We start from the raw sequence: 57,671 nt of genomic DNA, 5'->3' as shown, positions 1-57,671 counted from the left end.
AGATCCCCGCACGGTACGTGAAAAGCCGCCGGCACGCCTCGAACTCGCTGCTGCTGATCGACACCGCGTCAGGTTAGGCCCTGAACGGCTCTCATCGCTGGCCCCGCCGTCGCCGCTGTCCTTGCGCCTTCGGCTGCCGGTCAACCACTCCTCTCCCCGAAGCCCATCTCCGCCGTCAGTCCGCACATCGTGGAACGGGCCTGGTCCCCCGACGTCAACTCGGCGGTGACAAGTTCGGCCTTCCTGCCCCGCGCCACGCCGGCTAGGCCGCGAGGGGCCGATCCCAGACCCCCGCAGCGGGCCCGAACAAACTGTCGATCGCGGGTCAGGCTCGGGAATCGTGACGGCGGCCAGCCGAGCGGAGGGGCCTGTCTCGCTAAGGGTGTTTCCGGCGATCTTGGTTAGTAGGTTTCAGCGGCTGGGAAGCGGTCGCTGAAGGTGATGGCGAAGGCGTTCAACGCGGGTTTCCAGCGCATCGTCCATCGGGTTCTGCCTGCTCCGGTGGGGTCCAGGGACCGGGTCACCAGGTACAGACACTTCAACGCGGCCTGCTCGTTGGGGAAGTGGCCGCGGGCCTTGACTGCCCGTCGGTAGCGGGCGTTCAACGACTCGATCGCGTTGGTCGAGCAGATCACCCGCCGGATCTCGACGTCGTAGTCGAGGAACGGGATGAACTCCGCCCAGGCGTTGTCCCACAGGCGGATCACCGCCGGATACCGGTCGCCCCACTTGTCGGCCAGGTCGTCGAACGCGGCCCGGGCCGTGGTGGCGTTGACGGCGGTGTAGATCGGTTTGATGTCGTGCTTGAGCGCGTCCCAGTACTTGCGGGAGGTGAGGCGGAACGTGTTGCGGATCAGGTGGATGATGCAGGTCTGCACGATCGTGGCCGGCCACACGTTCGTGACCACTTCCGGAGGCCTTTCAGACCGTCGCAGACGAGGAAGAACACGTCTTTGACGCCCCGGTTGCGCAGGTCGGTCAGCACGCTCATCCAGAACTTCGCGCCCTCACCGCCAGCGCCGGCCCACAAGCCCAGGATGTCCTTCTCCCCGTCGAGGGTGACGCCGATCGCGGCGTAGAACGGCCGGTTGGCGACCTGCCCGTCACGGACCTTGACCACGATCGCGTCGATGAACACCGCCGCGTAGATCTCGTCCAGCGGGCGGTGGGACCAGTCGGTCATCTCCTCGATGACCTTGTCGGTGATCCGCGAGATCGTCTCCTTCGACACCGAAGCCCCGTAGATCTCGGCGAAGTGCGCCGAGATCTCCCCGGTCGTCAGGCCTTTGGCATACAGCGACAACACGACCTCGTCGACCCCGGACAGGCGCCGCTGCCGCTTGCGCACGATCTGCGGCTCAAAGGTGCCTGCCCTGTCCCGCGGCACGTCGATCTGCACCGGCCCGTTGGCCTCGGTCAACACGGTCTTCGACCGGGTGCCGTTGCGGATGTTGCCCGAACCAACACCGGCCTGGTCGTGCTTTTCGTAGCCGAGGTGCTCGGTCATCTCCTCGTTCAGCGCGGTCTCCAGGACCGTCTTGGTCAGCTGCTTCAACAGCCCGTCCGGACCGGTCAGGGACAGCCCTTGTTCCTTGGCTGCCCGGACCAGCTCGGCGGCGGCCTTCGCCTCCGCCGACGGCTCGGGCCGCTTCCTGCGTCCGGTCTGGTCGTTCAGTGTCGCGGTCATCACGGCACCCTCCTCACCAGGCACAACGCCCGGCAGGTCAGGCCGGAAACACCCTTAGATCCACACTCCCACTAAAGGCGAGTTCGGTCGGTGTCGGCCAGGTTCGGCGGCCGGTCCTGACAATCTGCCGACAACCGCGCGGCGACGACTGATGCGGGCAGGAATGTCAGAGAAATGTCGAAAGCCGATGGTGGCTCTTTTCGACATTGGCGCTGTCGGCTTTTGATGCCCATGTCACCGCCTGCGGCCCTGTAGGCGGTGCGGGGCCGTTGGCTGCGGTGCGGCGAGCGGTTTCCTGCGTGTCCACTGCCCCAAGGGAGGGATGCACCATGGCCAGTCGATCCATGCCGGCTGTAGCAGACGTCGGCCGCCGGGCCGCCGAGATCCTCGACCGGATGCGAGCACACCCGGCGTATGACCGGCTGCACGGCTCGTCGATGAAGTACTCCAGCTGCTGGGCCACCTTCACCGGCTACCCGGCGATCAGCCGCTGGTCCCTGGAACGCGACGCTGGTCCGCTGCTGGTCGAGGCGCTGCGGGTGCTCGCGCTCAAGGCTGCGGTGTTCGAGCTGTCCGGCGGCGACGAGCAGGCCGCCGAGTTGCTGGTGCCGGCGCCGGTGGACGAGATGATCCACGCGGTGCTGGCGCAGTTCACGCTGATGTCCCGGATGCAGGCCGACCTGGGCGTGGTCTTCCCGCACGCGACAGAGCTGGAGGAGTTCACCTACACCCGTGGATGCGTGACCGACGCGTTCTACGCCGCAGCGGGGTGGGGTGAGCAGCGGCTGCGGTACTGGTTGGACTCGGCCGAAGTGACAAGGCGCCTGGACCTGCTCAACGCCCATTATCAGGCGGCCGGCCTCGGCCGCGACGGGCGCAGCCACGACTTCGACTTCGACCAGCCGGAAACGGTCGTGGCAGTCAGCGGCTAGCCAGCTCCACCGACAGCACCCGCCGCAGCGCCGCCACCGTGTGTTTCGCGCCGAACCGCTCGGCGGCCAACCGCTCGGCGCGGGCCACCGCGGTGAAGATCTGCTCCGCGGGCGCGTCCCGCAACACAGCGACGAGCCAGCCTTCCAAATCCACCACATCGGCAGGCAACTCCAGCGCCTGCGGTGTCGGCGTTGGTCGAGGCGCCTGAACGGGGACCGGTGCCCCGACCGAGGCGTAACGGCCGGGCGGAAGGCCCACCCGGAACGGGTGGACGCACACAGCGACTCCGTCGGCGGTGGCCCGCCAGCCGACATCCGGGCGGTAGGCGAACTCGGGCCCGGGTCGGTCGACCACGTCGAACTGGCCCGGCCCGAGTTGCTGCCCAGGACACACGACACAGGTCTGCTCGCACCAGTGCGGAAGCGGCCCGGACATAGCGCCGATCGTACGGCAATCAGGAGGTATCAGAGTATGACGGTCTTGTCGCCTCCCCGCCCCGTCGTCTTCGAGCGTGCCCTGCGTGACGCCCGAGCCTGGTGCGCGGGGCACACGATCGATGACCGGCCGGCCCTGGCCCATGCGGTCCGGGTCGCGGTGACCATCGGTGACCACGTGGCCGCCCCGCCGCCCGAGGTGATCGCGGCAGCGCTGCTTCACGACGCACCCGAGCTTGCCCCGGCCTCGCCGGACGTCTACCAGGTCCTCACCACCCGATACGGGCCTGAGATTGCCCGGATCATCGCCGCGCTCCAGGCTGAACACCAGGCCCTCGACCGGCCCCATCCGCCCATCCGTGTCGATGACCAACCGGTGCTGCTCGCCTCCACCGCCGACAAGATCGTCGCGCTGAACTCCCTGCTGCGACGGGCCCGGGCAACCGGGAACGTGACCGGATTCTTCGCCCGTCGGCCGGTGCTGTGCGCGCTGCTCCCGCACTTCCGGGCCTTCCAACACGCGGCGCAACCTCGGGTGCCGACCAGCATGTCGGCGCACCTCGACGCCGTCCTGGCCCAGCTCGAACAGGTCACCACCGGCATCCACACTGCGAGTACGCGGTGAACACCCCCGGGCTCGATGAGCGCCTCGTCGCGCAGCTGCGATGTGACCTGCTAACCGGTGCGCGTCGGGTGCCGACCGGGCGGCAGGCCATTCAGGAGTGGGAGCTGTCCGCCGTTGAGCGGCTGTTCTTCGCTGACGGCAGCAGCGTGGTCTGCAAGGTCGCCGCCGCGCCGTTCACCGGCGAGGCCGCCGTGCTGCGGGCGCTCAACGAGCGGGACGCCGCAGTGCCGGTGCTCCACGGCTACGCGAAGCGCTCCGAGATGCTGGGCATGCTGATGGACGACCTCGGCGGCCCGGTCCGGGCGGGGACCGCCGCGGAGGCTGCCGCCGCTGCCCGCTGGGTCCACGCCATCGACGACATCACCGGGCTGACCATGTTCGACCAGGCGGGCCTGGCGCGGCTACCCGGACAAGCACTCGACGCGCTCAACGCGCTCCGCCGACAGGAACGCTTCTCCGACTCCTGGCCGATCGAGGAATCGCTGAACCGGCTGGCCGCCGTCGCACGCCGCAGGGCCGATGGCGCCGAACGGCCACCCTTCGGGCTGTGCCACGGCGAGTTCCACCACACCTCGCTGCACGTCAGCCGCACCGGATGCCGCCTCGTCGACTGGGCGAAAGCGTTCACCGGCCCAGGGCTGCTCGACCTAGCTACCTGGTTCGGCACCCGCACGCCACCCGAACCCCGTCCGCTCGCCCGGCTCATCCGCGCCTATGTCGCTGCCGGCGGGCACCCAGACGCCGAAACCGACCGGGGCGGCCTTCCGGCCGCCCGGTGGGCGCTGGGCTGGCACCGGGTCTGGGCGGCCTGGTGGTTTCTCACCACTGCCGCCGCTGGCCACCACCGGCCCGACACCGACCGGCGCCAGGCCCAGGTCGTGCTCCGACAACTCCACGGGGCCGCACAACTGCTCGGAACATCCCTGCCCACCAGGGCCACCCGACTACCACCACTGGGAAACTCATCGTGAAGCACTCCCTGTGGACGGTGCGGCAACGCTGCCCTTCCGCGGTGGTCGTCGGGTCCGGCTGGCGTGTCGGCTACGTCGACACGTACATCCGCCCGGTCGCCGGCCCGAACGGCCGCCGAATGTTGCCAATCCCCGATACCGAGGGGTGATCAACCCGTTCATCGTCATCGAAGACCCAACGGAGTCGGCAAGAGCACCATCGCCCACCACCAGCATTGTCGCCAGACACCACAGCAACTCCGACAGAATTCCGACATCGCCACGCGACCACCGGCAGGCATCGATCAGGACAATGGGCACCTGACCAATACGGTAGGCGGCCATGGATGGTGTACAGCTGTCTGGCGGGCTTGATGTTGCTCGGCGACCGAGGAACTTTCACGCTATGTTGCCGAATTCGGTACAAGCTGTATCCGCCGTGCTCGTGGGATGGGAGTGAGTAGCGTGGTTGACAGCGACGAGATCAGGACCGCCCGCCGTGCGCTCGGTCGCCGTCTGGCTCAGCTCCGAAGGGCCAGCGGCCACACCCAGTATGAGTTTGCGCAGCTCGTGCAGTACGGGCGCAGTTCCGTGGCGAACACCGAGACCGGTCACCAGCATCCCGACCGAACTTTCTGGTCGCGCTGCGACACAGTGCTGCGGAGCGGGGGCGCGCTCGTCGCTGAGTACGATCGCATCACCGAGCTAGACCGCCGCCTACGCCGCGTGTCGGCGATTCAGGAGGGCAGGGCTGCGTCCGGGCCGGTGGCATCTGTCGCCAGTTCCAGTCGCGCTGGCCTGGACGCGGATGACGACGATGTTCTGTGGGAATACGAGGACAGTGTTGACGCCCGTCGACTGGCGCTGAAGTCCTCCACGGACGATGACGCCCGCCTGGCGTACGTCGAATCGGAGGTTCGGCAGGCGATCGCCGACAACGAACGCCTCACCCCGGCAGCACTCATGGCACGAATGCGACCGCTACGCGTCTACGTCGACCAACTCATGGCAGGCAGGCAACATCCACCGCAACGTGCTCGGCTCTACAATGTCGCCGCCCACCTGTCCGGACTTCTCGGCGCGCTCGCCTTGGACCTCGGCGTGTTCGGCTTGGCGCACGCCTACGCCGCCGAAGCGTTCGACCTCGCGGAGGCCGCCCAGCAGCCCGAGGTGCAAGCCTGGACGCGGGCCACGCAAAGCCTGATTGCTTTCTACACCGGCGACTATCACGATGCGCTGGCCTACGCCCAGGACGGTCTGCAGCGCAGCGGCACCGGCGAACACCGCATCCGACTAACGATCAACGGGCAGGCCCGGGCACTCGCCCGCCTCGGTGACCGGTACGGCGTCGACCGCGCCGTGGACCGCGCATTCACCATGCTGTCCGACCGCCCGGCCAGCTCGGAGGTCAGCGCGAGTCTTGCCCTCGGGCCGTACTGCCAGGCAAGGACTGCGGCCAATGCGGCGACCGCCTACCTGGCGCTCGGCCGTACCGCAGGGGTCACCAGTCACCTCGCTATCGCCATCACGGCATTCGACACCGCAGAGCTCGCCGGCCCGCGAGCACTAAGCCGCCTAGACCTGGCCACTGCACACCTGCACGCCAGCGACCCCGATCCGGAGCAGGCCGCCGTGCTGGCAGAGGAAGCGCTCGCCCTCACCGCGGACCAGCGCTTCGAGTCGGTCCATCAACGTACCCGCCAGTTCCTCGCAACCGCCCAGCCGTTCGCCCATCACCCGGCGTTACGGCACGTCGCCGACATGCTCGTCGACCGCACACAGGTCGGTACCGCCGCCCGGCCCGCTCTACCATCGCTGCCATGAACAGCCGGGAGCTGGCCAACCTGCACGAGCGTTGGACCGCCTACCAGAACCTGCCCGAACTCACCAACCACTGGTACTGGCGCCCGGGCTGGCGAGCCGGCCGTCAGTTCTACACATGGCACCTCACCTTCGAACGTCAGCCTGAACTCCATCACCTCGTCACCGACCTGCAACGCCAACTCACTTTGCCCGGACTAGACCTGGTGCCGCTCGACGGGCTGCACCTGACCATGCAAGGGCTCGGCTTCACCGACGAGGTCAACAACAGCGACATCGAGGCGATCGTCGCCGAAACCCAGCGACGCTGCACGAAACTGCCGCCTCTGGAGCTGTCACTTGGCCCGGTCGACCCCGACGCGGAAGGAGTCGGCTTACTCGTGCGTCCCTGGCACCGCGTCGAACAACTCCGCACCACCATCCGCGAGGCCATCGGCGCGGTATGGCAGACCGTGCCGGAGGCCGCCGAAGGTTTCCGCCCCCACGTCACGATCGCCTACAGCGGCTCACAAGCACCGGCCGAACCGATCCGCGACCGCCTCAACGACCTCCGCCACCAGCAACCCGCCCGGGTTACCATCCGACAGGCAACGCTGATCGCGCTGCGCCGAGAACACCGCACCTACCAGTGGGCAACCGTGGCCGCCGCACCCCTCACCGGACAGTGACCTGACTGACCAAGTTGTGACTATCGTCCTCGGTCTACTATCCGCCGGTCTGCCCCTGACGAGCCCTCTGCCGGCCGTGCCCGGTCGGCCTCCTTCTGGAGCCTCGCCGTCCGGCGACGCGACGTGATCGAAGACGCCGCGCTTCGGTGTCAAGCGCGATCGCGCCGGCTTGGTCGCCGCGCCCCGCCGCGACATGCGCGCGCCGGGCCATGAGGGCTTGGACCCGGCCGTACTGGTGTCGGCGTCGCCAACGTGACCCTTGATGGATGTGGTCGAACGGTCGGGCGGCGGCGATCAGGTGTGCCAGGAGACGTCGGACCTCGCCGAGGGTGAGGGGAATTAGGCCGTCGTCGGATTCGGTGCCCCCTTTTTTGGCCTGGGCGGCGGTGACGGCGAGGTAGGCGTGGGCGCACAGAATGACAATTATGTCTACAGAGAGGTGCACCGATAAGAGTCACTATGGTGCAAGCACAGGACCGTGGCACGTCGCGCGCGGTGGGCGGCAGGGTGTCAACCCGCGTACGGCTCGCGCTCACACTCAATGACCTGATGTGGCAGCTGCTGCGGGAACCTGCGACGGTGATCGTGGGCCAGCGGATTCATGGGAATGCGAAGGCGGGACCAGGCTGCAACACTGAGTCCGAACCATGCGTCAGACGTTCGAAGCTGGTCAGCGACGGGCAGGCTGAGCTGCTAGTGCAACTCTCCAGAGGGGGCGTTCGTGCCGGGCACACCTGACATCGAGTGGGAGTCGGTCATCACGGACGTCATTCCCGGCACTCGACAGTCGCGGGGATTGTTGTCACGCCGAGCGGCGAGCCTGAACGCCCAGCCGGCCATCATTGCACGCACACTGCGCAGGATCGAGCTGTTCAATCAGGCGGGGGACGACTGGCGGTTCGCTGAGAGCTTGAAGTCGATCAGCGAGGACACGGCCCAAGAGTATGAGGGGCGAGCCGTCCTTGAGCTGGTCCAAAACGGCCACGATGCCCTACATCGAGGCCAGGCAGGAAAGATCACTGTACTGGTTGACCTAAGCGCAGAAGCGGGTGTGCTCTACGTCGCCAACGAAGGCTCGCCTTTCACCGAAGAGAATTTCAAGTCGATCACCGAGTTTGCGCTTTCCAATAAGGGACCTGGCGGGGGAATCGGCAACAAAGGTCTTGGCTTTCGCAGCGTGCTGCAGCTGACGGATTGGCCCGAGGTCTACTCGAAGGCAGATGTCTCCTCGAGAAAGTTTGACGGATACAGCTTCCGCTTCGCCACGCCTGAGGACCTTCGAACGCTCCTTGGTGATACCGAACTCGCTGCCCGAGTCGTCGAGCAGGTTTCCCCGCTGGCTCTTCCTGTTCCTGCTGACCCCGACGACCCCATCCTCACCGAGCTGGCCAACGCCGGCTTCGTCACGGTTGTCCGCGTACCCCTGCGCAACACGCTAGCGGCATCCCTGGCGAGAGCTCAGGTCAAGGCACTCGAATCGAGCGAGGCACCGCTCCTGCTGTTCCTCGACCGAGTCGCGGCTGTCACCATAGAAGTCCGCGACGGCGAAGGCTCACCCAGTGTGCGGGTGCTGTCGCGATCAGAAGCCAGATGCGACCTGGTGACCGCCCGCGAAGACGAGTGGTTAACCGCAGTCGACTTGGCCGGCGCGGGAAAGTACCTAGTCGCTCGCCGGACACTTCAGCCAGGTGAGCTGAACGACGCAATCGATCGCAGCATCGCGGCTCGCGAGATCGACTCGCGGTGGCGCAACTGGTCCGGCGAGACATGGGTAGGAATCGCGCTACGATTGGACAGAGAGCTGCCCCACGGACAGCTATATACATTCCTTCCGATGGCGGAGGACGCCCACGCACCCCTATGCGCTCATGCTCACGCGCCGTTCTTCACCAAGTTGGCACGGTTGGACCTCAGTGAGAACGTTGCGCTCAACGACTACCTGCTCAGGCAGCTGGCCACCCTCGCGATGGACCTAGCCCGGCGCCTCCGAACGGAGATGCCTCACCGCATCGCGGCCGGCCTTGTCCTCGATCTGGTGTGTTGGAACCCGGCCCGTCGTATCAATGACGCGTTCGACGGTCAGCTTCGACACGAGACAGTCGTGCCACTAGCTGACGGTTCGAGTTGGGGAATTTTTGAACAGTCCTACATATGGCCTGAACAAAGCCGCCCTTGGAGCGCTTTGACTACAGCGGCACTAGCCAAAATCGGCGTCGAGCTCATCGACCCGGCAGTCGGCCCCGCTCGTCAGGCGCGAGCCGTCGAGCTACATCGTGCCCTCATTGGGAGGTTGATGAGTCCGTCCCCCGAGGTCATCGCCTCGTGGGCAGAACAGGTGGCCGCTCAGATGCGGTCGACCGGCCATGCGGGCATTCAACCGGCATGGTCGGGATTCTACGACGACCTCGAACAGGCCTTTCGGGCCGCTCCCGACGCGATTCGCGGCAAAAAGCTGATCCTGGACCAGGATGGAGAATTACAGCCGACGCTGGGCGAGCCCGCGCAACCGGGCAAACGAGAACGGACTGTCTTCTTCTCCCCCGGTGACGACGGCAGCGATGAGACAGGATCTCGCTTGCCACACGACCTGCGGGCTTTGCAGAGGCGCATCACCTTCACCCATCCGCAGATCACCTGGGGCCGCCCAGGGCGCGGCTTTTTGGAGAGCAATCAACTAGTGCGCGAGTACCGGGCCGACCGGGTCTTCGACGCGATCCGAGACCTCCTTACCCAGACCTCGTCGGACGCGCTACGCCGCGACTCCCTTACCTTTGCCTACCGCCAGTTCGCCGTACTCAACCAAGCGCAACGGGCCAACCTTCGTCGGGTCGGCCTCTTCGTCCCCACCGCGGACGACGCTTGGGTGCGTGCGACGGATTGCCTGCTCTCCCCGGCGTGGGGCGCAGAAGGCGCCCGACGACTCGAACGCTTCCTTGCCGAGGGCGGTGAATCGGTTGCGCCCCTGGCCGACCTACGGCGGCGGTGGATAGCTCCGCCAGAACAGTGGCCCACAGACCTAGACGACACCAGCGCCTACCGCGAGTTCCTTCGCAGCATTGGCGTACGAGACGGACTTCTGCTGTTCAACCTCGGCGCCCAGCCGAGCGAACGCAACGGCGTCGACCTCAAACCTCGCGTCCTGGCCCAGCAGCTGCACCTCGTTGACGACCTCGCGCTGGCCTGGGCAACAGACGTCGAGGCGAGCTGGAGCGGTGCCGCGCATCCCTACACGAAATACGCATTCAATCCACCCCTAGCCCACCTGCCTGGGGCACCCTCGGTCGCGGCGCTAAGCGCGCCCGCCCGCCGGCTGTTCGCTGAGCTAGTCATCCTCGGACTTCGTTCGTGGGGCGATCACTTCTTCTCGGTCACCGTGCGTCGGCCGGGGCGACCGGTGAATCAGCAGGATCCGCACACTTGGCCTACTCCATTCTCGTCGTACCTCCGCCACATGCCCTGGCTGCCGGTGGAGGACGCCGAGGCCGACGGCCCCATGTTCCTCACGCCTGAGCAAACGTGGTTTGCCACCGAGGGCGAGCTTCCAGCATTCATCCCAACGCTGCCCCTTTCGATCCGCCGCCTGCTCGCCGAGAAACAAAGTCTGGCCCCCCTGCAGAAGGTCGGCCTACGACTGTGGGAGGATCCCCGTCATTCAGGTGAATTAGTCAAGCAACTTGCGTCGATCTTGGAAAACAGATCGTTGCCGGACCACCTCCGCGTCTCCTTTAAGAAGCACTATGCCCGGGCGTGGGCGGACGCAGCCCGGCTCGCAATGTGGCCATGGCATGGGGATGAGCCGACACGACTCGCGGTTGAGTACGAGTCCACGCTGACAACGATCACGCCATCAGCAAAGCAGGAGGTATACGTCTGCGACGAAGAAGCACCACTCAAGGAGTCGTTGGTGGCGCTGGCCGGGCATCCGGTTCTAATCACTGAGCCCGACGCCGGGGCAACTATCGCCGAAATCCTCAAGGCAAATGGCATCCCGGTAGTCCGCTTTTCGGACACCGACGTCGAGGTCTGGGCCGGTGAGGAGCAAATCGTGGCATCGGCAGACCACCCCCTGCTCACCGATCAGAGTGGGGAATCGCTGGTCACCGTTGTGGCCCTCGTCCTCGAGCTGAAGTCGGGCCCCTTCATCCGTCGCAGCGAACGAGGGATGCGCTCTCTACTCGATCGCCTTCGGGCCATGCGCGTAGTTCGGGTGGACCAGATAGAGATTAAAGTGGGCGGTGTACGGGCCCAGCCGCCCGCGACAATCCGTAGTCTACCGCTGCCGGATCCGCACCACCCGACGGTCGTCGTACGGCAGACGAATGGATTCTGGGACGAAATACAGGCGTGTGCGCCCGCGATGTCGCAGTTGCTTGGCCAGCCGTCGCTCCAGGGTGCGCTGGAACTCGCGTTCGTCAAGCTCGAACGGATCCTCGGCGAGCAGTCCGCCGACCAGGTCGACGACGGAATTCTCGCCATCGCCTTGGACACCGCCGCCCCCAGGGTCACCGAGTTACGACGTAGCCTCACAGGAGTAGTGAGCGATCTTGTGCGCCTGCTACGCCCCGTGCTCGTGTATGCCTCAGGGGTCGCCAACCTGGAGGCCATAGACGAAGCTGTGACGCACGCCGACTCAGAGGACGCGCTCCGGGAGGTAATCGAAATCTGGAGCACCGCGCTGCCCCACACGGCGTCAGACCTCATCGCCACCGCGCGCAGGTGCAGGTCCATCGGCGATCTGCGAGACGCACTCGGCCTCGACTTCCGCACGTTCAACAGCGCTCTGTCGGCCCTCGGGTCCCCGTACGAACCCACCATCTATCCTGAAGCCCACGAAAAGGCCTTCGACGACTTCATCCGTGAACACACCGAAGCCCTGCTGGATCGACTTCGGGAGCACTACTCGCCCCTCGCCGCCCGAGGGGACAACGTCGAGGGATATACCGAGGCCCGCCGTCTCCACGGCCTAGCTCCAGATCCCGCATGGCTCCTCGCGTTCCGCGTCCCACCGCGAGACGAAATGCGGGCGCTAATAGCCGACTGGCTGCGGCAACACGGTGCCGACGCCGACCTAGACCGCTCCAGCCCACTTGAACCCGTAGACAAGCTGCGCGACTGGAACGCCAACCGGCTGGACCACATGGTGCCCACGCTGCTTCCCCTGATCACCGCCTGGTGCCGACGACACGAAGCAGTGGTGCCACCTGCATGGAACGGCCAGCCACTACTGGAAGCCAAGGTCGCCCTCGACGCCTCCGGCCTGTCGGACCTCTTGCGACTACCCGACCAGCACCTCTTGCGCACGGTGGCCGCCTCCCTCGGTTGGCCGGTCGGCATGCCAGTCACCACGAACCTAGACATTCTCGGCCTCACAGCCGACGACCTCCACGTCCCCAATGTCGAGACGGCGCCGGCAGCCGGTCGCGGCCCTGACCGCACCACCATCAGGCTGGGCAACACCACCGTCGCAGTAGGCGCTACACAACTCGCCGACATCGCAGACCTCGCCTACCGGACGGTTGACGAAGCCTTCCTGACCCAAGCCGGTGACGTTCAACTCCTCAACCTCGATCAAAGAGGCGGGCAGGGCCGTCGGGGGTCTCCCTCAACAAAGACGGTGGTCACCCGCCTGCCACGCATGAGCGAGGACCAACGCACGGCCGTCGGCCTCGTGGGTGAGGTCGTGGCGCGAGCATGGCTACTGCGCCGCCACAAAGACGTCCGTTGGACATCGGGCTACGCGGCCATCATCAACAGCGACCCCGACGCATCGGACAGTCACGGCTACGACTTCGAGATTCCCTGGCGCAACACCTCCCTCCTCTATGAGGTCAAGGCGCTCACCGACTCCCCTCACGAGCTCACTGAATTCGAAATGGGCGAGTCCGAAGTGCGCGCCGCCCAGGAGTGCGCGAACGGCAACCGCTACCGAATTCTGCTGGTCACCTCCGTGCTAGACCCAGCCAACCGTCGATTGTTCCAGTTGCCGAGCCCGTTCTCGCCCAAGGGGCACGGCCGGTTCCGAGTGACCGGCCGTGGGCTGCGCTACCAGTTCGCGCCATTGCAGGAGGGTTAGCTATAGATCTTGAACGGCCGGCCTCCTCCACTGTGGCTCAGCGCGTCGGGGTGGTCCTTGGCGGCTGTGGGCGTAGGCGGGTGGGATGAGGTATCCCGACGGAGGTGGGATGTCCGCGCGGGGGCGACGAAGCGTGAGGTGGTGCGGCGGCAGGCGGCCGGTTGGTTCGCCGAGGGTGTGTCGGTGCCGGAGGTCGCGCGCAGCTGCGGGTGTCGCAGACCGCGGTGTTCGGGTGACTCACCCTTCCGCGTGCCACGCCGCCGGGGTTGGCTGTTGGCCATATGACATGATGGCTTGCTGCGTAGCGAACTCGCTGAAGGTCCACAGTGCCGCGCCGCTCGATTCCGATCGCCTCCGCTTATCCGAGGTCGGTCCCTGCACCACCCCGGTGACCCATGTTGGAAGGCCGTCGCCGTGCCAGCTCGCGCTGATGCTTGCCATCAAAGGGAACCAGCAGGTGATCAGGCGTGACGGCTCGGCCTATTCCGTAGATCACTCGGCGTTGCAATGATCATTCGATGTCGACGCAGGGCGGACATCTTTTTGGCGCTTTCGGTATGTTTTGGGACCCTGAGGAGATCTCATGGAATCCAGGATCCGGACCCAACGCGTGGCAGTTGCTCGGGCGTCAGAACCGAAATGCGGGGAGTATCCGGCTCTGCGACTTCCGACGAGCTCGTGGCGTCTACATTCTCTTTGACCACTTCGGCCCCGTGTACGTGGGCTTGGCGCGCGGGCTGAGAGGAATCGGGGGGCGGCTCAAGGACCATCGATCAGACCATCTCGCCGGGACATGGTTTCGCTTCTGCTGGTTCTCGTTTGACGATGTAGTGGAGGGTGACCTTGAAGGGTGGAAGGTCATCAACCAGCGAGAACAGCCGGTCCCTAGCACGGGCGAGACCGTCATCCGCGAAGTGGAGGCATTACTCATCACGGTGCTGGGCGCTCGTCGCCAGAACCAGATGAAATTCGTGGGCGCGCAGAGGTGGAATCAAGTAACGGAGAGTGATGCTGCGACGATCTTGGAGCGCGACGGCGTTGATTCCCATGGCTTCACCTTCCGACCCACGCACGGCTACTGACGCGGCCGTTCGGCCGGTGCCACCGCGAGATTGATCGTCTCGCACCTCAATGTCTGCGCCGTGCGGGCTGCCGACGTCGACAACGTGATGGGCGGATACATCACCACGAGCGGCGGCTGGTGAAGCGGCACCGATAGTCAGGGCTAACAGCTTGTTGAGCGGTGGGGTGGTCTTCACAGGTTGCCCACCGGGACCGGCCGGGCGCCCTCGACGATCTTAGCGACGTCGGCGACCACGTGGGCGCTCTCGCCGGACGGCACCACGAACAGGGTCACCAGCTTCACGAGCAGCCAGAACACCACGACGAGGATCAGCAGCGTGGCCAGCCAGTCGCTCGCACCAGGTGAGCCGCCACTGCGTAGGGGTCTCCGCAACGCGACGGCGGGGAAGGAAGACGGAGATGACGATCGAGGTCAGCATCTGGCGGGTCTCGTGCGCCAGGAACAAGACCAGGAAGGCGGCCAGCACCATCGCCATGACCACGAGGGTGCAGCGCGCCACTGCGTCTACCTGTGTGCGAAGTCTTCGGCGACCACGTCGTCGTCGCCGCCATGATCGACCGCCTCGTTTACCACACAAGTCATCTCCCTCAAGAGCGACAGCTATCGACTCAAGGACGGCGACCTCGGCCGTGACCCTGCGGCCACCAAGACCAACGACTGAAGATTGAAGAGGTCAAGGGTGGTCAGTTTTTCAACCGGAACACGATGTTCAGCATTCAGGTTGCTTTGACACCCATATCGCCCTCAACCCCGCACAATAGTCACAGGGACTTCGGAGCCCACCCAATCACCGCTTCAAAGGCTGCAGCCTCCCCCAACTCGGCGATAACGAAGTCTACGTATCTTTGAGAGTAAAGGTAATCGTCGTGTGCTTCATCGTAGCGGCAATATTCGGGATCCGTCTTGTTTCGACGCTTACCGGTCACACTTCTAGCCGGCCTGACCTTATAGTGCTTCCAAGCACGCGGGAACTCGGCAGAAGCACTAAAACGCACACCAAGCCCCTTCTGGATAGCAACAGAGGCAATCGAAGGCTTCATCCAGCCCAAGTTCGCAACATCTCGATCCTTATCGCGTAGAATCACTCGACCAACACGTTCAAGCTCTCGGTATGCATTAAGCTCTTCAGGTGTCAAAGCATCCTCGCGGACGAATGAGACTGCCAAATCAGCCTCAGTCTTGGGTGATCTCTTCTGCACGATCTCGATACGAAGCTCGAATGCCTGATCGTTCAGTACATCCTCGTCAAGATTCGCCCTATAGTCTATAAAGAAGTCGCGGAGGCGCTTCGGTAGCAGAAGCTGAGAACTAGCTAGTGCTGCCGCGCCATCTCGGGAGAAGGTGCTCAATGCCACTGGTATGTGAACCCTGTCCGCTATCGAATAGGGGCTTCCGAAGCTGCCGGCAATCTCCGCCTCGAAATTCATGATCAGGGCTTGCGCGAAGCCAGAAGCGGCAACCATCAGGCCCCGCTCAAAGCGATGCTCGATCTTGTTGCGCAGCTGGACTGTCAGTTCGAGATTTTGCCGAACCGGATCTTTGGCGGACGGCCATCGATGCTCAACACACTTTTGGAGCTCCCAACTCTTCCTATCGCCATCAATTTTAACATATCGTCCCGTTTTTGGGTCTTTATAGTGATAGGGAATCTTCGATTTATCAAAGCCGGCATGAAGCAGGTAGAGCCACGCGACGTGCATATGCACAAGGAAGCCCTCAAGTGGTCTGAGGGACGTGGGACTGTTGTAGATTTCCACAGCAGTCAGGGCTTCAGCCTGTGCCGCCTTTAGAGTGTGGTGCCATCGAGGGCGCGGTGCCATGGATCAAGTCTATACGCCCAGGTTTCGGGATCGTTGAGACAAGTTCTGCGGCCGAGGAAGCACCGTCCACTCCCCCGCAACCTTGCCGATCGCTCTGTTCGCCACTCACCTTGGCTGCCAGTACCGGCCCGTACGGACCTGCACGCCGACACCGGGTCGTCGCCGGCTGAAGTGCAGCACTGCCCGGCGAGCCAGCCCGTCCCATCGCACCGTCATGGTGCTCCATGTTGAGGCGCCTTCAACTACTGCAACCCCGGATTACCTGGCCGAGCCGCCGCGCCATCGCCTGCATCAACCTGCGAGCCGTCCTTCCAGCAGCAGCGCAAAGTGGCTGGTCGGAGCATGCGCCAAGACGCCGTTTCGATCTTCTTACTACAACGACGTCCCGGTCGTCCGCCGCGCCGCCATCGCCTCTTGCTTCCCCACGCCGGGTGCCGGGCGCCAGTCGGTGGACATCACCTGCTTACCTACGACCCGCATCTCGGCAGGCCAGCCGCCATACGTGGGGGCGTATGCGTACGTAGCGCAGGGGACGCTAGCCTTGGCGTCACGTTTGTCGGCTCGACAGGAAGCGGGGTGCCGTGTCGCAGCAGCTTGACGGCACACCAGTGAAGAACACGGTCCGTCGGAAGCCGTGGGAGCCAGACGCAATGCACGGCAAGCCGGATGCCATCAGTGATCCGTCGGCATTCAGCAAGTCCGTTGTCAGTCCGCTTCGCTATCCTGGCGCGAAACGTCAACTCGTTCCAATCATCGAACAAATCATTAAGGGAAACATTCCCCCGCCACGACTTTTCGTCGAGCCGTTCTGCGGAGGTGCTAGCACGGCGCTCCGCTTGGTTGGCACGGGCGTTGTCGAGCGAGCGATCCTTGCCGACACCGACGATCTTGTTTCCTCATTCTGGTACACCGCCGCGTTTGATACAGGGTGGCTGATCAACCGCATGCTCGAGGTTGAAGTCACCGTGGCAAAGTGGGAATGGTTCCGCATGTTTGAGCCTCGCGGACGGCGGGACAGGGCACTTAAATGCCTTTTTCTTAATCGCACTACATTCTCGGGAATCCTCCATGGCCGGGCCGGCCCTATCGGCGGAAAGAAGCAGACCGAGCACACCAACTATAAGATTGATTGCCGTTTCAATAAGGAGGGTTTAGCGGCTCGCCTACGAGCGATCGGCGAACTGGGGAACACCGGTCGAATTCTGGACGTGTGGGACTCGGACTGGCGGGACACGCTCAGTCGAGTTGAGCGCGAACACGGCGAGCGCCTTACCCGCGACGAGATTGTAGTTTACCTCGACCCCCCTTACATCGAGAAGGCGGAATTTCTGTATCCGTGGTCCTTTGGCAAGGACCAGCACCGCTCTTTGGCGAGCACTTTGGAGAGCGCTTCAAGCTTTCGCTGGCTACTGTCCTATGACGACAACCCCCTCGCCCGCGAGCTGTATCGTCCAGGACAGGAGGGCCGCCACGTGCTCCACGCGCGACACCGATACTCCGCCGCCGGACTGAAGCCGACGGCGGAAGGAAAGGGCAAGCGTCCACAGCGGGAGGAGTTGCTGGTCACCAACTTCCTTGACATCCAAAGCTCGAAGGCGTATCACGCTCTCGGGCATCCGGGTTGCGACGCCTGCCGGCAGGTAGACTTAGGGATCGGTTCGACGGAGAGCCATATGGACTGACCGCTCGTCTCGGCCTTCATGTTGTCGCGCCCATCGTGCATGATGGTTTCCGCATCCGGTCTATCACTCCCGTAACCAGAGGCGGACCAGCGACATGGGATTCATGCTCGGCGGACACGCCGCAGCCGAGGAGTCAGTCCTTCACCGGCTACTGCGGCACTCGACGAAGATCGGCGGGGTCTTTGATCTTGGCTACCATGAGGCGAGCGTTCTGACGAACGACTCCTGGCTTGCCAGGGCTCAGGGCGTGCCACAGCACTGCCTACTGCTGGCCTTCCCACGTGGCCTCGACGAACCGAAGGCCGCAGCCGACGTCGACCCCGCCGATCGCGGCATCATTCTGCTTCGCGTGGTTCGCGAGACACACCTGCCGAATCAGGCCGACCTGGTGCACCTGCGGGCGGAGGATACGGATCGTGCGATCACGAACCATTATCGCGAGGCTGAGGACGCCTCTCCCGGGACCGACCATCTCACCCGGGCGATGATGCAGCAGGCCGCCTTCCGCTGTCGGGTGCTGGGAACCTTCGTTGAGGATCAAGCCGGCAACCTAGTCTTCGGCAAGGACGTGGATGCCGTCTATGCGGCCGCTGGTTACATGGTCGCCAAGCCCTACGGCGGCAGCCTCCAGCTGGTTGTTGACCACGTTGAGCTTCCCATGGGTGAACGGCTTGAGGAGCAGCACGGCGACGACGCCCCGAACGCCGACCTGCCCGACACCGACGCCACCATGGTGATCGGCACCCTCCGGTACTCGTCGGCCAGGCGCAGGGAGAATGTCGCCAAGCAGGACGGCAAGTCCACTGAGGTCGCCGTGCAGGTTCGTCCCAAGGACTTCGTCGCCCACAAGACCGCCGTCTTCGGCATGACTCGTGCAGGCAAGTCGAACACCATGAAGGTGCTCGCCTCCGCGGTTCACCTCTACGCGCACAAGACTGGCACCCGAGTCGGGCAGCTGATCTTCGACCCCGCAGGCGAATACGCCTATGCCAATCGCCAGGACGGGACCGCATTGTCGCAGTTGGGCGACAACGTCCGGATCTACCGGCTCGGTGCCACCTCCGCCGAGCGCGACCGCGGCATCCGCCCCTTGTCGCTGAACTTCTTTGACCCTGCTCAGATCGACGGGTCCTGGGGCTTGATCAGTACGTTCCTGGCCGTGGACGAGAACAAGCACTATGTCCGCAACTTCCTGTCTGCCGACCCGTCGCGGTCCCCCGATGACGTAGAGGACTACGGCGACAAGCGGCGTCTCGAAGCTGTTCGTGCCATGTACTTCGCGATCCTTATTAAGGCTGGCCTCAAGCCCGGCCGCAGCTGGACCTGCCCGTTGCCGGTCAACCAAGACACCCGCACTCTGTTGCAGAGCGTGCGTGGCCTGAACACCACGATCAAAGGAACTCACCTTAATCCGAACGGTGCGCAGCTCGTTGCAGCGTGCGAGATCATCGCCAAGGAAGCTGCCGCGATCGCTAAGGCCGCTGCCAGCAAGAAGGGCTCAAGCAGTGCAGCGGCCGCGAACGCCGAAGCCGTCAAGCTGTGGTTCTCTGATCAGAGCTCGGGCGGCAGCGGCGACCCGGCAGTGGATGGGCTGGTCGGGATGCTCTCACCGACGGGGTCGGCCAGCGGTTGGAAGATCCTCCGCCCGATGAACGACTATCACTCGGCCGAGGCCACCACGGACTTCGCCCCGTCGATCTATGGCGACCTCGCGCGCGGACGGCTGGTTATCGTCGATCTTTCCCGTGGATCGGAACAGGTTCTCCAGACCTGCGCCGAGCTGGTGGTAAGGGAGATCCTCGGGCGGGCATCGAGGAGATTCCGGAATGGCCTGCCCCCGCGGCCGATGCAGATCTTCCTGGAAGAGGCGCATCGCCTCCTCCACCGCGACAAGTTCAACAAGGCGACCGACAGCGCCGATCCCTACGTGCGGCTCGCCAAGGAAGCCGCAAAGTACAAGATCGGTATGATCTACGCGACGCAGGAGGTCTCCAGCGTCGACGCCATGATCCTGTCCAACACGGCGAACTGGGTCTGCGCGTATATGAACAACGCTGCGGAGGCGGACAAGCTCTCCAAGTATTACGACTTCCGGGACTACGCCGACCAAATCCTCACCGCCGACGACCGCGGGTTCGTCCGGCTGCGCACCGACTCCTCGCCCTACACGCTTCCGGTTCAGGTTGCCAAGTTTGACCTCGCGATGGTGAACTCCATCCGCGCGCAGTGTGGGCTCGCGCCGACCGACCCGAGCCAGGACTTCGCACCCGAGCAGGCCAGCGACGACGACTTCGCCGACTGCCCGGACCCGGATGCGATCTATGACAGTAAATTCCCCCCACCGCCGGCCACGCTGTTCGAGGGGTGCTGACGACTATGCCCTACAGCAGCCGTAGCCCGCGCGGCACCGTCAGGTTCGAGATGGCCTCGCGCTTGGGACACCTGCCCACCTCGAACAACCCTCTCATCCAGGAACGTCTCGCTCGTTACCACAAGCCCGAGAACGCATTCGATGCCTCCATGATCGAGGAGCGCGTCAGCTCCGCCGACGACCTCCCTCAGACCGGCGCGCCCGCGATCCGCTACGTCGTCTGCGTAGACGGCTCGGGACACGAGGATCAGGAGGCATTCGAACGGTATCCGTCGACGCGAGTGCTGTACCTGCAGATCGCCGGTGTGTTCATCGACTTGCAGCACATGCAGAACCAGCCAGGGCACTTCGTGGACCCCGCGCGCATCGCCGATGCCATTGAGGCGTCGGTGGTCTCGGGCTTCCTCCCTGGCTCCTACCTCGAGCACGAAATCTACAAGGACCCCGTGCAGGCGTTCCGGGCCGAGACGTTCGACTTGTTCGCATCAACCCAGATCCAACGGCGATCCCTCCTGGACCTTTTGTGCGAGACGCAGAAATACGGGGAAGCAGCGGATGCCGCCGCAGCGGAGGCGGGCGAACTTCTGCTCTCCAAGTGCCCGAATGAAAAGTGCACCCTCCACAAGCCTGGGCGGGACTTCGCCGGCATCAGTGTGTCGGTCAAGGCAGAGACCGCATGCCCGGCGTGCGGCACTGCGCTGTGGCCGACCGACGCCCTTCGAATCTGGGAAGCGTTCCAACCGGATGCCAGTAACGGTGAGTGTCTCGGGCGCACCCGCGACATGATCGAGCACCTCGTCCTGCTCGGCGTGGCGATGAGCTTCGAGGAGCTCTCGCCGAAGCTGCTGCAGCAGACGGCCTTCATCTGTGATGGCGATCTGGCGCTGTTCGGTCAGCCCGCACCGTTCCACAAGGGCATCCTGGGCGCCTGGCAGGCGCTGTGGGCACGCTGCCAACAGAACGGGCTGGAGCCACCCCTGGTATTCGGAATCGCCAAGAGCGGCTATCCGGTCGAACACCTTCACGGTATTCAGCGGTTCGTCCCGCGCCGGCACCTGATGCGTCTCGACGACAAGTACATGGCCGAGCGGCTCCGCGTGAAAAGCCTCACCGAGACCTACTTCGGACGCAAGCTCTTCTATCACGCCAGCGACGGCCAACTCCTGGTCATTACGGTGCCACCCGCATCAGGCACGGCGTATGGCAGGAGCCGCACCGAGGACCCGAGCGGCCTGGACCGCTTCCCCACCCTGGGCCGCACGTTCGACCTACTAGACAACGTCGGAACACGCCTGTACGACGACGCAGTTATCCCAGTGTCGCTCGCACATCACTGGGCCGCCTACCCGCTCGCTAACGCCGAGCGGGTGCTACGGATCCTCACCGAACGAGCCATCGGCAAGCCTATCGGCAACTAGACGCGCAAGCACTCTGGCGGGCAGAGCGTGGCCCGCACCCGGCTTGAATCCAACATCTCTCGTGAGGAGGGACATGTCACCGGCCACCGCCCCGGGCGGCGATGCGCAGGTTGGTGCCCTGCCGGGGCCGCAGAAAACTGTGCAGCCCGATCCGCCTCGGCCCCGCGCAGGGCCGGCCCGCCTGACGCGATGCCCTTGTGCAGTACGTCCCGGTGTTACCGGGTGCGCTGGGTGGAGAGTTGTACGCGCAGCACATGGGCGAAATCGCGGCGCAGGGCAGTGAAATTGACCGGGTGGCCGGCCATCTGGGCGCAGAGCTCATCGAGAGGCCAGGCGGCGAGGTAGCCGAACCGGACGGCGTAGATGGCCACGGCTTGCAGGCGGTAGGCGTCGGAGTAGTCCATCAGGGCATAGCCGAGCAGTTGGTAAAGGTCGGTACGGGCCAGCTGCGCGGCGCGGGTGCCGTCGGCGCGAAGGCTGCCGCCCTGGCCGGCCTTGAAGTCGATGAGCATCCCGCCGGCGATGAGGTCTGCGTCGGCGTTGAGGTCTGCGCTGCCGTCGAATGTCATTCCGGTGGCCACCGGCCCGGGAGGTAGGGCAGGCCGCAGCCGCTTGAGGGCTAGGTCCCGCATGGCGATCAGGTCGGCGACCTCGTCATCGTTGGTCAGCCCGAGCAGGTCCCCGGCTCCGCTAGCAGGGCTTAACCTCATCAGACGGGACCGCTCGACCGACGGCGCCCGGTACAGCTCGACGAGCAGAGCGAGCGCGTAGCAGACCCGAGCCCACCACTGGTCACTGCGATCGGTGAACTCGGCCGGGCACATCCGCAGCTCCACCTTGCCGGTTCCGGCACCCTTAATGATCTGCCCGCCGGCTAGCTCGCGCAGCAACTCCGCGCCGGCTCGCAGACATGGAGCGCGCCGTGACAGCAACCCAGCCAGGGGTAGGTCGATCGACGGGTGGGGGTCGACGACCATCCGGAGCCAGAAGTCGATCGCCGCGCCCTGCGTACCGGGATTCACCTGCTTGCTCGGCAATACCAGGGCAGAACCGGCGCCGGTCCGGAAACTCGTCTGGATCTCCTTGTAGTGGGGGAACGTGGCGCTCAGCCACTGCGCCACCGGGCTGTTGCGGTCCTTGATTTCGGACGTCAACGCGGACATGCCCGGCACGTTACTGCCCACCCCCGACACTCTGGCTGCTATCACCGAGCGCAGGTCCGGGCGTTGTCACCCGAAAGGATCGAGGGTCGGCGCCGTGGTGGAGGGTGACTGTCGCACCCGGTCGCTACCGTGTCACCTTGAGGTTCCCCCGGTTTGCCGGAGGGTTGATTACCTGGCGCCGGTGGGCTCAGGCTGAACGATAGTCGTCTCGTGCTGTCGGGCCTGGTGGGTGTGCCAGGCGGTTTCGTACTCGTCTGGAGATCGCCAGCCGAGGTCTTTTTGGATGCGGCGGGTGTTGTACCAGCCGTCGATGTAGCTGAAGATCGCGTTCTCGGCCTCGTCGCGGGTGCGCCATGAGTTGCGGTAGACCAGTTCGATCTTCAACGTCGACCAGAAGTTCTCCATCAGGGCGTTGTCGAACGAGTCGCCGACCGACCCCATCGAGGGCAGGATCCCGTTGTCGGCCAGGCGTTGCGCGAAGCGGAACGACGTGTAGTTCGACCCGCGGTCGGAGTGGTGGATCAGTTGACCGTCGCGGACGTGGCGGGACCAGATGCCGTATCCCAGGGCGCCGAGGATCAGGTCGGTGTCGCAGCGGTCGGAGCACCGCCAGCCCACGATGCGGTTGGAGAACACATCCCGCACCGCTGCCAGCCAGAACACGCCCTCGCCGCAGGGGATGCGGGTGGCGTCAGCGACCCACAACCGGTTCGGCGCCGCGGCGGTGAACTGCCGGTTGACCAGGTCCGGCGCCGGTGTCGCCTTCGGGTTCGACCGCGTCGACGGGATGCGCCACTTCTTGCGCAGGAACGCGCCCTGCAGGCCGGCGTCGCGCATCAACCGCTCGACCCGCTTGCGGCCCACGTGCCGGCCTTGCCGGCGAAGCATCGCGTGCACCCGCGGACTGCCGTAGGTGCCGCCGGAGATGTCATGGATCTCCGCGATCTGCACCGCCAGTCCCGCGTCCTCCCGTCGCCGGGCGCACGGGTTGGCGGCCCGGGCGAGCCAGCCGTAGTAGGTGGAGACGGCCACGCCGATGACCCGGAGGACGGGCTCGACCCCGAAGCGATCTTTCAGCTCGTCGACGAGCGTCACGACCGTCGCCGGGTCGGGTCGAGTTCCGAGGCGAAAAAAGCCGAGGCGGCTTTCAGGATCTCGTTGGCCCGCTTCAGTTCGGCGTTCTCCCGCCGCAGCCGCCGAAGCTCCTCCAGCTCGGAGGTCGTCGGCCTATCGTCACGCTGGCCCCGGTCGGCCTCGTCTTGGCGGATCCAGTTCCGCAACGCTTCGTGATGCACGCCAAGCTGGCGGGCCAGCTGGCGGATCACGGGCTTCGGGTCTGACTCCCGATACAAGCGCACCGCACGTTCACGCAGCTCATCGGGGTACTTCTTCGGTGCTGCCACGGATGGCTCCCTTCAGCTCCATCAGAGCATGATCGAAAGCCTCCGAGCTACCGGGGGAACCTCACCTTGTGGATGACCTCACCAGCCTGCGCTCCACCGCGACGGCCTTCGCCGACGAGCACGCCATGACGGTGGTGCCCGCCGTGCCGGCCCGCGACATCGGCCCCGAAGTGTGCCTCGAACCGGACGTCCTGGACTTGCCCGGCTTCCTGACCGTGGCGCACCAGCTCAGTGCCCGCGCCCTGTATCTGCAGAGCGAGACTTTCCAACCCGACTCGGACGAGGTCAGCGATCCGCCCGCGCGACTACTAAAACACCGCGGCAAGCCCTGCCGCATCGAGGTTGCGTTCGTCGCCGGCGGCGTCGTCCACTTATGGGAACACACCGCAGCCTGGTACACCGAGTGGGAAGGCCTCGCCCGCAGCCAACCGTCAGACGACGCTCTGGACGACGAGCCGAGATGGCTTAGCGACGGTGACCGCGAGCGCTTGACCGCACCCGCCGTCGAAGCGCTGCTGGCCATGCCACAGTTCCGCGCCGCGAAACCCGGCGGAGCCCGGCAAAGGTTCGCCAGGTCTCACCTGCCCGCCGACCTTGACGAGCGCGTGCACTGGGACGCCACCCGCGCTGCCTGCGACCGCGCTGACGAGCTCACACAGCTGCAGTACGCCGACATTGACGAGCGATACGACGAGCTCGCGGCCCAGCTGCTGACGGACCAAATTTACCAGCGCGCCGGGTCGGTCGGCGCCCGCAAGCAGGCCGCCGAACACTTCCTCATCGCTTGGGCCGACGGCCTCGTGCCGCCGTCGCTGATCCGTGATGAGCTGTACGCGCGTTCCCAACGACTCGCTAAGGCTGCAGCACGACCGCCCGCTCTCTATTGAGCTATTCGTGGGCTCCGCGGACCCATTGCGCCCTCGGAACCCACGCAACACCTGTCAGTCTTCGGTGGCGAACGCGTGCCCGCCGCCGTGGTCGGCTAGCGCCCGCACGGCCAGCCAGTCGGGCTCTGGTGCCTGGCAGCATGCCGAGTGGGGGGTCCACCGGTAGGTGCTTTGCAGATCGTCGTACTTGCTGCGTTAACGCCAGGCCAATCAAGGGCTTGGCTATCGCGCTGCGCATCACCCTCTACGCCGAACTCACCGAGCATCGAGGTGACGACTCCTCCTGCTGGAACCTACGGCTACCCGCGCATCCACGCCGAACTGCGCCCAGGGCCGCCGGCGCTTCCGCAAGCGGATCGCCCGGCTCATGCAAGCGACCGGCCGGTGCGGTCGGGCGCCGAAGCGGTGGCGGACGACGACCGTACCCGACCCGTCGGCGCTCATTGCCCTGACCTGATCGCCAGACACTTCACCGACCGCGGCCGCAGCGGTGAACACCCGCTGGTGCGGAGCCATCATCTACATCAACACGTGGGAGGGTTGGCTGTATCTGGCCACCGTCATCGACTTGACCTCCCGTCGGCTCGTCGGCGGGCCACCGCCGATCATCTGCGCACCGACCTAGCCGCTCAGGCGCTATCCCATCCCACGGCGTGACCAGCCGTCGGCCGCGACCAGCCGGTAACCTTTCATAGCGACCACGGCTGCCCAGTACACCAGCGCCGAGTACGCCCGACTCGCCAATCGGCACCGGATCCAGTTGTCGGTCGGACGTAGGGGGCAATCCTGGGATAACGCCGTAGCCGAGTCGTTCTTCTCGACCATCAAGGCCGAACTACTCGACCGGCGGGCCTGGCCCACCCGCGCCGCCGCCCCCAAGGCGATATTCACCTGGATCGAGGGCTGGTACAACACCCGACGCCGCCCCTCCACCCTCGCCGCTGCGGGCCCCGCTCAGGCTCTACCTGGCCGCCTCCACCGCGTTGTCCGCGATCTGGACCCGGCCGAGACAACGGCCGATGTTTCAGCCTGGCACGGCCTGCCGTGCCCTCTCGGCCAGGGTTGCCAGCCGCGGGCCGGTCAGCCGGTCGTACGCCACTCGGGTTCAATGCCTTCCAGCTGGACACGCTGTCGCCACTTGACAGCGGAATCAGCGGGTCCCATGTGGCCACAAGGTGCGGCAGGGCCAGCGCCGACGCCGGCAATCGAGGATGCCCGCCTCGCTTACCAGCCCAGACCAACCCGATGGGTGACTGGACGCTTCCCCGGGCCACTTCTTGTCAATTCAGCGCAAGTCCACATCTGATCCAGGGGTGCCATGAGGATCGCGTTCCCGACCTTGCCGCCAGTGAAGATCGTCGTCGACCAGAATGCCCCGCCAGCCACCCGCCCAGCCTCTCGCAAGAGGCCGGTTGGAGACCGCGATCCGGCGCCATCAACACCCCTGCTCCCAAACTGCTCCCAACGCAAGGGGCAACAACCGAAAGGCCCGTTACCGGTGACTCCGGCAACGGGCTTCCTACCTGCGGGTATTTACGGTGGGCGATACTGGGATCGAACCAGTGACCTCTTCGGTGTGAACGTAGTCGTCTGCTCGGCCGAGCTCCGGACGACGAAGCGTCACCATCGCCGAGTCATAGAGGCGAATCCTTGACTTCCCACGGCAGAAAGCCTGGTGAGTGTCGGTTTTTGGTCTAGGCCGTGTTTCGTAGGGCGTCGTTGTTGGGCGTGGCGGTGGTCGCTAATGGGAGAGGTCTCCGGTAGTTGGTTCAGCGACCAAGCTAGAACTTCACACCGGAGACCTCGTGCCGAGCGTAACGGCAGTGAGGCGACATGACCTGACTGATGTGCAGTGGGCGGCGCTGGAGCCGTTGCTGCCTGCCGGAATGGGTCATGCTCGGCCGCGCAGATGGACCATGAGAATGATCATCGACGGGATCCGGTGGCGGGTCCGGAACGGATCGCCGTGGCGTGACGTGCCTGCGGAGTATCCGCCGTGGCAGACCTTGTATCGATGGTTTCGGCGGTGGCAGCGTGACGGTGTCTGGGCCCGGATTCTCACCTCGTTGCAGGCCCGAGCGGACGCGGCGGGGTTGATTGGCTGGACGGTGAGCGTGGACTCGACCATCAGCCGCGCCCACCAGCACGCCGCAGGAGCCCGCCGCGACGGCCAGGCGCAGAAGGAGCCTGCTGGTGGTGTGCAGGCCGAGCCGGCAGATCATGGGCTCGGCCGATCGAGGGGCGGCTGGACCACCAAAACCCATCTGGCCTGCGAGCAGGGCCGCAAACTGATGGCCCTGGTCGTGACCGCCGGACAGCGCGGCGACAGCCCACAGTTCATCCCCGTGCTGGCCAAGATCCGCATCCGGCGAGCCGGTGGTGGCCGGCCACGGACCCGCCCCGACACCGTGTTGGCCGACAAGGCGTACACGTCCAAGGCCAACCGCGCCCACCTGCGATCCCGGGGTATCCGCGCGTGCATCCCGAGCAAGGCCGACCAGGACGCGCACCGCAAGGCCAAAGGATCCCAAGGCGGACGCCCACCCGCCTTCGACCCCGACCTCTACCGCCTACGCCACGCCGTGGAGTGCGGCATCAACCAGCTCAAACAACACCGCGCCATGGCCACCCGCTACGACAAACTCGCCGTGCGCTACGAAGCCACCCTCACCATCGCCGCCATCAACCAATGGCTCCGCGCCCTACGAAACACGGCCTAGCCGTGGAGGCTGCCGTATGCAGAGGTGGCCCTTGCTGTTGGTGGTGGCAGGGGACGGCCCCTGCCACCACCTGACATCAGGTCACGCTGGTCGTGGGGTCGGCTCCTCACCCTGCGGTTTGTGGCTGCTGAGCATGCGAACGGTGGTACTGGTCTTCAGCGGTGACTCGGCTGGCCCTTTCAGGAATGGGTTGATGTAGACCGGGCGGCGAAGCGATCGGCCTGGGCCGTGGGCTTGGTTGCGCCAGTGGCCGGAAACCCAGAACCGGCTACTCTGGCGCCACCCTTGCTCCCCCGGCGTCGTCTCTGCTGCGTCGCTCGGGCTGCGGCGGCCGCGGATCCGCACGATGCGCACCTCTGGTTGGTCCCGCTTCGTACGGGCATAGGCCTTGGCGATGGTTTTGTCGACTCTCGCGACGTCGATCTCTGCGGCCTTCTGAGTGATCAGCAGCCATGTGGCGAAGAGTGCGGCTGCGGGGTGGTCGGCATCGATCAGATGTTGCTCGGTGAGGTGGGCGGCCGTCATGGGTACGAGCCAGCCGATTTGCTCCCGGAGCCGTTGCAGGGGTTTGCCGTCGAGTCCGGCCCCGATGGCGCGGTAGAGGACCACTTGCCAGCCGTCGTTGGCCAAGGTCCAGGAGGCGGCGGTGATCTGGTGTTGGGTCACGGGCCGCGACCAGGTGATGAGTACGTTGGCCGGCGGGCCGAGGTCGTGGCCGATGGTGAGGGCGGTGAGCTGGGTGGCGGCGTGTTCGGCGAGGTCGGTGAAGTCGTCGTCGATCCAGTAGAGGCGCGACTGGTCGAGTCCGTCAGCGATCTGGCCGCGCGCTCCGGTGAGCCCGAGCGCAGCGGGAACGTCGTCGTTGCCTCGGTAGAGGTGGGTGAGCCGGTCGCGCACCTTGGGCAGGTCCTTCGCTGCGATGGATGCCGCTGGCCAGGGGGTTGTGGTGAGGAGCGTGCGGTTGGTGAGGCGTGCGTCGAGGAATGCCAGGTGCAGTTCCTGGATGCGCCCTCGTACTTCCGGGTTGGTGCCGACGTCGAGGGCGTGGATGGCTCGGTCGACGACCAGGTCTGGGCGGCCGTCGTCGATGTGGGTTTGGCAGGTGGTGCATGCTGCCCACGTCTCGCCGAAGTTCTGCACGAGGGTGCCGGTGGAGCCGATGGCGACGGCGGTGACGTTTGCGCCGTGCAGCGTCCAGATCGGGTAGAGGTCGCCGCAGAAGTCGCAGGTCCGGCGGACGGTGGCGAGTTGGCTGACCGGGACGGGCGCGGGGGCGTGTCCGTCGGTGGTGAGGTGGACAGGGTGGACGTGGGTGGGTGGGGTGCCCATGGTGTTGAGCGGGACCAGGCAGGTGCGGCAGGCCATCTCTTCGGGTGGGGCGGTCATGCTGGGGTTCCGTCGATCGGGCGGCGGCGGTCGCGTAGGCGTGGTCCGCGGCGGTGGGGCGCGGGTGGCATGGTCATGCCTGGCTGGTAGGTGGCGTGACGGTTCCGCCCGTTGCGCTTGGCGTGGTACATGGCGACGTCGGCCCGGTGGAGCGCGACGTCGGTGAGCGGATCGGTGGCTTCGACGATGGCCAGGCCGATGCTGGCGGTGACGAAGTGCTCGTCGGTGCCGAGGGCGACGGGCTCGGCGATGATCGTCGCGAGCGCGTCGGCGATGCGGTCCGGGTCGCCAGCGCGGGTGGGTAGGAGGACGGCGTATTCGTCGCCGGCGAGCCGTGCGGCGGCGCCGCCGTGAATGGCGGCGAGGTCGGTGATGCGGTCACCGATGGCGATGAGCAGGTCGTCGCCGTGGTCGTGGCCGTGGGTGTCGTTGACGTGCTTGAAGTCGTCGAGGTCGATCAGGGCGACGGTGATCGGCTGGGCGGAGGGCTTGTCGGCGAGGGCGGCGTGGGCGGCATGGAGGCCGGCGCGGTTGAGCATGCCGGTGAGCGGGTCGTGGAGCATCGAGCGGTGGGTGTCTTCGAGCTGGTGGCGGAGGCGGTGAATGGTCGGCCAGGCGGTGAGCCGGCCCAGGGCGTAGGCCACTACGGCGGTGGCGATCATGAGCAGTGGTCGGGACACTGGGGTCCTCCTTTCGGGAGAACCCGGGACGCGGACGTTTCGTAGGCGGCGCGTCCCGGGTCCTGATACGACGACGGCCCGCCAGTGGCGGGCCGGTTTCGGTTCTTGCTGCAAGGACTCGCGGCACTGGTGGCCGGAGCGTTCGGGCCAGGGTCAGGCCGGCGGCGCCGGACAGCGGCACGTCGAACCGCACTGCAGATACGAGGGCAGCCAGTCACCTCGTGACTGGTCGCGAGATGGTGTCAGCGGCGTAGCGGGTGTTTGGCCTGGTCGGCGCGGAGTCTGGCCGGGAGGTCGGCGGGGATCTCGGCGTAGGGCTCAAGGGCCGAGAGCACTTCGGCCGGGTCGAGAATGGTCTTGACCCGGCCGAGGTGGATGACGTCGGGTTGGCGTTCGGTTTCGGTCACCGGGTCCCAGGTGAAGTCGACGAGGGTGGCGACGTAGGTGCGGTGTGGGCTCCAGCCGACCTGGATCGTGTACCGGTCGAAGCCTGGCTTGGGTATGAGGGTGTAGAGACTCATGGGTTCCTTTCGTGGAGATCTCGCGACGTTGCCGAGTCGACGCCTGCGACGGCCTGCTAGCCGCAAAGGCTCGCCCAGAGACCGCCAGCGGCTCTGGTTCTCCGGTGCCGCGCTCCCCTGCTCTTGACCCATGCGGAGGCTGGCGCTGCTCAGGCCTTTCAGGCGCGTACTGCGATAGGCGCGACGGGAGACTGACCTCCCTGGCGGCAGGCGTCGCGGCGAGCTAGGGCTCAAGCCGGACAGTGTCGGATGCGTTCCTCCGCCGCCTCGATGATCTTGTCTCGGCGTGCGGCGGGCAGAGTGGCGAGCAGGTCGACGTAGTGCTGTTCCTGTGGGGTGAGCGGTTCGGCGAAGGCCTGCTTGTAGGCCAGCCGGGCTGCTTCGTGTTCGGCCTCGATTGGGCCGCTGTGGTCGTAGGCGGAGGCGACTTCGCGGAGTTGCTCGGCTGCGGCGAGGGGGTCTCGGGACAGCGAGGTGTCGTAGAGACGGAAGTTCGCGGGCAGGTCGGCTGCGGTGATGGCGGTGATCAGGCAGAGGTCGGCTTGGACGCTGTAAGGCCACGAGTTGCCGTGGGTGGGGGTTTCGCCGCGGGCGCGCAGGGCGGCACGCTCGGCATTCCAAAACAGCCGGGCTTCTTTCGCGCTGCGGGCGAGGGCCAGCAGGATGGCGCGAACGGGATCCATGATCGTTACTCCTGTTCCATCGGGTCGTCAGACAGTGCGGGTGTTTCGGAATCGACGTCGGCGAGGACCTCCTCGATGACAGTCGGGGGCACCCCGGCTTGTAGGGCTTGAAGGACCGTGTCGGCGAACTGGTAGGCGCCGTCGATGTGGAGGGCGTGTTCGGCGGCCATGGCGGCGAGGACGCCGTCGCCGCAGCGCCAGGCGGTGACGGCGAGCAGGGTGGCTGGCGCCGGTACGAGCGGCTCGTCGGCGCGGCGGGTGATGTCGGCCCAGAAGTCGACGTGCCGGCTGTGTGGCTCGGTGAGGCCGACGGCGAGGTCCCGGATGTCCCGGTCGACCAGCAATGTGGTCAGCCACGCCACCTCGTCGTCGGTGAGTCGCGCTCCCGCGTCGTGTCGACGTAGCGCGTCGCGGACGGCCCGCTCACCGGCCTCATACATCGCGGTGCCGCCGACTACCTGCAATGCCTCCAGTCGGATGCGCGCCTCGCGGCTGGCCCGTTGGATGGCGTCGCGCGCGGCGCCGCTCACCGGCGTGATTTGGCCGGCGACCGACGCCCGGTCGGGTCGAACCACGACGCCCGCGATGGTCGCCCGGACCGCAACCGTTGATGCGATGGGGTCGAACGGGGTTCCCTGGGGCGGGCAGCAGGCAGGGTTGTCGCAGATAAAGCTGAACAGGCGATCTCCGGCGATCCGTAGCAGGTCGAGGACGGGCAGTCCGGCGGCGGCGAAGGCGTCGCTGAGGGCGCGCAGCGCCGGGTCGATGGGGTCCGGCGTGCCGTAGCCGATGATCACTACGTGGGTGAGCGGCTGTTGCCGCTGCACGACGGGGATGAGCTGATCGGCGAGGGCGTCCAGCTGGTGTGCGTACTCTGAGCCGGCGGGCAGGTCCCCACGTGCGGCGAAGACGATCCGTCGGCCGTTGCAGGCGATGACGACGACGCTGCCTTCGCTGGGATGAAAACCGATGAGGTAGGGCACGGCGGCGGCCAGATCGGCCGGCGAGCGGACTGTCACTTTGTTCTCGGGTGACGACACGATGACCTCCACGATGTGACTCGGGTCGAAGGGATGGGATTGCCGACGGCATCTGGGCCGGGCGGGGGTGCATAGACCTGAAGCCGAGTGGTGGTACCGGCGGCGGCTTCCGGCTGGTGACGTACGGCAGCAGGCGGCCACCCGAGTGGTGGCCGCCTGACCGACGGTTGCTACGCCGCGATCGCCAAAGGCGCGAGCGGGCTTGATGGATTGCGGCGTTCTGAGGCTGGCGGTGGCGGCCGACCGGAGTGGTGGGCGCGATGCCGTCGCGGACGCGTCAGACGAGCGCGAGAGGAAGAGAAGAGAAGAAGCCCTTAGGCTATTCGGCCTCCCGGAGGCAGGGCCCGACGTGTCAGACCTGGCCATCTGTCAGGCCCTGACAGCCGAGCCGCCGCGATGCCGGCAGCTCGGCGGCAGCGCCAACAAAGGCGTCTATGGTCGCCGTAGCACGAGGACGTCCTCGTGTGCGATTAAGTGCATGGGAATGCCGTCGTCGCGGGCGCGGCGCACAGCCAGCAGCACGAACATGTTGGCCCGGTGGACGATATGCCCATCGCGGACAGCAGCGAGCATCGCGGCACACCTCTGCACCGGAATCAGCCCGACCGACCGGGCGACGGTGAGCAGCTCGCCAGGCAGATCTATCAGGTCGTCGCGCTGGCGGCGCACCGGCCGGCTGGTGATCACGACGATCCCGCCGGGGCGCAGAAGCTGGTAGCTGGCGGCAAGGATCGCGGCGAACCCGTCGAGTAGACGCGACCAACCACCGTAGGCGAGGTTGCCGCTCTGCCGGTCCCCGTAGTGGTGGTGTCGCTTGTGCAGGCCTGCGCTCGTCGTCTGGACCAGTCCGTGAGTGCCGCGTCCGTAGGGCGGCGAGGTGAGCACGAGCGCGACTTGGCCGACTACGGGGGCGGGCACCAGGTCGAGCAGTCCGGTGGCGTCGCCGGCAAGCACCCGCGCGGTTCCGGGGGCGTTTTGCCCCGTGGCAAGAGCGATGTTGGCCTCGGCGATGGCGGTGTAGCGGGGTTCGATGTCGATGCCGAGTCCATGACGGCCGAGGTGCATGGCCTCGACCAATGTGGTCCCCGACCCACACATCGGGTCGAACACCAGATCCCCCGGTCGGCTGTAGGTGGCGATGGCATGGGCGGCCGTGTGGGGCAGCATCTTGGCCGGATGGCTCGACGTCGTCGGAACGTATCGGCCGCGCCGCTGGTCACGGGCGGGTATCTGGCAGGTCAGCCACACCGAGGTGATCGGCAGCGGTTCACCCATGGCTGTCGCCGCGCTGCGTGGTGCCTCGGGTCAGGATCAGCACGTCGGTGTGGATGTCGAGGTGCGTGCGCAGGCCGCGCCGGGGCGGTCGGTCAGCGGCCACGATGTGCTGCAGATACATCAGTCCGGTGCGCTTGGCGGCGACGACCACGTCGACAGGCAGGGCAAGGTCGTCGTGCGGCAGCAGCACCGCGACGCAGCCGCCAGGTAGCAGACTCGTGCGGCAGCGGGTGAAGAATTCCTCCGGTGCGGCCGCATGGTAGGGCGGCCAGCCGGAAACGATCAGCGTTGCCGGTTCCGGGCCCCGCTGTCCGGGACCCGCCAGGGTCAGATGGGCGCGGCGCTGTGTGCTGATGATCGCGCGGGCCAATTGCGGCCCCACCGCCAAGTCGATGATCAAGTTGGATGGGTGGCTGAGATTGTGGACCAGCCGCACGCCCATCGCGTTGGACATGGTCTCCCCCGCCTGCGGCGCGGGGACCGGCCACACGGTGATCGGCACGGGCGGGTCGCCGGGCACCACATCCCCTACAGGATCGGGTGCGCGACGTGGATTCTTGTTGGTCATAGGCACGGTGGCCCCCGGACCGGCGGACGTACTGACGATTCCCAGGGCCGCGCTGACAGGCCGATCGAACCACCCCCGGTCTGACAGGACCCATCACCCCGGCGGCAAGCGGCGCCAGGTCAGCAGGTCGACCCGCTCTGACCGGTGTGGGCCTGACAGGGTCGGACACGACCCGTCCGACCCTGACAACCGACTCTGGTGTCAGGCTGAGCTGTCCCAATCGAGGGCCTCGGGAACGTCGCACCAAGGCGACGTCCTCCGGTCGAGGGGACCTCACCGTGGCACCAACGACGCATGCAATGCCGACCCACACGGCGTTGAGCACCGCCGAGAAGGCGTTCGAGCTGCTGACCTGCGAACCCGCACCGCTGATGTTCGACGCCCGTCCGGTACCGGGCCTGCCGGACCGACCACTGCCGCTGGACGAGCTACGCACGTTGCTGCTGGGCGAGCATCACAGCAGCGACACCACCGACGTGCTGTGGCGACAGTTGGCCCACCACGCCCGCGAGTGGGGGCCGGCCTGGGTCGTAGGCGCGATCGGCGTCGCGCTCCCGGCGCTGACGCACCTTGCGGCAAGGATCAGCCGCGGCAGTCGGAGGCACGCCGACGATGTGGACTCCGAAGTCCTCGCTGGTTTCCTTGACGCTCTCCGCACCGCAGACCTGGCGCCGCCTCGGTTATGGCTCCGGTTGTGCTGGGCTGCCTGGCGCGCCGCAGTCGCGGTCGTCAAGGTCGACGATGGTGAGGAATTGCCACCCGACCTCGCTACCGGCTCGCGGACACCCAGAATGCCCTATGGGCATCCTGACCTGCTGCTCGGCCGGGCAGCTGCCGCTGGCCTGATCACCCCCGACACCGCCGAGCTGATCAGCGCGACCCGTTTCGGCGACGCCCTGATCGAGCACTTGGCCGGCGAGCAAGGGGTGACCGCACCTGCACTGCGGATGCGCCGGCGTCGTGCCGAGCACCTCGTGGCCGCCGCTGTCAGCCGGGGCGACCTGTCCGGCCCGATTCCTTCCGGGTACCGAGCTCAGAAGCACTGACCATGGCCGTCGAACCCTCCGGGGGCGGAGCGCCACGGCGTGAAAACCGCAAGGAACCGAGGCGCGCCTCTTCGGCACGGTAGGCGGATCCGCGCACCTGCTCCTCGTTCCGTCCCCGTCGGTCTCCGTACTCGGGCCGGTGCAGAGGGGCGATGCTCTCAGCGCAGGCGGCCAGGCTCGACCAGACCCGTTTCGTAGGCGACGATGACCAGTTGCGCCCGATCGCGTACCGCCAGTTTGGTCAGCAAGCGCCCGACGTGCGTCTTCACGGTGGCCAGGCTGAGACCGAGGTGCGTGGCCAACTCCGCGTTGGACAGGCCCCGGCCGATCAGCGTGAGCACCTCACGTTCCCGCTCGGTCACCCCGTCCAGCCGTGGTGGCAGCGGCCGGGCCGGTTCGGGCCGACGGGCGAACTCGTCGATGAGCCGCCGGGTCACCGTCGGCGCGAGCAGCCCTTCTCCGGCGGCCACCACCCGGATGCCGGCCAGTAGTTCCGCCGGCGGGGTGTCCTTGAGCAGGAACCCGCTGGCTCCGGCCCGCAGTGCCCCGTAGACGTACTCGTCCAGGTCGAACGTGGTCAGGATGACGACTCGGGTGCCGGCGATGGCGGGGTCGCCGCAGATCCGCCGGGTCGCCTCGATGCCGTCCATCTCCGGCATCCGCACGTCCATCAGCACCACGTCCGGCCGGTGCTCGGCGGCCAGCGCCACAGCTTCCACGCCGGTGCCCGCCTCGCCGACAGTGGTGAAGTCCGGCGTCGAATCGACCAACAGCCGGAAACTGCCGCGCAGCAGCGCCTGGTCGTCGGCGATCAGCACCCGGATCACGCGGCCACCCGATAGGGCACGCGCGCCGTCACCGCGTAGCCGCCGCCGGAGCGTGGCCCGGCGTGGAACTCACCTCCGTGCGACGTCACCCGTTCCCGCATGCCGATCAGCCCGTGCCCCGTCCCGCCGGACAGCACAGGCCGGCGGCCGTCGTCGGTCACCTCGACCCGGACCTCGCGAGGCGTGACGGTCACCGTCGCCCGGCAGGCGGCCGGCGCCGCGTGTTTCACCACGTTGGTCACCGCCTCCTGCACGATCCGGTACACCGTCAGTCCCACCGACTTTGGCACCGCGCCGGCCGGTTCCTCCCGCCGTACGTCGAGCCGAACGTCCACCCCACCGATCGCCGCCTGCCGGGCGAGCACGGGCAGCTCGTCCAGCCCGGGCACCGGGGCGTACGGGGTGTCCTCACGCAGTATGCCGAGCACCCGGCGTACATCGGTGAGCGCGTTGCGGCCGGTCTCCTCGATCACCCGCAGTGCGGCCCCCGCCTCGCGGGGGTCGGTCTCGGCGACGTGGTTGGCGACTGCCGCCTTCACCACGATGAGGCTCAAGGTGTGGGCGACCACGTCGTGCAGTTCCCTCGCCACCCGTAACCGCTCCTCGGCGACGGCCTGCCGGACCACATGCTCACCCTGCCGGGCGGCGAGGGCGCGTCGCTCACGGACCAACCAGCCGATCGCCCAGGCGGGCGCGATCATGACGGCGGCGTAGACGACGGCACCGGTCCGCGACCAGAGATCACCAGCGGTCAGCGCCAGCGCGACGCTCACCAGCGCGAGACAACCGGCGGCGCTGAGCAGCGAACGGCGGGTGGCTGTCGACGCGCCCACCGTGTAGAAGGACAGACCGACGGCGACCGCCGGAGCGGCAGCGGCGAAGTTGGGGATCACGCCGGTGACTAGGGCTGCTGCGGTGCTGCCGCTGATCATGACGGCGACGGGGACCGGCCACCGTCGCCGGACGGCCAACGGCAGCCCGAGAGACGTCCCGACGAGCACGGACACCCAGAGCGGCTCGCGTACGCCACCGTGCAGCGGTGATTCCAGGGCCGCGTACGGGCAGAGCAGCCCGCCGACCGCCACGGCGAGCACGGCGTCCACGACGTACAGGTCCGCCGGCCGCAGCCGCCGGGTCAGCAGGGGAGCTGTCACCCGCACGACGGTATCGGCCGGCCGGGTCCGATGCGTCCACCTGCGGGCGGTCATCCCGGAGGACGACGTACCGGTGATTCCGGCTCTCCGCCTCCACCCGGCGGAGGGCCGGAAAGTGTCCACGCCGGCACGACGCGCGCACCCCGCACACCGGGCACCGTGGCGGCCATGACCACACACACGGTGACCCTGACGGGGCTACGCGCGGTGTACGGCACCGGGACCCGGCGGGTGACGGCGCTCGACGGCGTGACGACCGGCTTCGCGAGCGGCACGTTCACGGCGGTGATGGGCCCCTCGGGCTCGGGCAAGTCCACCCTGCTGCACTGCGCGGCAGGGCTGGACCGCCCGGCCGAGGGGACCGTCACCATCGACGGCACCCGCCTCGACGACCTGGGTGAGGACGAGCTGACCCGGCTGCGCCGCGATCGGATCGGATTCGTGTTCCAGGCGTTCAACCTGGTGACCACCCTGACCACGGCGCAGAACGTCGAGTTGCCGCTGCGCCTGGCCGGCCGCCGCCCGCCGGCCCGGGACGTCGCCGCCGCGCTCGACGCCGTGGGGCTGGCTGACCGGGCCGGGCACCGGCCGGGTGAGCTGTCCGGTGGCGAGCAGCAGCGCGTCGCGGTGGCCCGGGCGTTGATCACCCGCCCGGCGGTGGTCTTCGCCGACGAGCCGACCGGCGCGCTGGACAGCGCGGCGTCCCGGCAGGTGCTCCGACTGCTGCGCGCACTGGTCGACGACCAGGGGCAGACCGTCGTGATGGTGACCCACGATCCCGCCGCCGCCGCGTACGCCGATCGGGTCCTGCTGCTCGCCGACGGCCGCGTCGTCGACGAGATGGACGGCGAGATCACCGCGGCGGTGGTCGCCGCGCGGATCGCCGAGCGGGAAGCCCGCCCGTCCGAGCACGCGGCCGCGCCTGCGGGGCCGTCGTGTTGAGCATCAGGCGGTCGGTCAGCGCGTTCGTGGCCGTGGCCATCGGGGTCACGCTGGTCGCGGCGGCCACCCTGCTTCTCGCCTCCGGGCGCCCGCAGGTGCCGGATCGGCTCGCGCGGGCGGCGGTCGTCGTGCAGAGCCCCGAAGCGGGCGCATCGCCGGACTCGTTCGTGCCGACGCGGCCCTGGTCCGCCACCACGACGGCGAAGCTCGTCGGCCGGCTGGCCGCCCTGCCCGGTGTCGCGGCGGCCGTGCCGGACCGGACCTTCTACGCGCAGCCGCTCGTCGACGGTCGCCCCGCGGGCACCGATGGACGGCGGGAGGACGCCCACCAGGGGCACGGCTGGGCCAGCGCCCGACTCGGTGGACTGCGCCTCACCGCCGGCGAGCCGCCCCGCAGGCCCGGCGAGGTGGTGGTGGACCGTGCACTCGGGCTGCGCCCCGGCGTGCCGGTGACCCTGCTGACGGCGGCAGGCCCGCAGGCGTACACCGTCACCGGCCTGGTCGACGGGCCCGGCGTCCATGTCGCCGACGAGGTGGCCGCCACGCTCGCGCCCGGCGTCCGGGCCATCGGGCTGGTGCTCGCGGCGGGCGCGGACCCCGAGCGGGTCGCCACGGCGGCTCGCGGAATCGTCGGCGCGGACGGATCGGTTCTGACCGGCGACGCGCGTGGCGCCCTGGAGCCCCGCAACGACGCCCGCACCCGCTGGATCGGCATGCAGGTGCTCACCGCCACGGCAGCCCTCGCCGGCTTCGTCACGGTGTTCGTGGTCGCCTCCACCTTCGCGTTCACCGTCGCGCAGCGCCGCCGTGAGCTGGGCCTGCTGCGCGCCGTCGGCGCCACCGGGCGTCAGGTCCGCCGCATGGTGTACGGCGAGGCGCTCGTCGTCGGCGCCGCGGGCGGGATCGCCGGCCTGCTGGTGGGCGGCGGCCTCGCACCGCTGCTGGGTCGGCTCCTCGTCGACACCGGCTTCGAACCGTCGACCTTCAAGGTCGGGTACGAGCACTGGCCGGTCGCGCTCTCGCTCGTCGCCGGGCCGGTGATCTCGCTGCTGGCAGTCTGGTCGGCCTCGCGCCGGGCGGCCCGGGTCCGACCGCTTGAGGCGTTGCGCGATGCCGCGGTCGAGCAGCGACCGATCGGGCGGCTGCGCATCGCCACCGGCGCGCTGCTCGTCGCGGTGGGGGGCGCTCTCAGCGTCGGGACGGCGACCGCCGGCGAGGCCCGCGTCGCGGCGCAGTACGCCCTGTACGCGGTGATGGCCCTGGTGGCCGGTGCCACAGTGCTTGCTCCGGCGGTCGTCGGCCCGCTGGTGCGGATGTTGCGGTGGCCGGTGCGCCGACCGGGTGGCGCGATCGGGATGCTGGTCCGGGCCGGGGTGTCGACCGCGACCCGGCGGACCGCTTCGATCGCCGCCCCGGTGCTGCTCACTGTTGCGTTCGCGGTGCTTGTCGCCGGAATGGTGCGGACCACCACGGCTGCCTACGCGGCGGGCCGGGCCGACAACGTCAACGCCGGCTGGATCGTCGTGCCCGACCGCGCACCAGGCCTGTCGGACCAGGCCGTAGCGGCAACCCGGGGCACCGCCCTCCTCCCGACGACGGTCTACGAGAGCGACCCGAACTCGCCGCCGGCGAACCGGCCACTGACCGCGCTCGGCGTGGACCCGGCGGGCTTCGCCGCCGCGAACCGGGCGCTCACCGTCGTCGCCGGTTCACTGAACGACCTGAGCGGCGACGACACGGTGGTCCTCCCCGCCTCGGCGAACCGGCAGCCGGCCGAGCCGTACGCGCTGGTCTTCGCCGATGGGGAGTCGGTGTCGCTGCGCGTCGTCGCCGTCGTCACCGACGACTCGATCCCCGGCGACCTGCTCCTGCCACGATCCGTCGTGCGGGCACACGACCCCTCGGCGCTCACCTCCACGGTGTACGTTGAGGACCGGATCGATCCTCCAATCGGAGCACGGATCGTCGACGTGCCCGGGTGGGCGGCCGAGGCGGACCGCGCCGAGGACCGCCTCGTCTGGCTCTTCACGCTGCTACTGATCGCTGTCTCGGCCGGCTACGGGGCTGTCGCGGTGGCGAACACGTTGCTGATGGCCGCCGCCGGCCGGGTGGCCGACCTGCGGCTGATCCGGTTGGCCGGTGCGACCCGAAGGCAGGTCATCTGGCTGGTCACGGCCGAGTCCGCCCTGGTGGTGCTGATCGGTGCACTGCTCGGAGGGGCTGTCGCGTTCGTCGGTCTGCTGAGCATCCGTGCCGGCCTCGCCGAGCAGGCCGGCGTACCGGTCGACCTGGTGCTGCCGTGGTCCGTGGTCGGCGGGGTGGTGGGCCTCTGCCTGCTCCTGGCGGTGCTGGCGAGCGCACTGCCGACCTGGCGGTCACTGCGTCCCGGTCCCGCGCGGTCTCCCGTCGGCATCGTGGGGTGAACCCGTGCCACAGTCACCGTGCTCCTTCTCCACTGGACAGAGGGAGCTGGTGCTCCCCGGGGACGGACATCGGGTCGAGACGCCCGACGACGGGTGCGGCAGAGGACTGGTGCTGCCGCGCCTGCAGGCCGGGAGTGGGGATGGCCGAAGTGTGTTGCGCCGTGCCTGTGGCTGAGCTTCGAGGTGCCGCCCCGGCTGGCCCGAGCAGGGCCAAGGATCGAGTCGTCGTCCGCTCACTGACTGGTCGTGTCAGGGCGTGACAGGCGGCAGCCGGGTTCGATCTGTCTAACAGCGCAGTTCTGGGCGATGCATGCCTTCCATGGCATGTCCGCCCGGCGGAGGTCGTTCGCGTGGCGGGTCTGAGGTGAGTTCGGCATGGCCGGCGCGGCGTACTGACACCGCGATCCCTGCGCTAGACCGCGAGGGAGGAGCGCCCCCACCGACCCACACCGGTCCCTCCCCGAGGTCCCCGCCGGGCGGCACACAGAACCGTTCTGGAGTGCCGTCATGCACCTGAAGCTGTCTGTCCTGTCGGAGATCGCCGCCGCGCCACAGCCGGTAGCGGTCAATTCCATCAATCAGGTCATCTCCAACATCACCGGCTGGATCATGGGCATCATCGCACTGGTCGCGACGATGTTCCTGGTCATCGGAGGTCTGCGTTACATGGCCGCCGGCGGTGACCCGGCCCAGGTCGAGCAGGCCAAGGGCAACTTCAAATCTGCGTTGGTCGGCTACGCCTTGGCGGTGTTGGCCCCGGTGATCCTGCAGGTGTTGCAGGGCATCCTCGGCGGCTGAGGATGACCACCTGGGTGATGAACGATCTGGTCCGCTGGCTCGCCGAGCGAGTAATCGATCTTCTCGGTGGCCTGCTGGCCTTCCTGACGTCCTCGATCTTCGTGGCGCCGGATGTGACAGGGCTGCCGCAGGTGCAGTCGATCGCCGGGAAAAGCGCCCTCGTGGTCGACGCCTGCTTCATCCTCGCGATCATCGCCGCGGGCGCCGCGGTCATGCTGGGCGACACCGTCGAGACCCGCTACACGGTCAAGCAGCTCGTGCCGCGGCTCGTGGTCGGGTTCGTGCTGTCGGCGTTCGCGGTTCCGTTGACCGGCGTGCTCATCGAGGTGGCGAACGCGTTGACCACGTCGCTTGCCGGCGTGGACGCCCCGACGACCGAGGCGGTCACGTTCGTCAAGGCGCGGCTCGCTTCCGCGGTGGGTGACCCGAGTTCAGGCCTGCTGATGCTGATCATCGGGCTGCTGATCGTGGTGCTGATGTTCCTGCTCGTCGGCGGCTGGCTGACCCGCATCGCGGCGCTGGTCGTGTTGGCCGGTGTCGCGCCGGTGGCCTTGGCGTGCCACGCGACCCCTTGGACAGAGCGGGTCGCGCAGTTGTGGTGGCGGTCGGTGCTGGGCTGTCTGGCCACCCCGACGATCCAGGCGGTCACCTTCTCGGCCGGCGTCAACCTGGTGATCGATCCGCGGGGGAACCTGCCGGTCCTGCTCGGCCTGCCTGGCTCCGACACCCTGAACCTGCTGCTCGTGGTCGTCGTGCTGTGGATGACGGTCAAGGTTCCGAGCCTGGTGCGGCGGTTCTCCGGCCAGCAGGGCCGCAGCGTCGGCATCGGCGGCGTCGTCCTGCGAACGGTGGCCCTGCAGGGAATGACCCGCAACCTGGGCCGACTCAGAGCCGCCCCGGTCCGGCGCACGCCGCTGGCGTCGAGCAACCCCATCCGCCCGCCCTACCGCCACATGCCCGGCGTCTACCCCAGCCCGGAGTGATCAATGAACAGTCTGGATGATGCGGTGCCGCGTGCGGTGGTGCCGGCCAACGTCAACGAGCCGGACCGGGTCGCGTTCGGGCTCACCTTCCGTCAGCTCGGCATCATCGGCGGCGTCGGCTTGGCCGCTGCCGGTGTCTACCGCTCGTTCGGGCATCTGCTGCCGCGGCCCGTGTGGCTCATCGTTGGTGCTGTCGTGTTCGCTGTCGCGGTCGTGGTGGCGCTCGGCCGCCGCGACGGCCTGCCGTTGGACGTGTGGCTGCGGCACGCCTTCACGCTCTCTCACAGCCCTCGCATGCTGACACCCGGGACGGCTCGCGCGGTCCCGGTCGCGGCGGTGGAGGCGAAGCCGATCGTGCCGGCGCTGTTGCGGTCGCCGGTGACGGCGGTCAGCCCCGCTGGTGTGCTCACCAGCGGGGGCAGCGACAAGGTGGTGATCGCCTGCGGCACCACCAACATTCACCTGCGCACCGGCGGTGAGCAGGGCGCGTTGCTGGACGGCTTCGGCCGGTTCCTCAACGGCCTGACCGGGCCGGCGCAGATCATCGTGGCCGCGCAGCGCCACGACCTGGCCGCACACGCGCAGGCCGTCGCCGATCACGCCCGGCGCCTGCCGCACCGGGCGCTGCAGGCCGCCGCCGAGGACCACGCCCAGTTCTTGCTGAAGCTCGACGGCGACCGGGATCCGTTGCGCCGGCAGGTCCTCGCGGTCGTCACCGGCGCGCGAGCGGGCGACACCGCGGTGCGGGCGTTGTCCGGGCTCGGCGTGCACGCCTCCGTGTTGGACGGGCCTGCGGTGTGCGCCGCGCTCGCGGGCGCGGTCGACCCGTTCTCCCCACCGGCACCCGGCCCCCGCGCGGTGCCCGGCGTCCCCATCACCTTGCGGAGCAGCACATGAACCTGTTGAAAACCCCCAAGATCAGTGTCCGAGGCACCGAGGGTATGCCGGGACCGGCCGCGTTGTCGGTCACTCCGTCGCATGTGCGGGTTGGTGACGGGTACGCCGCCACCTACGTAGTGTGTGGCTACCCGGCGGAGGTCGGCCCGGCGTGGCTGGACCCGCTGCTGTCCTACCCAGGACGCGTCGACGTCGCCGTGCACCTGGACCCGGTGGTGCCGCAGTTGGCCGCGCCGATGCTGAAGCGGCAACGCGCCCGCCTCGAATCCTCCCGCCGCCTCGACGCCGACGCCGCGCGGCTGGGCGACCCGATGGTCGACGCCGCCGCAGCCGACGCCGCGGACCTGGCCGAGCGTGTCGCCCGCGGGGCGGCGAAGCTGTTCGAGGTCGGCATCTACGTCACCCTCCACGCCCGCACCCTCGACGACCTCGCCACCCTCACCGCTGGGGTGAAGTCGGCGGCGGCGAGTGTGCTGCTGGACCTGCAGCCGGCGACGTTCCGCCATCAGCAGGGCTGGCTCTCGACGCTGCCGGTCGGTGTGGATCCGCTGCGGATGCGCCGCGTGCTGGACACCACCGCTCTCGCGGCGGCGTTTCCTCTCGCCTCGCCGGATCTCCCCGCCCCCACCCCCGGCGACATAGCCCCTGCGGAGGGGGTGTTGTACGGGGTCAACACGACCTCCAACGGGGTGTTGGTGTGGAACCGGTGGGGGCAGGACAACCACAACTCGGTCGTCCTCGCCCGCTCCGGGGCGGGCAAGAGTTACTTCGTCAAGCTCGATGTCCTGCGCAACCTGTATCAGGGCACGACCGTCAGCGTCATCGACCCCGAGGACGAGTACACGCCGCTGGCCGAGCACGTCGGCGGCACGGTCGTGCAGCTGGGCGTGCCCGGGGTGCGCATCAACCCGCTTGACCTGCCCGACGACCGGCGGCCGGACACGCTCACTCGACGTGGTCTGTACCTGCATACGCTGATCGCGGTCATGCTGGGCGCGGCGCCGCCGCCGGCCGAGCGCGCCGCCCTGGACCGGGCCATCACCGCGACCTACGTCCGCGCCGGCATCAACGCCGACCCGGGCACCTGGACGAAGCCCGCTCCCCTGCTGCGCGACCTGGCCGAGGTGCTCGCCGGGGACGATGATCCGGCCGCGGGGCAGCTGGCCGCCCGGCTTGCTCCCTGGACGGTGGGGAACTTCGCCGGGCTGTTCGACGGGCCTACCACCACCGTCCCGCACGGGCACCTGGTGGTCTGGTCGCTGCGGCACCTGCCCGACGAGCTGCGGACCATCGGCACGCTGCTGGCGCTCGACTCGATCTGGTCGGGCATCGACACCCCGCCAGCCGGCACTAGCCGGGGTCGGCATCTGGTGGTGGTGGATGAGGCCTGGCTGCTGATGCGCGACGGTGAAGGCGCGCGGTTCCTGTTCCGGATGGCGAAGGCGGCCCGCAAGCGGTCGGCGGGGTTGTGCGTCGTCACGCAGGACGCGGCTGATGTGCTGTCGACCGACCTGGGGCTCGCCGTGGTGTCCAACGCCGCGACGCAGGTGCTGATGCGCCAGAGCACCCAGTCGATCGACGCTGTCGTGGAGGCGTTCAACCTCACTGCGGGTGAGGCGCGGCTGCTGCTGGCCGCGCCCCGGGGCGAGGGGTTGCTCGTCGCGGGCCGGTCGCGGATCCCGTTCCGTGCCGTCGGGTCGGCCGCGGAGCACACGATCGCCGTCACGGGCATCGGGGAGACCGAGTGACCGCCACCCCGGGCTGGCCCGCCGAGATAGGGCATTGGGTGCTCGCCCGGCCGTGGCTGGCCTTCGTCGCTGCCGCGATCGTTGTCGCGGCGGTGTTCGGGCATGACCAGGTGCTCGCCTGGCGGCATCGGCGGTTCACCGCTGGCGCGCGATGGCTGACCATCGCTGCCCCACCGCAGGTCACCGCCGAGGCCGCTGCAGCGTTCTGGACCACCCTCACCGGCGTCCTCACGCCGTCGGTGTGGCGCCGCCGGGTGTTCGGCTACCCGCATGTCGGCTGGGAGTACACGTGGACCGGCCGCGCGCTGACCATCCGGGTCTGGGTGCCCGGCACGGTGCCGCCCGGAGCGGTCGAGGCCGCAGTCCGCGCGGCCTGGCCCGCCGCCACCATCACCACCACAGATGCCGCCGCGCCGATCCCGCCGCAGGTCGGTGAGGGGGTGGGTGGGGCGCACTGGCCGCAGCACCCCGATGGGCTGCCGCTGCGCAGCGACCACGACACCGATCCGCTGCGGGCGCTGCTCGCCGCCGGCGCCGAGGTCGGCCCCCGCGAGCACGCCTGCGTGCAGGTCCTCGCCCGGCCAGCGCGAGCCCGCCGCGTCCGCGCCGCCCGAAGGGCGGCGGCAACCGCCGCCACCCACCCGCACGGGCGGCCGGATCTGGCCGCGCGGGCGGTGTCGGGTGCGGCGAGGCTGGCCGTCGAGCCGCTGCTGTGGCTGCTCGACGTGTTCACGCCCGGCCCGTCCAGGCCGTCGCGCGGCTCGGCTGCGGCGGGCCGGGTGGCCGAGCGGGATCCGGTGGCCACTGCCGAGGCCCGCACGGTCGTGGAGAAGGCGGTGCGGGTGCCGCACTTCGAGATCGCGGTTCGGTTCGCCGTCGCCCGCGACCCGGCCACCACATCACCGGATGCGGGGCGGGCCCGGCAGACCCGTCAGCGGCTGATCGGGCTGGGACAAACCATCGCCTCGGCCGCCGCCACGTACACCGGACCGAACCGGCTACGGCGCATGAAGATGCCCCACCCGGTCTCCACCCTCGCCGGGCGCCGGTTACGGCGAGGGTTCCTGGCCACCGTGGCGGAACTCGCGGCCCTCGCCGCGCTGCCGCAAGACCTCGCCGTGCCCGGCCTGGACCGCGCCCGAGCGAAGGCTGTTCCGGCGCCCGTGCAGGTTCCCGGCGGTGGGCGTGGCGTCAAGATGCTCGGCCGCGCGCAGATCGGCCGCCACAAGGTCGGGTTGACCGTCACCGACGCCCGCCAGCATCTGCACGTGGTCGGCAAGACCGGCGTCGGGAAGTCCACGCTGCTGCTGAACATGATTCTCGGCGACATCAAAGCCGGCCGCGGCACGGTGGTCATCGACCCGCGCGGAGACCTGATCACCGACATCCTCGACCGGCTCCCCGCCACCTCCGCAGACAAGATCGTGATCATCGACCCGGACCAGGAGAACCCGGGCTGCTTCAACCCGCTCGATGACCGGGGCGACCCGCACCTGGCGGTGGACAACCTGGTGGGGATCTTCGCGAAGATCTTCCAAGGGCAGTGGGGGCCGCGGATGGACGACACGATGCGGGTGGCGTGCCTGACGCTGATGCGCCACGCCAAACCGACGCTGAGCCTCGTGCCGTCGCTGTTGCAGGACAAGGACTTCCGGGCCCGGTTCACCCACGGCCTGGACGACCCGGACGGTCTCGGCGGGTTCTGGGTCTGGTACGACGGCATCAACGAGCAGTTCCGCGGGCAGGTCATCGCCCCCGTCCTCGCCCGGCTACGCGCGTTTCTCCTGCGCGACTTCGTCAAGTCGGTCATCGGCAACGCGCACAGCTCCTTCGACATGGGCCGGGTCCTCGACGGCGGGGTGCTGCTGTGCCGGCTGCCCAAGGGGGTGCTCGGGGAGGAGACGACGCGGATCCTGGGCTCGCTGATTGTCGCCCGCGTCTGGCAGGCCGCCATCGCCCGCGCCAGCATCCCGGAGGACCAGCGCCGCGACGCCGTGCTGTACATCGACGAGTGTCAGAACTTCCTGACCCTGCCCGGCTCGGTCGGGGACATGCTGGCCGAGGCACGAGGGTTCCGGCTGGGTCTGGTGCTGGCGCACCAGGACCTGGCGCAGCTCCCGAAGGATGTCGCCGCAGCAGTGTCCGCCAACGCCCGGTCGAAGCTGTTCTTCAACGTCGACCCGGCCGACGCCCGGGAACTGTCGCGCCACACCAAACCGGAGCTCGACGAACACGACCTCGCCCACCTCGACGTCTACACCGCCACCGCGCGGCTGCTGGTCGGCAACCGGGAGCTGCCGTCGTTCACGTTCACCACCAACCCGCCGGCGGACGTGGTGGGTGAGGCGACCGCGATCCGTCAGGAGTGCGCCGCAGCCCACCGCCGCGCCGACGGTGAGCCGCCGATGCAGCAGATCGCCCGATCGACGATGAAACGGCGCATGGCCGGCCGCGAGCGCTGAGCAAAGGCCTGCTCGTTTCGGGCCTCGTCCGGGTGCTGCGGTGAGGGCTCGCTTGGGGGTGTCGGCGAGACGAGACCTCACCCGAGCCCTCCCCCGCCGACCTGTCAGGCACCTGAACTGCCCATACCCGGCCCGCCGTCAGCCTGTCCGCGAGATCAACTCGTCCAGACTCCCTACCGGGACTCTCTCCGCAGGGGTACCCATGCCGCAATCACGCTCTGCTGACCTGCTGGCCATCTACCCGCACATCACCAGCCGGGACCGGCAGCTGCTCCAACTCCTCGACGACCATCACGTCCTGACCACCGATCAGATCCACCAGCTGTTCTTCCTGGCCCGACGTACCTGCCAGATCCGCCTCAGCGAGCTGTACGGGCTGGACCTGCTGGACCGGTTCCGGTTCGCGCGCACCGGCGGCGGCAGCCAGCCGTGGCACTGGACCCTCGGCCACAACGGACACCGGTTCCAGGCCGCCGCCCACGAACGACCCGAGCCGACCGCCCGGGCGAGCCGGCAAGCCGTGCAACGGGTGTCGGCCAGCCCGACCCTGACCCACCTGCTCACCGTCAACGAGTTCTTCGTCCGGCTCAAGACCCACACCCGGCGCCATCCCGAGGCGCGTCTGGACCGGTGGTGGTCGGAGCGCACCACCACCCGGCAGTTCCGCACCATCACCGCCGACGGCCACGGCATCTGGACCGCCGCCGGCGCCAGCGTCGGGTTCTGGCTGGAGGCCGACACCGGCACCGAGCCGCTGGGCCGGCTGATCGGCAAACTCGACCGCTACGCCACCCTGACCCGACGCGTCGGCATCCGGTACCCGGTGCTGTTCTGGCTCGGCAGCGCCGCCCGGGAGGAACACCTGCACCGGCTCCTACGCGGGCGACGCGGCGACGTACTCGTCGCCACCGCCACCCACGAGACGGACCCAGCCGAAGCGGTGTGGCTGCCGGTCGGCGCCACCGGCCGAGTCGGGCTCGCGCAGCTACCCACCGACCACGGTCAGCCGGTGGCGGACAACCCCAACTTCGACGACGGAGTCTTCGTCCTCTGACACGACCTGTCAGCCGACCAGCCGGAACCTGTCACCGCAGGTGAAGCACATGATCACGATTACTGGTCGAGGGCGTGCTGTCAGGTCACGGCGCTACGGTGCAGCTTCTTCTCTTTTGTTCGCACCGCAGCACGTCTGTTCTCCCCGGATCTGCCCGCCAGCGGGTCACCCCTCAGCCCACCATCCGGTCGGCCCCGTGACCCCGCCCCGCGCCATTCCCGGCAGTACTCCGCCACAGACGCCGCATCCCGGTGGCACCACCACACCCGCAGTCGAACCGCGCCTTCGCGAAGGGAGCACCCCGTCATGCCCGCACCCACCAACACATCCCTCACCGACCAGGTCATCACCGTCTGCTTCGCCCCCGGCCAGGACGCCGACTGGTTCGCCGCCTCAGAAAAGGTCCACGACCTCCTGCAAGCCAACGGCACGCCGTCGCGCCGCTACCGCGTCCGACACCGCCGCCTCATCGGCTGGCTGACCCGCTTCATCGGCTACTACCTGCTCGACGCCGCCCGCCGCTTCGGCGCGATCACCATCGCCGCCGGCGGCCGCAAGAGCCGCCTCGACCTGACCGGCACCGCCGCCACCGCCGCACACAACGCCGCCCTGCGCTGGCGCACCTGGCACACCCACGTCGCCGCGACCACTCCCCCGGCCCGGCCTTTCGAGGACTACCTCGCCCAGCACCACACCGACCCCGCCAAGGTCAGCGCCCACGAGGCCCGCCGACGCTTCGAGCAGCAACCCCGCGTCCTGGCGATGCTCGCCCACCACCTCGACCCGTACGAGCTGCCCGCATACCAAGCCGGCGAAGCCACCTACACCGGCCTGCACTGGCGCATCGCCCTGGTCGGCGATGCGCTGATCACCACCGACGGTCGCCTCCTCACCCCGGCAGGCGGCTCCGTCGCCGACCGGTTCCGCTTCCTCAACGACGCCTGCGCGTACCTGCGCAGCCTCGACCCACGCGCGCGGCTGTGCGCCGTCACCATCGCCTGACACCCCTCGACCCGAAACACCACGGCCGGTCGCAGCCCTGCTGCGACCGGCCTTCGCCATGTCCCACCGTTGGAAGGAGACCCCTGATGTTCCTGACCGATCCGGTGCTGCGGCGTATCGCCGCCGACACCAACGACGTCCTGCCCGAGCAACAGTGGCGCCACGACACCGCCACCGACGAACCGATCGGCGACCTCGCCCGCCTCCTGCACAAGGCCGCGCTTGACTTCACCGAGAGCACCACCAACTTCGACCAGGCCCTCACCAGGCTGGGTGCACTCGCCGAAACAGGCCGACGAGGACTGGCTGCGCACGCTGGCCTCTCCGTCCCCGGTCACCACCAGGTTGTAACCGATGCTCTCGCCGCCCGCGAGCGGCACGCCGTCCTCGGCGTCACGCTCACTGCCTGCTACCGAGCCTGGCGCAACCACCGGCCGATGAACGAAGGCGACGAGCGACACGTGCTTCTGCGGCGTTGCGACCCGTCGCGTGGCGTGGCGACCCTGCAGCGCAAGGATCCGGACACGTGGCTGGTGATACCCGACGCCGAAGCCGCCGCCGTCTTCGACATCCCCTACCCGGAGCGCATCGTCGGCGAGGTCACCCGCACCGAACGGGGATGGGCGCCGACTGCCTACGTCGCCCGTGCGCATCAGGTTCCGCTCGCCACGGTGTATTCCCTGCCGATCCGGGGTGAGCTCACCTCGGCCTGCCGGACGCTGCTGCGCTGGTGGAACCTGCGCCACTCCGACGCCTGGCACAACCGCACTCCCGCACAGCTCACCCCCGCCGAACTCGCCCACCTCACCGACTGACGCGGGGCAGCGTGATGCCGCACCTCAACCTGGTCGAGCGGTGGATCACCGCGGCGACCGGCCGCACCCTCGACCAACACGCCGTCGACCCCATCCCGGCCGCCGCGCACCTGCCCGAGGCCGCCGACGATCTCCGACACCTACGCGACGAGCTGCTGCTCGCCGTCGACCACCTGCGCACCAGACTCCTCAACGAAGACGACCTACATGCATCCGCCGCCGCCATCACGGGATCGGCGAAGACGATCCAGAACCTGGCCGGCGAGTACGGCAACACTCGCGCTCGGATCGACGCCCTCATCGGCGACGAGACGCGGACCGCCTACGCGCTGACCCACCCTGGGCAGCAGGTACGTCGGCGCTACGTCGACCCCGGCGACACCGTGCTGGTCGTTCTGCCGCACACCGACTCCTGCCGCGCGCTCAACCTCGCGGGACAGACCGCCCACGTCAGGGTGGGCAGCTCCGACGCCAGGTTTCGGCCGCCCGGCAGCGTCAGCGCGGTGCGGCTGTCCCACAGCGACGCCGGCATCTACCGGGACCGCACCGAGGGCCGCCTCTACATGCTGCAGCTCGCAGCAGGCGCGCCCGCCACCTCAGGCCGGTAATCGACCGGTCTCATCGCGGCGCCCTTCACCGGCGACGAATGGCACACCTCGCACGGCACGGCGCTCCCGACGCGCGCCGGCCGCCCCGGTTATCACCCGCGACCCCGGCTCACCATCCGGGCGGCCTCACTCGCGCCGCTATCCGAACTACGTCCCCAAGAGAGGAACCCCATGAAAGACCTGTCCCTGACGCCTGCAGCGCAGGCTGTCCTCGACGCCCTGACCGATCTCGGTCAGGGTGACGTGCACGAGTTGGCCGACCGCGCCGGAAAGGCTCGCTCGACCACCGACAAGGCACTCAAGACCCTGGCCGACGCCGGCTTGATCGTGCCGGTGGACACGGACGCCGATGCGGCCGACGGCGCGTCCACCCGGTGGGCCCTGCCCGCCCCGGACGGCGCCGCCGCTGCGGAACCGGACGCTGCCGTCGATCTCGGCGACCAGCAGACCGCCGCCGCGGACGAGAGCGAGCAGCTCATCGGATCGAATCTCGACACTTCGGCGAGCGAACCTGCCAACGTCGGCGCAGCTGATCCATCCCGCGACGACCACGCGAACAAGGCGCCGGATGAGGCGGGAGACGAGACCGATCACGACGACAGCCGCGGACGCGACGACGACAGCAGCGAGGCCGGTGAGAGTTCCGCCGTCGTTGCGGTGCAGCCAGCGCGGCCCGGTGACCGCAAGGTCATGGCCATCAAGGGAGTCCTGGCCGACTACGGCGACGCTGGCGCCACCATCGACCTGATCGTGGTCGAGAGCGGCATCGGACACGCCACCGCGTCCCGGCTGCTGACCGCGATGGAGCAGGCCGACGCCGCCCGTCGACTGCCCGGCCTACCCGAGCGGTGGGTCGCCGGCCCGACCAGAGCCAGTGAGGTGGACCCGAACCCGGAGCCGCCCCGCTGCCCGCTGTGCTCCCAGGTCATCCGCGGCCAAACGAGCATGCCGATCGCCGCAGCGGCGGTGCTGCCCCTGATCCGACCGGACGGCACGCTGCACGTCGTCGACGCAGACGGCGAGACCCACGTCGTCGCCATGCCGCTGCGCGCACCCGGCCGCACGCCGCGCGTCGCCCGCAGCACGGGCCCGCGCGGTGACGGGACCGTCAACGCCGACGGCAGCCCACCGTTCAGCCGAGGCGAACTGGAAAGACTCACCCTCGACGTCCTGGCCGCCAACCCCGGCCAGCAGATGACCCCGCAGGACATCGCCACCGTGCTCGCCGGCCAACTCGGCCGCGCGATCAGCTCCGGGGCCGTACGGAACAACTGCACCAAGGCCGCCGCCAGCGGCCGAATCGTCCTGGTCTCCGACGCGCCGCTGACCTTCGTCCACCCGGCGCAACCCGACAGCGACAACCCCGTCGAGACCGACGCGGGCAGCACCGACCAGTCCTGACCAACGCCACTCCCCTGCGGGGGCCGAGCCGCGTGCTCGGCCCCGCCAGCACATCGAGAGGAGAATCCGTGCCGCACGAACTCGAGACCTACACCGACGGAACAACTGCCTTTGCCAGCGCACGCCTGTCGGCCTGGCACCAGCTCGGCACCGTCACCCAGGAAACGATGAAGGCCGAAAAGATCATGACCGCCGCCCGCCTCGGCGACTGGGGCGTCCGCACCATCCGCACCGTCGGCATCGACATCGTCAACGGCGTCGAGGTACAGGTCCCCGCCGACGACAAGCGAATGACCGTACGCCGCAACCCGGTCACCGGCCAGACCGAATACCTGGGCATCGTCGGTACCGACTACACGGTCGTCCAGAACGAACAGTGCGCCGAGATGCTCGACCGCCTCGTCGATCAGGTCGGCGGCGCCCACTTCGAAACCGCCGGCAGCCTGCGCCGCGGCAAGAGCGTGTTCGTCACGATGAAGCTGCCCGACGCGATGGAGATCGCCGGGGTAGACCGCCTCGACCTGTACCTCATCGGCACCACCTCCCACGACGGCAGCGCCGCCCTGCGGGTAGACGCCAGCCCAATCCGGGTGGTCTGCGCCAACACCCAACGCGCCGCCTTCCAGCACGCCGTCGGCCACTACACCTTCCGGCACACCTCCAACGTCAACTCCCAGATCAGCCAGGCCCGCGAAGCCCTCGGCCTGATGTGGACCTACATGGAGACCTTCGAGAAAGCCGCCGAACGGATGCTCAACGCGGAGCTGACCATCCGCGAGTTCGAAAACGTCGTCGCGCAGGTATGGCCGGTCAAGGACACCGCGTCCGAGCAGGCCAAGAACAACGCCAAACAACGCCTCGGCACCCTCAAGTACCTGATCCGCGAGGCCGACACCCAGAAAGCCATCACCGGCAGCCGGTGGGCCGGATACCAGGCCATCACCGAATACCTCGACCACTACCAGCCCGCCAAGAACGACCTCGTCCGCGCCAACCGGGTGCTGACCGGCAACACCGGCGACCTGAAAGTCGCCGCCTTCGACCTACTGAAGATCTGACCGCCACACCCATAGCCGCCGGGGCAGCGGTCACCCGCGCCGCTGCCCCGGCCCATAGGAACGGACACCTCACGTGACGCCGCCCAGCACCCGAAGGCTCGATGCATACCAAAGGATCCGCCGATGACCGGCCACCTCCGCCACCCCCGCGATCTACGGCAGTCGGTATGTGGCCTACCCGCCACCGACGTGCAGCGGTGGGAAACCGACAACCCGCCGCGCATCGACTACACCTGCGAAACAGCCACACCCTGCTGCCCGAGGCCGCCCGACCCGACGACGCCAACCATCCGCCGGGCGACGCCACGCTCATCGACACGCTGCGACGCATCGTCACCGCCCGGCAGTACGCCAAGATCGACGGCGTGCTTGTGGACGTGTGGTCCGCCAGCGTCACTGTCCTCATCTGGGACAAGCTTCGCGAGGACAAACGGCAGCGGCTACTGACCCTGCCATCACACGAGCTGATCCTCCGATGCATCGCGATCTACAGCCACATCACGAGGGACCAGACAACTAAGGACCGGTCCAGGCACGACCGAGGTACAGGGGTGTGAGGTCAGCCGGTGTTGACACGCCTCACGTTCATCGGCTGATCGAGCAATTTGAGGTGGCCGCCCACGTGGGCGGCCCACGGTCATTCTCCGCTTCACCACCTTGGAAGCCCTCCGCGCACCTGTCCGCTCCGCCGCCGGTGAGCGCGCTCCTGTCGGCGTACGGCTTCGAGTGCAGAGCCAGGTACGGCACCGGGTACGCAGCAGCTATCGACGTCTGCAAGTGCGGCTGCGGCTCGCGGCCGAGCTTGCTCTGCAACGATCAACTACAGCCAGCAATGTTGGTCGACCCGGCAGTGCGCGGATCTGCCGATGTGAGTGCATAGTTCCATTGCTCAACTCGCCCGATCCGCAACGATCTGGACTGTATTCCCGTTGCCGGGATACTCGGCCTGAAGGTCGCCGTCGAACAAGCGCCAGCAGAAGTCGTTCATCCGGGCAGCGGCGGGGGCGTGTCTGGCGATGATTTCCCCTACGGGCGGCGGCAGGTCCGGTGGGATATCGCCGGCCGCACATCGGCGCACAAACTGGTCGCGTGCGACGGGACCGCCGCCGACCGGCCCGGGCACCCCGCATACCGAGGTGGCCAGCCAGTTCACCAGCCGCATGGAAGCATAGTCGGCATCGTGACCGGCATTGCGGGCAGCGAAGTGGCGCTCGGCGTCCGACAGGTCGAAGCGCGGTGAGGTGGCGAGCCCGAAGTCGACGAGGTAGAGCCGCTCTTCGTCGGCCCGGATATTGCCGAAGTGTCCGTCCAAGTGCAGCATCTCGCGGTTACGTAGAAACGCCACCATCTCGAACAGCTGCCGCTCGACCGCCGCGGCTCTGCCGACCGGGTCGCTCAACCAGCGAGGCAGCTCGTCGGGGAGATGTTCGAGGAACAGCACCAGGCTCGCGGTGGCGCCCGCCAGCGCTTCGAACCGCGCACGCACGGCCTGGTTACCGCCGAACTGGGCGACGACGGCGTCGATGTCGAGGTGCTCGGCCGCGACCGGCGGGCGGCCGGGCAGCACCCGCCAATGGTGCAGCAACGGGAACGATTCCGACTCGCCAGCGAGGACGCCCTCAGTGACGCTCTGGTTCGCGGCCAGCTCGCGCCACGCGCCGAAGCCCGGACCAGCCAGGCGGTACATGCCGTATTGCCAACGGACTGGCATGCCGAACAGGTTCGCCGTGCTGTGCGGATGAGCCAGCTCCCGGTCGGTGATCGGGACCCGCTTGACGAACACGGGCACGCCGTCGACATCGGCGATCGAAGAGCTGCCGCCCACGCCCACGCCGTCGAGTGACGCGGCCCGCAACAACGCTGCCAGTTCACCATCGGTGCACCCGGCCAGCAGCGCCGCGACGCCGTCATGGCGGGAACGTCGCGTGAGGAGCACCGCTGCATCATGCCATCGAGCGACAGCCCTTTGACACGGTGCGAAGCGGTCTCCTTCGCCAGACCAATTGACGCGCCCGATCGGACAGGGACGGTTCTGAACGGGTTCGGAGCATGCTGGCAGGGCGCCATGACAACTCCCCGTTATGCCGCGATTCGGGCGAAGGCCCACCTCCGCCGGTTACTCATCGTAAGCAACGGACGTGCGTCGCCGGGGCGGACCGGCACCCCAAGGTCCCCAGCGCCACTCGCCCATGCCTGCACATTTGGCGTACCTGGCTCTGCACCGGAACCCGTACACCGACAGCTCCCGGCTGTCCCTGTCCGATCAGCTATCCCCAGCCGTATTGAAAGGCCGCCGCCATGACCAGAGCCATCACCGGCATTGTCAGCCTCGTCGTCGTTGCCTGCCTCGGCCTGCCCATGCTCCTGCTGACGGCCGTCATGGGCGGCGGCTCCAAAGGGTGCGGCGCCGCCGCTCTACCCAACATGCATCCCTCCGGGCGACCGCCTACCGTCGGTGCCTGGGATGTCGAGCAAGTTGACGTAGCCGCGATCATCATCGACATCGGCGTCACCAAAGGCGTCCCTCGATGGGGCTGGGTCATCGCTGTCGCCGCCGCCATGCAGGAATCCCGCCTCCGCAACCTGCCGCATCTAAGCACCCGCAACGACCACGACTCCATCGGGGTGTTCCAACAACGCCCCAGCCAGGGATGGGGCACCGTCGCGCAACTGTCTGAACCCGCCTATCAAGCAGGCAAGTTCTTCGACAAGCTCCTCACAATTTCCGGCTGGGAATCGATGCCGCTTACTGAGGCCGCCCAGGCGGTCCAAGCCTCGGCCTACCCCAACGCGTACGCCACATGGACCAACGATGCCCTCCGCCTAGTGGAGCAGCTCACCAGCACCCTCCCTGACTGCACCCCCGACGCACTGGCCGCCCTACCGGCCGGATTCACGCTGCCCTCCGACACCCCGCCAGCCGTGACAACCGCAGTGTTCTGGGCCGCTGCCCAACTCGGCACGCCCTACCACTTCGGCGGCACGTGCACCGACCCCCACGCCAACGAACCCCACAAACAGTGCGACTGCTCATCCCTGATGCAAGCCGCCTACCGAGCAGCCGGCATCTCCATCCCCCGCATCACCACCGACCAAGCCAATGCCGGCACACCAGTAGCTAGCCCGACGCGCCTGCTACCCGGCGACCTCATCCTGATCCCCGGCAGCAACGGCACCCTGGCCCACCCACGCCACGTCGGCATGTACCTCGGCGAAGGACTCATCATCCAAGCCCCGCAGACCGGCGACGTCGTCAAGATCACTCAACTGAGCAGCTGGAACGACCAGATCGCCAAGATCCGACGGATTGTCAAGGAGCCGGCTTGAGAAGGGCACGTTCCTGGGTTCGGGACAGTCGATGCCGCCAGATGCCGCTTGCCGGGTGCCTTGGCCCTCGCATCTGCTCAACCATCGACTGAAGTGCGACTCGACGATCCAGTCTAGACACCCACGACGAAGGGTCGGTAGACGCGGATTGGCGCGCGGATCGCGGCAGAACCGTGCATCCGATCTTGGCCCCTCAACGACTCGTCTGCAGGTCGCGGTGCTGCCGGGACTATCTCGGCTTGCACCAACGTCTCGTTCCCGCGGCAGCACATCACCGCGTAGGCTGCAGCGCCGTGAACGCCACCGTCGTTGTCTCGATCGCCGGACTCATCGCTACCACCACCGTAGGGGTCCTCTCCCCGGTTCTGCAGGGCCGATTCGCAGCACGGAACGCGGCCCAAGCCAGGCGCTACGACCAGCAACTGAGCGTCTACGCCGACGCGATGCAGTTCGCCTACGCGCGCAAGCAGCAGCTGGAAATGTCAGGTGATCCGGATGATCCGTACGAGACGAACCGAGCGAGCCCGGACTGGACGACAGCAGCCACGATCGGCGGTCGACTCCACTTACTCGGCACGGGCGACCTCATCAAGAAGTGGGATGCGTTCCAAGATGCGGACTCGGCGCTACGCTGGCACGCGCTCGAGGAAGCCCCAGTAGACGAGCATGGCCAGCCGGAAGTGGAGCCCGACGATCCATATTTGGTCGCATTCAACACCGCCGGGGGCTGTCTCGCTAACGGTGTTTCCGGCGATCTTGGTTAGTAAGTTTCAGCGGCGGGGAAGCGGTCGCTGAAGGTGATGGCGAAGGCGTTCAACGCGGGTTTCCAGCGCATCGTCCATCGGGTTCTGCCTGCTCCGGTGGGGTCCAGGGACCTTGTCACCAGGTATAGACACTTCAACGCGGCCTGCTCGTTGGGGAAGTGGCCGCGGGCTTTGACGGCCCGCCGGTAGCGGGCATTGAGCGACTCGATCGCGTTGGTGGAGCAGATGACTGTGCGGATTTCCAGGTCGTAGTCCAGGAACGGGATGAACTCGGCCCACGCGTTGTCCCACAGCCGGATCACCGCCGGATACCGGCCACGCCACTTGTCGGCCAGGTCGTCGAACGCCGCCCGGGCGGCGTTCGACGACCTGGCCGACAAGTGGCGTGGCCGGTATCCGGCGGTGATCCGGCTGTGGGACAACGCGTGGGCCGAGTTCATCCCGTTCCTGGACTACGACCTGGAAATCCG

General features: G+C 67.8%; 46 protein-coding genes and 6 pseudogenes (1 of these 52 running past the window's edge). 32 read left to right on the top strand and 20 right to left on the bottom strand.

Annotated features, from left to right (window positions below; genetic code table 11):
* Positions 1–64, bottom strand: partial view of a hypothetical protein gene (locus BAW75_RS09350; RefSeq protein WP_091424847.1) — the 5' portion only. It extends 245 nt beyond the left edge of the window; the window shows 64 of its 309 coding nt (coding positions 1–64); it begins with the start codon at positions 62–64; its stop codon lies off the left edge, out of view.
* 337 nt (positions 65–401) lie between these two features.
* Positions 402–1,687 (bottom strand): annotated as a pseudogene (locus BAW75_RS09345) (IS256 family transposase).
* Positions 1,688–2,016: 329 nt separating this feature from the next.
* Here BAW75_RS09345 and BAW75_RS09340 point away from each other — a divergent pair.
* Complete coding sequence (locus BAW75_RS09340; protein WP_104113298.1) at positions 2,017–2,619, top strand: hypothetical protein; 603 nt, start codon at positions 2,017–2,019, stop codon at positions 2,617–2,619.
* Here BAW75_RS09340 and BAW75_RS09335 read toward each other — a convergent pair.
* Positions 2,609–3,055, bottom strand: a complete 447-nt coding sequence (locus tag BAW75_RS09335; RefSeq protein ID WP_104113297.1) for a hypothetical protein — start codon at positions 3,053–3,055, stop codon at positions 2,609–2,611. The two genes, BAW75_RS09340 and BAW75_RS09335, sit on opposite strands and share 11 nt — an antisense overlap.
* Positions 3,056–3,214: 159 nt before the next feature.
* Between BAW75_RS09335 and BAW75_RS09330 the strand changes: the two genes are divergently transcribed.
* The 4 genes and pseudogenes from BAW75_RS09330 (at position 3,215) to BAW75_RS09315 (ending at position 7,118) form a co-directional block, all read left to right on the top strand.
* The gene (locus tag BAW75_RS09330) at positions 3,215–3,679 is read left to right on the top strand and encodes an HD domain-containing protein (RefSeq protein ID WP_244206054.1); all 465 of its coding nucleotides are present in this window, start codon (positions 3,215–3,217) and stop codon (positions 3,677–3,679) included.
* Positions 3,680–3,747: 68 nt separating this feature from the next.
* A complete protein-coding gene (locus BAW75_RS09325) occupies positions 3,748–4,650 on the top strand; it encodes a phosphotransferase family protein (protein WP_244206053.1) in 903 nt (300 codons plus the stop codon).
* Positions 4,651–5,079: 429 nt separating this feature from the next.
* Positions 5,080–5,338 (top strand): annotated as a pseudogene (locus tag BAW75_RS33430) (helix-turn-helix domain-containing protein); the annotation flags it as partial.
* 1,111 nt (positions 5,339–6,449) lie between these two features.
* Positions 6,450–7,118 carry a 2'-5' RNA ligase family protein gene (locus BAW75_RS09315; RefSeq protein WP_104113293.1) on the top strand — a complete coding sequence of 223 codons (669 nt, stop codon included), beginning with the start codon at positions 6,450–6,452 and terminating at the stop codon, positions 7,116–7,118.
* Between the two features lie 81 nt (positions 7,119–7,199).
* Here BAW75_RS09315 and BAW75_RS32815 read toward each other — a convergent pair.
* A pseudogene (locus tag BAW75_RS32815) lies at positions 7,200–7,359 on the bottom strand (XRE family transcriptional regulator); the annotation flags it as partial.
* A gap of 480 nt (positions 7,360–7,839) precedes the next feature.
* Here BAW75_RS32815 and BAW75_RS09305 point away from each other — a divergent pair.
* Both BAW75_RS09305 and BAW75_RS31985 read left to right on the top strand, forming a co-directional pair.
* Positions 7,840–13,191, top strand: a complete 5,352-nt coding sequence (locus BAW75_RS09305; protein ID WP_104113292.1) for a sacsin N-terminal ATP-binding-like domain-containing protein — start codon at positions 7,840–7,842, stop codon at positions 13,189–13,191.
* 518 nt (positions 13,192–13,709) lie between these two features.
* Positions 13,710–14,273 (top strand): GIY-YIG nuclease family protein, encoded by a 564-nt coding sequence (locus tag BAW75_RS31985; RefSeq protein ID WP_146074818.1) that lies wholly within the window; start codon positions 13,710–13,712, stop codon positions 14,271–14,273.
* A 173-nt stretch (positions 14,274–14,446) separates the two neighbouring features.
* On the opposite strand, the gene BAW75_RS31980 is transcribed toward BAW75_RS31985, so the two are convergent.
* Entirely contained in the window at positions 14,447–14,647 is a 201-nt protein-coding gene (locus BAW75_RS31980) for a hypothetical protein (protein WP_146074817.1), read from the bottom strand.
* A 144-nt stretch (positions 14,648–14,791) separates the two neighbouring features.
* On the opposite strand from BAW75_RS31980, the pseudogene BAW75_RS33310 reads away from it, so the two are divergent.
* A pseudogene (locus BAW75_RS33310) lies at positions 14,792–14,936 on the top strand (ATP-binding protein); the annotation flags it as partial.
* A 100-nt stretch (positions 14,937–15,036) separates the two neighbouring features.
* Here BAW75_RS33310 and BAW75_RS09290 read toward each other — a convergent pair.
* Entirely contained in the window at positions 15,037–16,095 is a 1,059-nt protein-coding gene (locus tag BAW75_RS09290) for a DUF3644 domain-containing protein (protein WP_104113290.1), read from the bottom strand.
* Positions 16,096–16,676: 581 nt separating this feature from the next.
* Here BAW75_RS09290 and BAW75_RS09285 point away from each other — a divergent pair.
* The 3 genes from BAW75_RS09285 to BAW75_RS09275 all read left to right on the top strand — a co-directional run bounded on the left by BAW75_RS09285 (position 16,677) and on the right by BAW75_RS09275 (position 21,566).
* Positions 16,677–17,777, top strand: coding sequence for a DNA adenine methylase (locus BAW75_RS09285; RefSeq protein WP_146074816.1), 1,101 nt, complete (start codon positions 16,677–16,679; stop codon positions 17,775–17,777).
* Positions 17,778–17,871: 94 nt separating this feature from the next.
* Positions 17,872–20,148 (top strand): ATP-binding protein, encoded by a 2,277-nt coding sequence (locus BAW75_RS09280; protein WP_104113288.1) that lies wholly within the window; start codon positions 17,872–17,874, stop codon positions 20,146–20,148.
* Between the two features lie 5 nt (positions 20,149–20,153).
* The gene (locus BAW75_RS09275) at positions 20,154–21,566 is read left to right on the top strand and encodes a hypothetical protein (protein WP_146074815.1); all 1,413 of its coding nucleotides are present in this window, start codon (positions 20,154–20,156) and stop codon (positions 21,564–21,566) included.
* Between the two features lie 215 nt (positions 21,567–21,781).
* On the opposite strand, the gene BAW75_RS09270 is transcribed toward BAW75_RS09275, so the two are convergent.
* The 3 genes from BAW75_RS09270 to BAW75_RS09260 form a co-directional block, all read right to left on the bottom strand.
* Complete coding sequence (locus BAW75_RS09270; RefSeq protein ID WP_104113362.1) at positions 21,782–22,729, bottom strand: hypothetical protein; 948 nt, start codon at positions 22,727–22,729, stop codon at positions 21,782–21,784.
* A gap of 168 nt (positions 22,730–22,897) precedes the next feature.
* Complete coding sequence (locus BAW75_RS09265) at positions 22,898–23,824, bottom strand: IS3 family transposase (RefSeq protein WP_104113286.1); 927 nt, start codon at positions 23,822–23,824, stop codon at positions 22,898–22,900.
* Entirely contained in the window at positions 23,821–24,132 is a 312-nt protein-coding gene (locus tag BAW75_RS09260; RefSeq protein ID WP_104113285.1) for a transposase, read from the bottom strand. Before BAW75_RS09260 ends, BAW75_RS09265 begins: the two co-directional genes overlap by 4 nt.
* A gap of 68 nt (positions 24,133–24,200) precedes the next feature.
* On the opposite strand from BAW75_RS09260, the gene BAW75_RS09255 reads away from it, so the two are divergent.
* The 3 genes from BAW75_RS09255 (at position 24,201) to BAW75_RS09245 (ending at position 27,739) form a co-directional block, all read left to right on the top strand.
* Complete coding sequence (locus tag BAW75_RS09255; RefSeq protein WP_104113284.1) at positions 24,201–25,019, top strand: hypothetical protein; 819 nt, start codon at positions 24,201–24,203, stop codon at positions 25,017–25,019.
* Positions 25,020–25,779: 760 nt separating this feature from the next.
* Positions 25,780–26,325 carry an integrase core domain-containing protein gene (locus BAW75_RS33425; RefSeq protein WP_167435542.1) on the top strand — a complete coding sequence of 182 codons (546 nt, stop codon included), beginning with the start codon at positions 25,780–25,782 and terminating at the stop codon, positions 26,323–26,325.
* A gap of 517 nt (positions 26,326–26,842) precedes the next feature.
* Positions 26,843–27,739 (top strand): IS5 family transposase, encoded by an 897-nt coding sequence (locus BAW75_RS09245; RefSeq protein ID WP_167435541.1) that lies wholly within the window; start codon positions 26,843–26,845, stop codon positions 27,737–27,739.
* Positions 27,740–27,820: 81 nt separating this feature from the next.
* Here the strand turns inward: BAW75_RS09245 and BAW75_RS09240 are convergent, their stop codons facing one another.
* The 7 genes from BAW75_RS09240 to BAW75_RS09210 all read right to left on the bottom strand — a co-directional run bounded on the left by BAW75_RS09240 (position 27,821) and on the right by BAW75_RS09210 (position 33,892).
* Complete coding sequence (locus BAW75_RS09240; protein WP_146074814.1) at positions 27,821–29,125, bottom strand: AcrVA2 family anti-CRISPR protein; 1,305 nt, start codon at positions 29,123–29,125, stop codon at positions 27,821–27,823.
* Positions 29,122–29,805, bottom strand: coding sequence for a GGDEF domain-containing protein (locus BAW75_RS09235; RefSeq protein ID WP_146074813.1), 684 nt, complete (start codon positions 29,803–29,805; stop codon positions 29,122–29,124). Before BAW75_RS09235 ends, BAW75_RS09240 begins: the two co-directional genes overlap by 4 nt.
* Before the next feature lie 242 nt (positions 29,806–30,047).
* Complete coding sequence (locus tag BAW75_RS09230; RefSeq protein ID WP_104113279.1) at positions 30,048–30,326, bottom strand: hypothetical protein; 279 nt, start codon at positions 30,324–30,326, stop codon at positions 30,048–30,050.
* Between the two features lie 230 nt (positions 30,327–30,556).
* On the bottom strand, positions 30,557–31,009 hold the full coding sequence (locus tag BAW75_RS09225) for a hypothetical protein (protein WP_104113278.1): 453 nt from the start codon (positions 31,007–31,009) through the stop codon (positions 30,557–30,559).
* 5 nt (positions 31,010–31,014) lie between these two features.
* On the bottom strand, positions 31,015–32,061 hold the full coding sequence (locus BAW75_RS09220; RefSeq protein WP_244206051.1) for a DUF4192 domain-containing protein: 1,047 nt from the start codon (positions 32,059–32,061) through the stop codon (positions 31,015–31,017).
* Between the two features lie 420 nt (positions 32,062–32,481).
* Positions 32,482–33,324 (bottom strand): TRM11 family SAM-dependent methyltransferase, encoded by an 843-nt coding sequence (locus BAW75_RS09215; protein ID WP_104113277.1) that lies wholly within the window; start codon positions 33,322–33,324, stop codon positions 32,482–32,484.
* Entirely contained in the window at positions 33,317–33,892 is a 576-nt protein-coding gene (locus tag BAW75_RS09210) for a hypothetical protein (protein ID WP_244206050.1), read from the bottom strand. Before BAW75_RS09210 ends, BAW75_RS09215 begins: the two co-directional genes overlap by 8 nt.
* A gap of 317 nt (positions 33,893–34,209) precedes the next feature.
* On the opposite strand from BAW75_RS09210, the gene BAW75_RS09205 reads away from it, so the two are divergent.
* Positions 34,210–34,938 carry a hypothetical protein gene (locus BAW75_RS09205; protein WP_225980530.1) on the top strand — a complete coding sequence of 243 codons (729 nt, stop codon included), beginning with the start codon at positions 34,210–34,212 and terminating at the stop codon, positions 34,936–34,938.
* Between the two features lie 158 nt (positions 34,939–35,096).
* On the opposite strand, the gene BAW75_RS09200 is transcribed toward BAW75_RS09205, so the two are convergent.
* Together BAW75_RS09200 and BAW75_RS09195 are read right to left on the bottom strand one after the other, a co-directional pair.
* Positions 35,097–35,765: a response regulator gene (locus BAW75_RS09200; protein ID WP_104113275.1), complete on the bottom strand. Its 669-nt coding sequence runs from the start codon at positions 35,763–35,765 to the stop codon at positions 35,097–35,099.
* The gene (locus BAW75_RS09195) at positions 35,762–36,919 is read right to left on the bottom strand and encodes a sensor histidine kinase (protein ID WP_244206049.1); all 1,158 of its coding nucleotides are present in this window, start codon (positions 36,917–36,919) and stop codon (positions 35,762–35,764) included. Before BAW75_RS09195 ends, BAW75_RS09200 begins: the two co-directional genes overlap by 4 nt.
* Positions 36,920–37,087: 168 nt before the next feature.
* Here BAW75_RS09195 and BAW75_RS09190 point away from each other — a divergent pair, with 168 nt between their 5' ends.
* From BAW75_RS09190 to BAW75_RS09125, 14 genes are all read left to right on the top strand, one after another.
* On the top strand, positions 37,088–37,861 hold the full coding sequence (locus BAW75_RS09190) for an ABC transporter ATP-binding protein (RefSeq protein ID WP_167435540.1): 774 nt from the start codon (positions 37,088–37,090) through the stop codon (positions 37,859–37,861).
* Positions 37,855–40,284 (top strand): ABC transporter permease, encoded by a 2,430-nt coding sequence (locus tag BAW75_RS09185; RefSeq protein ID WP_104113273.1) that lies wholly within the window; start codon positions 37,855–37,857, stop codon positions 40,282–40,284. Before BAW75_RS09190 ends, BAW75_RS09185 begins: the two co-directional genes overlap by 7 nt.
* Before the next feature lie 507 nt (positions 40,285–40,791).
* Complete coding sequence (locus BAW75_RS09180) at positions 40,792–41,082, top strand: pilin (protein ID WP_104113272.1); 291 nt, start codon at positions 40,792–40,794, stop codon at positions 41,080–41,082.
* Between the two features lie 2 nt (positions 41,083–41,084).
* Positions 41,085–42,065: a conjugal transfer protein TrbL family protein gene (locus BAW75_RS09175; RefSeq protein WP_104113271.1), complete on the top strand. Its 981-nt coding sequence runs from the start codon at positions 41,085–41,087 to the stop codon at positions 42,063–42,065.
* Positions 42,066–42,068: 3 nt separating this feature from the next.
* Positions 42,069–42,962, top strand: a complete 894-nt coding sequence (locus tag BAW75_RS09170) for a PrgI family protein (protein WP_104113270.1) — start codon at positions 42,069–42,071, stop codon at positions 42,960–42,962.
* On the top strand, positions 42,959–44,710 hold the full coding sequence (locus tag BAW75_RS09165) for a VirB4 family type IV secretion system protein (RefSeq protein ID WP_104113269.1): 1,752 nt from the start codon (positions 42,959–42,961) through the stop codon (positions 44,708–44,710). Before BAW75_RS09170 ends, BAW75_RS09165 begins: the two co-directional genes overlap by 4 nt.
* The gene (locus BAW75_RS09160; protein ID WP_104113268.1) at positions 44,707–47,172 is read left to right on the top strand and encodes a type IV secretory system conjugative DNA transfer family protein; all 2,466 of its coding nucleotides are present in this window, start codon (positions 44,707–44,709) and stop codon (positions 47,170–47,172) included. The genes BAW75_RS09165 and BAW75_RS09160 overlap by 4 nt, the downstream gene beginning before the upstream one ends.
* A 202-nt stretch (positions 47,173–47,374) precedes the next feature.
* Entirely contained in the window at positions 47,375–48,226 is an 852-nt protein-coding gene (locus BAW75_RS09155) for a replication-relaxation family protein (protein WP_104113267.1), read from the top strand.
* A 306-nt stretch (positions 48,227–48,532) separates the two neighbouring features.
* Positions 48,533–49,228: a hypothetical protein gene (locus BAW75_RS09150; protein ID WP_104113266.1), complete on the top strand. Its 696-nt coding sequence runs from the start codon at positions 48,533–48,535 to the stop codon at positions 49,226–49,228.
* Positions 49,229–49,314: 86 nt separating this feature from the next.
* Positions 49,315–50,043, top strand: coding sequence for a hypothetical protein (locus BAW75_RS09145; RefSeq protein ID WP_104113265.1), 729 nt, complete (start codon positions 49,315–49,317; stop codon positions 50,041–50,043).
* Positions 50,044–50,057: 14 nt separating this feature from the next.
* A complete protein-coding gene (locus BAW75_RS09140; protein WP_104113264.1) occupies positions 50,058–50,651 on the top strand; it encodes a hypothetical protein in 594 nt (197 codons plus the stop codon).
* 171 nt (positions 50,652–50,822) lie between these two features.
* Entirely contained in the window at positions 50,823–52,052 is a 1,230-nt protein-coding gene (locus BAW75_RS09135) for a MarR family winged helix-turn-helix transcriptional regulator (RefSeq protein WP_104113263.1), read from the top strand.
* A 68-nt stretch (positions 52,053–52,120) separates the two neighbouring features.
* Entirely contained in the window at positions 52,121–53,110 is a 990-nt protein-coding gene (locus BAW75_RS09130; RefSeq protein WP_104113262.1) for a DUF932 domain-containing protein, read from the top strand.
* A gap of 197 nt (positions 53,111–53,307) precedes the next feature.
* A complete protein-coding gene (locus tag BAW75_RS09125) occupies positions 53,308–53,667 on the top strand; it encodes a hypothetical protein (protein WP_225980528.1) in 360 nt (119 codons plus the stop codon).
* A 332-nt stretch (positions 53,668–53,999) separates the two neighbouring features.
* Here BAW75_RS09125 and BAW75_RS09115 read toward each other — a convergent pair whose 3' ends face one another.
* Positions 54,000–55,046 (bottom strand): serine/threonine protein phosphatase, encoded by a 1,047-nt coding sequence (locus BAW75_RS09115; RefSeq protein ID WP_166457694.1) that lies wholly within the window; start codon positions 55,044–55,046, stop codon positions 54,000–54,002.
* A 362-nt stretch (positions 55,047–55,408) separates the two neighbouring features.
* On the opposite strand from BAW75_RS09115, the gene BAW75_RS09110 reads away from it, so the two are divergent.
* Positions 55,409–56,437, top strand: coding sequence for a C40 family peptidase (locus BAW75_RS09110; RefSeq protein ID WP_104113260.1), 1,029 nt, complete (start codon positions 55,409–55,411; stop codon positions 56,435–56,437).
* Between the two features lie 293 nt (positions 56,438–56,730).
* A complete protein-coding gene (locus BAW75_RS09105; RefSeq protein ID WP_104113259.1) occupies positions 56,731–57,201 on the top strand; it encodes a hypothetical protein in 471 nt (156 codons plus the stop codon).
* Here BAW75_RS09105 and BAW75_RS09100 read toward each other — a convergent pair.
* Positions 57,198–57,566, bottom strand: a pseudogene (locus tag BAW75_RS09100) (transposase); the annotation flags it as partial. The gene BAW75_RS09105 and the pseudogene BAW75_RS09100 overlap by 4 nt on opposite strands.
* A gap of 13 nt (positions 57,567–57,579) precedes the next feature.
* On the opposite strand from BAW75_RS09100, the pseudogene BAW75_RS33420 reads away from it, so the two are divergent.
* Positions 57,580–57,671 (top strand): annotated as a pseudogene (locus BAW75_RS33420) (transposase); the annotation flags it as partial.

Origin of the sequence: Micromonospora chalcea (assembly GCF_002926165.1) — a bacterium.
Taxonomy (GTDB): domain Bacteria; phylum Actinomycetota; class Actinomycetes; order Mycobacteriales; family Micromonosporaceae; genus Micromonospora; species Micromonospora chalcea.
Note: the sequence above shows the minus strand (reverse complement) of the source record. Positions and strands in the feature narration are given on the sequence as shown.

Excerpts from the sequence above, each read along its gene's own strand:
- BAW75_RS09340 (WP_104113298.1), top strand. The coding sequence starts at position 2,017 with ATGGCCAGTCGATCCATGCCGGCTGTAGCAGACGTCGGCCGCCGGGCC.
- BAW75_RS09335 (WP_104113297.1), bottom strand. The coding sequence starts at position 3,055 with ATGTCCGGGCCGCTTCCGCACTGGTGCGAGCAGACCTGTGTCGTGTGT.
- BAW75_RS09315 (WP_104113293.1), top strand. The coding sequence starts at position 6,450 with ATGAACAGCCGGGAGCTGGCCAACCTGCACGAGCGTTGGACCGCCTAC.
- BAW75_RS31985 (WP_146074818.1), top strand. The coding sequence starts at position 13,710 with ATGTCGACGCAGGGCGGACATCTTTTTGGCGCTTTCGGTATGTTTTGG.
- BAW75_RS09290 (WP_104113290.1), bottom strand. The coding sequence starts at position 16,095 with ATGGCACCGCGCCCTCGATGGCACCACACTCTAAAGGCGGCACAGGCT.
- BAW75_RS09280 (WP_104113288.1), top strand. The coding sequence starts at position 17,872 with ATGGGATTCATGCTCGGCGGACACGCCGCAGCCGAGGAGTCAGTCCTT.
- BAW75_RS09275 (WP_146074815.1), top strand. The coding sequence starts at position 20,154 with ATGCCCTACAGCAGCCGTAGCCCGCGCGGCACCGTCAGGTTCGAGATG.
- BAW75_RS09270 (WP_104113362.1), bottom strand. The coding sequence starts at position 22,729 with ATGTCCGCGTTGACGTCCGAAATCAAGGACCGCAACAGCCCGGTGGCG.
- BAW75_RS09240 (WP_146074814.1), bottom strand. The coding sequence starts at position 29,125 with ATGACCGCCCCACCCGAAGAGATGGCCTGCCGCACCTGCCTGGTCCCG.
- BAW75_RS09230 (WP_104113279.1), bottom strand. The coding sequence starts at position 30,326 with ATGAGTCTCTACACCCTCATACCCAAGCCAGGCTTCGACCGGTACACG.
- BAW75_RS09225 (WP_104113278.1), bottom strand. The coding sequence starts at position 31,009 with ATGGATCCCGTTCGCGCCATCCTGCTGGCCCTCGCCCGCAGCGCGAAA.
- BAW75_RS09215 (WP_104113277.1), bottom strand. The coding sequence starts at position 33,324 with ATGGGTGAACCGCTGCCGATCACCTCGGTGTGGCTGACCTGCCAGATA.
- BAW75_RS09210 (WP_244206050.1), bottom strand. The coding sequence starts at position 33,892 with ATGACCAACAAGAATCCACGTCGCGCACCCGATCCTGTAGGGGATGTG.
- BAW75_RS09190 (WP_167435540.1), top strand. The coding sequence starts at position 37,088 with ATGACCACACACACGGTGACCCTGACGGGGCTACGCGCGGTGTACGGC.
- BAW75_RS09180 (WP_104113272.1), top strand. The coding sequence starts at position 40,792 with ATGCACCTGAAGCTGTCTGTCCTGTCGGAGATCGCCGCCGCGCCACAG.
- BAW75_RS09175 (WP_104113271.1), top strand. The coding sequence starts at position 41,085 with ATGACCACCTGGGTGATGAACGATCTGGTCCGCTGGCTCGCCGAGCGA.
- BAW75_RS09170 (WP_104113270.1), top strand. The coding sequence starts at position 42,069 with ATGAACAGTCTGGATGATGCGGTGCCGCGTGCGGTGGTGCCGGCCAAC.
- BAW75_RS09165 (WP_104113269.1), top strand. The coding sequence starts at position 42,959 with ATGAACCTGTTGAAAACCCCCAAGATCAGTGTCCGAGGCACCGAGGGT.
- BAW75_RS09155 (WP_104113267.1), top strand. The coding sequence starts at position 47,375 with ATGCCGCAATCACGCTCTGCTGACCTGCTGGCCATCTACCCGCACATC.
- BAW75_RS09150 (WP_104113266.1), top strand. The coding sequence starts at position 48,533 with ATGCCCGCACCCACCAACACATCCCTCACCGACCAGGTCATCACCGTC.
- BAW75_RS09145 (WP_104113265.1), top strand. The coding sequence starts at position 49,315 with ATGTTCCTGACCGATCCGGTGCTGCGGCGTATCGCCGCCGACACCAAC.
- BAW75_RS09140 (WP_104113264.1), top strand. The coding sequence starts at position 50,058 with ATGCCGCACCTCAACCTGGTCGAGCGGTGGATCACCGCGGCGACCGGC.
- BAW75_RS09135 (WP_104113263.1), top strand. The coding sequence starts at position 50,823 with ATGAAAGACCTGTCCCTGACGCCTGCAGCGCAGGCTGTCCTCGACGCC.
- BAW75_RS09110 (WP_104113260.1), top strand. The coding sequence starts at position 55,409 with ATGACCAGAGCCATCACCGGCATTGTCAGCCTCGTCGTCGTTGCCTGC.